The 47,516-nt window shown below is 43.4% G+C and carries 44 protein-coding genes and 4 pseudogenes; 11 read left to right on the forward strand and 37 right to left on the reverse strand.

Annotation, left to right across the window (positions count from 1 at the left end):
- The 7 genes from F6K49_RS08075 to F6K49_RS08105 form a co-directional block, all read right to left on the reverse strand.
- The coding region (locus tag F6K49_RS08075; protein WP_293095687.1) for an AI-2E family transporter at positions 1-1,050 on the reverse strand (1,050 nt) is incomplete at its 3' end.
- Positions 1,037-1,180, reverse strand: a complete 144-nt coding sequence (locus F6K49_RS08080) for a hypothetical protein (RefSeq protein WP_293018835.1) — start codon at positions 1,178-1,180, stop codon at positions 1,037-1,039. The genes F6K49_RS08080 and F6K49_RS08075, both read right to left, overlap by 14 nt.
- 188 nt (positions 1,181-1,368) lie before the next feature.
- A complete protein-coding gene (locus tag F6K49_RS08085) occupies positions 1,369-1,491 on the reverse strand; it encodes a hypothetical protein (RefSeq protein ID WP_293018834.1) in 123 nt (40 codons plus the stop codon).
- A gap of 76 nt (positions 1,492-1,567) precedes the next feature.
- Positions 1,568-3,259, reverse strand: a complete 1,692-nt coding sequence (locus tag F6K49_RS08090) for a sodium:solute symporter family protein (RefSeq protein WP_293095689.1) — start codon at positions 3,257-3,259, stop codon at positions 1,568-1,570.
- 442 nt (positions 3,260-3,701) lie between these two features.
- Positions 3,702-3,950, reverse strand: a complete 249-nt coding sequence (locus F6K49_RS08095) for a DUF4212 domain-containing protein (RefSeq protein ID WP_293018832.1) — start codon at positions 3,948-3,950, stop codon at positions 3,702-3,704.
- A 741-nt stretch (positions 3,951-4,691) separates the two neighbouring features.
- Complete coding sequence (locus tag F6K49_RS08100; protein ID WP_293018831.1) at positions 4,692-5,513, reverse strand: pentapeptide repeat-containing protein; 822 nt, start codon at positions 5,511-5,513, stop codon at positions 4,692-4,694.
- Complete coding sequence (locus F6K49_RS08105) at positions 5,503-5,640, reverse strand: hypothetical protein (protein ID WP_293018830.1); 138 nt, start codon at positions 5,638-5,640, stop codon at positions 5,503-5,505. The genes F6K49_RS08100 and F6K49_RS08105 overlap by 11 nt, the downstream gene beginning before the upstream one ends.
- Positions 5,641-5,873: 233 nt before the next feature.
- Between F6K49_RS08105 and F6K49_RS08110 the strand changes: the two genes are divergently transcribed.
- Positions 5,874-6,776 carry a sulfotransferase domain-containing protein gene (locus F6K49_RS08110; RefSeq protein ID WP_293095691.1) on the forward strand — a complete coding sequence of 301 codons (903 nt, stop codon included), beginning with the start codon at positions 5,874-5,876 and terminating at the stop codon, positions 6,774-6,776.
- A gap of 129 nt (positions 6,777-6,905) precedes the next feature.
- Here the strand turns inward: F6K49_RS08110 and F6K49_RS08115 are convergent, their stop codons facing one another.
- The 5 genes and pseudogenes from F6K49_RS08115 to F6K49_RS08135 all read right to left on the reverse strand — a co-directional run bounded on the left by F6K49_RS08115 (position 6,906) and on the right by F6K49_RS08135 (position 14,736).
- Positions 6,906-9,095 carry a hypothetical protein gene (locus tag F6K49_RS08115; protein WP_293095693.1) on the reverse strand — a complete coding sequence of 730 codons (2,190 nt, stop codon included), beginning with the start codon at positions 9,093-9,095 and terminating at the stop codon, positions 6,906-6,908.
- A gap of 47 nt (positions 9,096-9,142) precedes the next feature.
- Entirely contained in the window at positions 9,143-11,584 is a 2,442-nt protein-coding gene (locus F6K49_RS08120; RefSeq protein ID WP_293095695.1) for a hypothetical protein, read from the reverse strand.
- Positions 11,585-11,741: 157 nt separating this feature from the next.
- On the reverse strand, positions 11,742-12,137 hold the full coding sequence (locus F6K49_RS08125; protein ID WP_293095697.1) for a hypothetical protein: 396 nt from the start codon (positions 12,135-12,137) through the stop codon (positions 11,742-11,744).
- 309 nt (positions 12,138-12,446) lie between these two features.
- On the reverse strand, positions 12,447-13,916 hold the full coding sequence (gene cysS / locus F6K49_RS08130; protein ID WP_293095699.1) for a cysteine--tRNA ligase: 1,470 nt from the start codon (positions 13,914-13,916) through the stop codon (positions 12,447-12,449).
- Positions 13,917-14,013: 97 nt separating this feature from the next.
- A pseudogene (locus F6K49_RS08135) lies at positions 14,014-14,736 on the reverse strand (RNA-guided endonuclease TnpB family protein).
- Between the two features lie 313 nt (positions 14,737-15,049).
- On the opposite strand from F6K49_RS08135, the gene F6K49_RS08140 reads away from it, so the two are divergent.
- From F6K49_RS08140 to F6K49_RS08155, 4 genes are all read left to right on the forward strand, one after another.
- Complete coding sequence (locus F6K49_RS08140; protein ID WP_293066775.1) at positions 15,050-16,198, forward strand: GTP-binding protein; 1,149 nt, start codon at positions 15,050-15,052, stop codon at positions 16,196-16,198.
- Positions 16,199-16,643: 445 nt separating this feature from the next.
- On the forward strand, positions 16,644-16,844 hold the full coding sequence (locus F6K49_RS08145) for a hypothetical protein (RefSeq protein ID WP_293021272.1): 201 nt from the start codon (positions 16,644-16,646) through the stop codon (positions 16,842-16,844).
- 397 nt (positions 16,845-17,241) lie between these two features.
- Positions 17,242-17,577: a hypothetical protein gene (locus tag F6K49_RS08150; RefSeq protein WP_293043674.1), complete on the forward strand. Its 336-nt coding sequence runs from the start codon at positions 17,242-17,244 to the stop codon at positions 17,575-17,577.
- A gap of 487 nt (positions 17,578-18,064) precedes the next feature.
- Positions 18,065-19,242, forward strand: a protein-coding gene (locus F6K49_RS08155; protein WP_293095703.1) for an IS630 family transposase whose coding sequence is annotated in 2 segments (ribosomal slippage) — positions 18,065-18,506 and positions 18,506-19,242 — 1,179 coding nt in all. Because the reading frame shifts where the segments join, the coding sequence is not laid out codon by codon here.
- Between the two features lie 103 nt (positions 19,243-19,345).
- Here the strand turns inward: F6K49_RS08155 and F6K49_RS08160 are convergent.
- The 15 genes and pseudogenes from F6K49_RS08160 to F6K49_RS53235 form a co-directional block, all read right to left on the reverse strand.
- Positions 19,346-19,609: pseudogene (locus F6K49_RS08160) on the reverse strand (DUF2237 domain-containing protein); the annotation flags it as partial.
- Positions 19,582-20,832 carry a transposase gene (locus F6K49_RS08165; RefSeq protein WP_293063822.1) on the reverse strand — a complete coding sequence of 417 codons (1,251 nt, stop codon included), beginning with the start codon at positions 20,830-20,832 and terminating at the stop codon, positions 19,582-19,584. The pseudogene F6K49_RS08160 and the gene F6K49_RS08165, both read right to left, overlap by 28 nt.
- 134 nt (positions 20,833-20,966) lie before the next feature.
- Complete coding sequence (locus tag F6K49_RS08170; RefSeq protein ID WP_364300532.1) at positions 20,967-21,083, reverse strand: DUF2237 family protein; 117 nt, start codon at positions 21,081-21,083, stop codon at positions 20,967-20,969.
- A 50-nt stretch (positions 21,084-21,133) separates the two neighbouring features.
- Positions 21,134-21,877, reverse strand: a complete 744-nt coding sequence (locus F6K49_RS08175; protein WP_293095706.1) for a DUF4230 domain-containing protein — start codon at positions 21,875-21,877, stop codon at positions 21,134-21,136.
- A gap of 254 nt (positions 21,878-22,131) precedes the next feature.
- Entirely contained in the window at positions 22,132-23,271 is a 1,140-nt protein-coding gene (locus F6K49_RS08180) for a Gfo/Idh/MocA family oxidoreductase (RefSeq protein WP_293095709.1), read from the reverse strand.
- A 31-nt stretch (positions 23,272-23,302) separates the two neighbouring features.
- Entirely contained in the window at positions 23,303-23,770 is a 468-nt protein-coding gene (locus F6K49_RS08185) for a DUF4870 domain-containing protein (RefSeq protein WP_293026201.1), read from the reverse strand.
- Positions 23,771-23,830: 60 nt separating this feature from the next.
- On the reverse strand, positions 23,831-24,814 hold the full coding sequence (gene gshB, locus F6K49_RS08190) for a glutathione synthase (protein WP_293095712.1): 984 nt from the start codon (positions 24,812-24,814) through the stop codon (positions 23,831-23,833).
- A 602-nt stretch (positions 24,815-25,416) separates the two neighbouring features.
- A complete protein-coding gene (locus F6K49_RS08195; protein ID WP_293095715.1) occupies positions 25,417-26,790 on the reverse strand; it encodes a transposase in 1,374 nt (457 codons plus the stop codon).
- Between the two features lie 395 nt (positions 26,791-27,185).
- Positions 27,186-27,449 carry a glutaredoxin 3 gene (grxC, locus tag F6K49_RS08200; protein WP_293095718.1) on the reverse strand — a complete coding sequence of 88 codons (264 nt, stop codon included), beginning with the start codon at positions 27,447-27,449 and terminating at the stop codon, positions 27,186-27,188.
- Positions 27,450-27,793: 344 nt separating this feature from the next.
- Positions 27,794-28,345, reverse strand: a complete 552-nt coding sequence (locus tag F6K49_RS08205; RefSeq protein WP_293026207.1) for a YqeG family HAD IIIA-type phosphatase — start codon at positions 28,343-28,345, stop codon at positions 27,794-27,796.
- A 216-nt stretch (positions 28,346-28,561) separates the two neighbouring features.
- Positions 28,562-29,641: an endolytic transglycosylase MltG gene (gene mltG / locus F6K49_RS08210; protein ID WP_293095721.1), complete on the reverse strand. Its 1,080-nt coding sequence runs from the start codon at positions 29,639-29,641 to the stop codon at positions 28,562-28,564.
- A gap of 66 nt (positions 29,642-29,707) precedes the next feature.
- Positions 29,708-30,286: a DUF3727 domain-containing protein gene (locus F6K49_RS08215; RefSeq protein WP_293026211.1), complete on the reverse strand. Its 579-nt coding sequence runs from the start codon at positions 30,284-30,286 to the stop codon at positions 29,708-29,710.
- Between the two features lie 751 nt (positions 30,287-31,037).
- Positions 31,038-31,538, reverse strand: a complete 501-nt coding sequence (locus F6K49_RS08220) for a hypothetical protein (RefSeq protein WP_293026213.1) — start codon at positions 31,536-31,538, stop codon at positions 31,038-31,040.
- Positions 31,539-31,562: 24 nt separating this feature from the next.
- Positions 31,563-31,721 carry a YqaE/Pmp3 family membrane protein gene (locus F6K49_RS08225; protein WP_070391771.1) on the reverse strand — a complete coding sequence of 53 codons (159 nt, stop codon included), beginning with the start codon at positions 31,719-31,721 and terminating at the stop codon, positions 31,563-31,565.
- 255 nt (positions 31,722-31,976) lie between these two features.
- Positions 31,977-32,093: pseudogene (locus F6K49_RS53235) on the reverse strand (YqaE/Pmp3 family membrane protein); the annotation flags it as partial.
- Between the two features lie 342 nt (positions 32,094-32,435).
- On the opposite strand from F6K49_RS53235, the gene F6K49_RS08235 reads away from it, so the two are divergent.
- Entirely contained in the window at positions 32,436-33,419 is a 984-nt protein-coding gene (locus F6K49_RS08235) for a 3'(2'),5'-bisphosphate nucleotidase (protein WP_293026216.1), read from the forward strand.
- A 125-nt stretch (positions 33,420-33,544) separates the two neighbouring features.
- On the opposite strand, the gene F6K49_RS08240 is transcribed toward F6K49_RS08235, so the two are convergent.
- Positions 33,545-33,736, reverse strand: a complete 192-nt coding sequence (locus tag F6K49_RS08240; protein WP_293037782.1) for a hypothetical protein — start codon at positions 33,734-33,736, stop codon at positions 33,545-33,547.
- A gap of 91 nt (positions 33,737-33,827) precedes the next feature.
- Here F6K49_RS08240 and F6K49_RS08245 point away from each other — a divergent pair, with 91 nt between their 5' ends.
- Entirely contained in the window at positions 33,828-36,206 is a 2,379-nt protein-coding gene (locus tag F6K49_RS08245) for a transglycosylase SLT domain-containing protein (RefSeq protein WP_293095725.1), read from the forward strand.
- A gap of 226 nt (positions 36,207-36,432) precedes the next feature.
- Here the strand turns inward: F6K49_RS08245 and F6K49_RS08250 are convergent, their stop codons facing one another.
- Together F6K49_RS08250 and F6K49_RS08255 are read right to left on the reverse strand one after the other, a co-directional pair.
- Positions 36,433-37,047, reverse strand: a complete 615-nt coding sequence (locus F6K49_RS08250; RefSeq protein WP_293095729.1) for a DUF928 domain-containing protein — start codon at positions 37,045-37,047, stop codon at positions 36,433-36,435.
- Between the two features lie 562 nt (positions 37,048-37,609).
- The gene (locus F6K49_RS08255) at positions 37,610-37,750 is read right to left on the reverse strand and encodes a hypothetical protein (protein ID WP_293095732.1); all 141 of its coding nucleotides are present in this window, start codon (positions 37,748-37,750) and stop codon (positions 37,610-37,612) included.
- Positions 37,751-37,931: 181 nt separating this feature from the next.
- On the opposite strand from F6K49_RS08255, the gene F6K49_RS08260 reads away from it, so the two are divergent.
- Positions 37,932-38,132, forward strand: coding sequence for a hypothetical protein (locus tag F6K49_RS08260; RefSeq protein ID WP_075873588.1), 201 nt, complete (start codon positions 37,932-37,934; stop codon positions 38,130-38,132).
- A gap of 206 nt (positions 38,133-38,338) precedes the next feature.
- Here the strand turns inward: F6K49_RS08260 and F6K49_RS08265 are convergent, their stop codons facing one another.
- Positions 38,339-38,464 (reverse strand): hypothetical protein, encoded by a 126-nt coding sequence (locus F6K49_RS08265; protein ID WP_293040064.1) that lies wholly within the window; start codon positions 38,462-38,464, stop codon positions 38,339-38,341.
- A 263-nt stretch (positions 38,465-38,727) separates the two neighbouring features.
- Positions 38,728-40,677 carry a CHASE2 domain-containing protein gene (locus F6K49_RS08270; protein ID WP_293095735.1) on the reverse strand — a complete coding sequence of 650 codons (1,950 nt, stop codon included), beginning with the start codon at positions 40,675-40,677 and terminating at the stop codon, positions 38,728-38,730.
- Between the two features lie 215 nt (positions 40,678-40,892).
- Here F6K49_RS08270 and F6K49_RS08275 point away from each other — a divergent pair, with 215 nt between their 5' ends.
- On the forward strand, positions 40,893-41,111 hold the full coding sequence (locus F6K49_RS08275) for a hypothetical protein (RefSeq protein ID WP_293095738.1): 219 nt from the start codon (positions 40,893-40,895) through the stop codon (positions 41,109-41,111).
- On the opposite strand, the gene F6K49_RS08280 is transcribed toward F6K49_RS08275, so the two are convergent.
- Positions 41,101-41,775, reverse strand: a complete 675-nt coding sequence (locus F6K49_RS08280) for a response regulator transcription factor (RefSeq protein WP_293018598.1) — start codon at positions 41,773-41,775, stop codon at positions 41,101-41,103. The genes F6K49_RS08275 and F6K49_RS08280 overlap by 11 nt on opposite strands.
- A gap of 624 nt (positions 41,776-42,399) precedes the next feature.
- Between F6K49_RS08280 and F6K49_RS08285 the strand changes: the two genes are divergently transcribed.
- On the forward strand, positions 42,400-43,005 hold the full coding sequence (locus F6K49_RS08285; RefSeq protein WP_293095741.1) for a Uma2 family endonuclease: 606 nt from the start codon (positions 42,400-42,402) through the stop codon (positions 43,003-43,005).
- 36 nt (positions 43,006-43,041) lie between these two features.
- On the opposite strand, the gene F6K49_RS08290 is transcribed toward F6K49_RS08285, so the two are convergent.
- From F6K49_RS08290 to F6K49_RS08300, 4 genes and pseudogenes are all read right to left on the reverse strand, one after another.
- Positions 43,042-43,875 (reverse strand): hypothetical protein, encoded by an 834-nt coding sequence (locus F6K49_RS08290; RefSeq protein ID WP_293095744.1) that lies wholly within the window; start codon positions 43,873-43,875, stop codon positions 43,042-43,044.
- A 78-nt stretch (positions 43,876-43,953) separates the two neighbouring features.
- Positions 43,954-44,025, reverse strand: a pseudogene (locus F6K49_RS53240) (pentapeptide repeat-containing protein); the annotation flags it as partial.
- 18 nt (positions 44,026-44,043) lie between these two features.
- Complete coding sequence (locus F6K49_RS08295) at positions 44,044-45,141, reverse strand: pentapeptide repeat-containing protein (protein WP_293095746.1); 1,098 nt, start codon at positions 45,139-45,141, stop codon at positions 44,044-44,046.
- A gap of 961 nt (positions 45,142-46,102) precedes the next feature.
- A complete protein-coding gene (locus F6K49_RS08300; protein ID WP_293067387.1) occupies positions 46,103-46,807 on the reverse strand; it encodes a lipase in 705 nt (234 codons plus the stop codon).
- A gap of 47 nt (positions 46,808-46,854) precedes the next feature.
- Between F6K49_RS08300 and F6K49_RS08305 the strand changes: the two genes are divergently transcribed.
- Positions 46,855-47,516 (forward strand): precorrin-2 C(20)-methyltransferase (locus F6K49_RS08305; protein WP_293095749.1); only part of this gene is annotated, 662 nt, incomplete at its 3' end.

Consider the following 47,516-nt stretch of genomic DNA (forward strand, 5'->3'; position numbering starts at 1 on the left):
AGCAGCATTTTGTTCCGCCTCCAGTTTCGGCTTCAAGTACAAATTTTCTAGTACCAGAGCTGCACCAGCTACCCAAGGCGGAACAATCAAAGCACCAAGAATCCCCAAAACCTTTGCACCACCTAGCACTGCCAACAACTGATATAAAGGGTGAACTCTCACAGAAGACCCCACCAGTAGGGGGTCAAGAATGTAGGTTTCCAGATTCTGAATAATCACAAATAGCAGCAATACCCACAAGAAAGTCCATCCCCCTTGAGCAATTGCCACAATCAATGCTGGAATTGCTCCCAAGACCGGACCAAAGAAGGGAATCAAATTGGTCACCCCAGCAATCACACCCAAACCCAAGGCAAACTCTGATAGTCCCAAAAATTTTAAACCAACAGTAATCGCCATGCCTAAAATTCCTGAAACCACCACTCGCCCCTGGATGTAACCCCCCATCCGTTGGCTGACTGGCTTGACCTGGGCTGCCAATTTTTCATCCCAGGGTTTAGGAAACAAACTTACCCCCCCTTTAATCAATTGTTCAGAGCCAGCTAACATATAACCAGACAGCAGTGTTGCCAGAATTACGGTAAACACTCCAGCAATAAGATTCCGTGTCAATCCATAGGACTGCACTAGCAACTGCTGAGAGGAACGAATCACCCAAGAGGTAACGGTGCCAGCATCAAACATTTTACTCAGAGCTAGTTCAGTCATCCCTAGGCGAATCGCTAAAGCATCTAACAAAGAGGTTAAAACCTCCAAATACGTTGGCAGTTTCCGAAATAAACGCTGAATTTGCTGAGCTACTGTTGGTCCAATCACTAAGCCGATCCCTGTCAAACCAGCGATTAAGCCTAAATAAACCAGAATAACCGCTAGCCAGCGGGGAATCCTTAACTTTTCAGCACTATCAATTATTGGTGCTAGAGTAGATGCGAGCACTACTGCAATCATCAGTACTACTAGCAAAGCTCTCAGTTGCCATAGCAGGACGATTGTCAAGCCAGTAGCAACAATAAGCAGTAAGTTAGCTAAGGAGATTTTAAGGCGTAGCATAGACTTCCATTTGCATGTTGAGTGCCTGCAAATAGTCTACAGAGAAAACAGCTGAATTAGTTGAAGGTTGCAGGTACGGTTGAGGGTTAGATGGTTTAAGGTTAGACGGTTGTTCGCGAAGCGTGGCCAATAGGCCAAGGTTAGACGGTTGTTCGCCAAAGGCGTTCGGTGAAGGGTAGGTTAGACGGTTAGATGGTATTGAGTAAGCGCTAGTTTAGTTTCAACTATCGCGGTGAGGGGAAATCTCCCTATCTCCTTAGGTAAGTACTCCTTGTACAGTTGTCCTAAAATCGAGCTATGGAAGACCAATAACCTGCCCTATACCGGACGCCTTTGGCGAACAACCCCATAACCTTCAACCCCATAACCTTCAACCCCATAACCTTCAACCCCATAACCTTCAACCCCATAACCTTCAACCCCATAACCTTCAACCTTCAACCTTCAACCTTCAACCTTCAACCTTCAACCTTCAACCTTCAACCTTCAACCTTCAACCTTCAACCTTCAACCTTGATCAATCCAACTCTTCTTCACCGAGATCATCAAGGGCTGGAGGAGCATCACCGGGTGTTCGCAACATTTCCACCATCTCCTGAATTTCTGCTGGAGGTGGGGGTGTCAGGCGAGAAACCACTACAGTCACGATGAAATTAAGCACCATCCCTACGGTACCAATCCCCTCAGGGGAAATACCGAAAAACCAGGGTGTCATACTATAGAACTTCACCCCAATGATGTAAACGGTGGTAAAAATTAACCCTACCACCATGCCAGCAATTGCCCCTTCTCGGTTGGTTCGCTTATCAAATACCCCTAACAGAATCACTGGGAAAAAGCTGGCAGCGGCTAAACCAAAGGCAAAGGCTACTACTTGGGCTACAAATCCAGGGGGATTGATACCAAAGTAACCGGCAATGGCAATGGCAGCAATTACCATAATTCGACCTACCATCAATCGTTGAGACTCTGACGCCCTAGGATTAATGATGCGGTAGTAGACATCGTGGGCGATTGAGCTAGAAATCACTAGCAGTAATCCTGATGCAGTGGATAGAGCGGCGGCTAGTCCTCCTGCTGCTACTAGGGCAATCACCCAGGGAGCAAGTTTGGCTACCTCTGGTGTGGAGAGTACGATGATATCTCGGTCAATCTTTATTTCATTGGTGTCTTTGTCCGGTTTGAGCTCAATCTTGCCATTGCCGTTTTTATCGTCAAACGCCAATAAACCAGTATTTTCCCATTTCGTTGCCCAGTCGAGCTGACGCACTTCCTCAATGGTATGGTTATGGAGGCTATCAATCAGGTTATAGCGGGCAAAGGCAGCAACGGCGGGAGCTGTGGTGTAGAGTATGGCAATGAATAATAGGGCCCAGCCAGCGGAATAACGAGCAGCTCTAGCATTGGGTACGGTGTAAAAGCGTACGATCACATGGGGAAGTCCAGCGGTACCGACCATCAAGGCGATGGTGATAAATAAGACATCCACCATGGACTTGTTGGCAAAGGGTTTAGTGTATTCCTGGAAACCCAGATCTACCTGAATTTGATTGAGTTTGGGGATAATGTCACTGAAGGTGAATCCTAGCTGGGGAATGGGGTTGTCGGTCAGTAGAGTTGCGATCGCAATCGCTGGAATCAGGTAAGCCACAATCAACACGCCATACTGGGTGACTTGAGTCCAGGTAATTCCTTTCATCCCCCCCAGGACGGCAAAAAATGCCACAATTACCATGCCAATCACTACACCCTGAACGATATCCACTTGCAGAAAGCGACTAAATACAATACCTACCCCTCGCATCTGTCCTGCGACATAGGTTAAGGAGACAAAAATAGCAGCAACTACTGCTACCAACCGAGCAATATTCGAGTAATAGCGGTCTCCCACAAAGTCGGGTACTGTGTATTTTCCAAACTTCCGCAGGTAAGGGGCTAACAATAGCGCTAGTAGCACATATCCCCCTGTCCAACCCATTAGGTAAATTGAGCCATCATATCCTAAGAAAGAGATTAGCCCTGCCATAGAGATAAAGGAAGCAGCAGACATCCAATCCGCCGCTGTAGCAGCACCATTAGCAACAGCGGGAACACCTTGATCTGCTACGAAAAACCCTTTACTATCGCGCACCCGAGAGCGCCAACCAATGTAAAGGTAGAGAATAAACGAAATAATGACCAATACACTGGTCCAAGCTTCAACTGTCATAGATATTTCTTTGTCTAAATAATTGCTATAGCGCTGCGCGCAGGGAATCGGGAATCGGGAATCGGGAATCGGGAATCGGGAAAAAATCCTATGTACATCATTACTATGAGAAACCCCATATAGGGATTGTTAGTAATTAAAAAACGGTATTTTTTTTTTATACTATAGAATTACCCTATGACAATTACTGAATTTTCAGTGCTAATTGCTAACTATAAACAACTATAATTGATCTTATACCTTAGAGGATATCTGAAAAGTTTTTTATACTGAATTTTGCCCCCCTAACCCCCCAACTTTGGGGGAAGAGTCAATTTGCTTGTAAAAGTCCCCCAGAATTGGGGGACCCACGGGGGCTTGGATGTAGCAAATGAGACTTCTCAGACAACCTCTTAGTTAAGCAAAGCCATTTATTTCCCAATTTAGTTGCCAATAGTAAACATTACTTTTTGTATTTACGGTCAATTTTATCCATCTGTATAGCGTAGATAAAAATTAGGACGACAAAGGTAAAAATACTACCTTGTTGTGCCATCCAGAAGCCTAGGGGAATATTCCCTACACTGACATTGTTTAGTAATGTTACTAGCAGAATGCTGCATAAAACGGATACGAATGCCCAAACAATTAGGAGATTCCGAATTAATGCAATGTTGGCACGCCAGTATGCCTGACGCTTGTTCTGGTTCATAGTTTTATTAGTAATGCACTAAATGTACGATTTGCGTTTGACTAGTTTCTGGATATAGAGCAACCACCAATAATTGCCCGTCAGCTATCAGCTATCAGCTATCAGCTATCAGCTATCAGCTATCAGCTATCAACTTACACGTTAGTTCCCTCGCCTGAGCGAGGAATTCATAGTCTTTGGCTTTGAGTCCGTTGAAGTCGTCAGCTAGATAGTTTGTTTTAAGCTGACGGCTGACGGCTGACGGCTGTTAGCGCAGCGTGCGCGTAGCCCATATGCTTACAATTGCCTTAACATGGCGTATCGGTATTTCAAAATGTGCTAATATATACAGAAAATTTGCGAGAGCTTAGGGATAGGCTACACCAAAGGTGAACAAAAACCGTCTTTTCGGGGTTTTCTTAATAAAACTAAACAATTATGGGGATTTACTGGTGTCTTTAGGGCATGGCATTGGGCGATAGGCACCAGCATAGGCTAATCACATCTGTGCAATTTGCCACTGCCCCAGACCGCTTTTCCCGTTGTTTAAAGAAATATTAAATGAATTGTGAATATTATTTCGTCAAGAAATGTAAAGCTTAGAGCCAGATTATGTTAAGTTTCGATAAAATAAATCGTAAGTTGATCAGCAAAAGCGATCGCTAAAATTCAACCTCCCCATCTCCCCATCTCCCCATCTCCCCATCTCCCCACCCTCCCTGTAATTATAGGTATTCAACCTGAATTGATATAAGAGTATCCCTATTGATGGATACTACCATCGGGCATGATGGTATTGCTTAAGTTAGCCCCCTTGAGGTTGGCACGGTAAACTTTGTTGGGAGAACCCCAATCAGTAAGCTCCAAGGTATAGTCTAGTTTTGCTCCCTTGAGGCTAGCGTCGGAGAGGTTGGCATCGGAGAGGTCAATTCCCCTCAAGTCAGCCTGTTCAAGATTCGCTCCCATCAAGTTAGCCCCCCTGAGATTGGCACTTATTAAATAGTGATCGATTGGCAATGAAGCACTTGTATTCAGATAAGCCAGATTTGCTTCTTGGAGATTCGCTTTCTCTAGGTTAACTCCACTAAGATTAATCCCGACTAGATTGGCTTTTGATAAATTAGCTTCCCTGAGGTTAGCTCTTTCGAGCTTAATTGTTTTGGCGGAAAGATGTGATAAGTTTGCTTCTTGCAGATTACCTTGTTCTAAGTTAGCTTCTGTTAGGTTGCTCCAAAAAAGGTCAGCTTTTTTCAGGTTAGCTCTACGGAGATTAGCCCCACTGAGATTAGCTTTTTTCAGGTTAGCATTTTCTAGGTTAGCCCCTTCTAAGTTGACCCCTACCAAATTCGCTTTTTCTAGATTAGCTCCCGCTAAGTTAGCCCCTTCTAAATTAGCCTTTTCCAGATTCGCTCCTTTTAAATCCTCTCTGGAAAGTTCTAGCCCTGCTAAATTACAGTTTTGACAATTTTTTGTTTCCCGTAACTGGTCGAGAGGATTGTCTCGATTCATAATCAGCCAAGTAATTCCCAAAAGGGCAACCAATCCCAAGGAAATTCCCAAGATAAACGATTGTCTAAGTTTCATTGATGTGAGCTATGGTAGTTTTGGCGTTGCTGAATAATGGAATGATTTTAAGGGTTTTGTAGAATGGGCATCTTGCCCGTTCGAGATCTGGTCGGGCGGGCAGGATGCCCACTCTACTCCGATTCATTGCTTGATTCAGCAACGCCGTAGTTTTTGCTATCTCTGTTTTATCAAACTTGCTTTAAACCTTGATTTTTGCTGCTGAAAAGGCCGACTATTGACTATAGTTTAGGACTTACGAAGTTGAGTTAGTTTTGCCCCCCTAACCCCCACAAATTGGGGGTAATGATGTTAAAGTACCCCAGAATTGGGTGATTTAGGGGGCTTTGCGTCAGTCCTGTTGTTGTTTTTGTATAATCCATGGCAGACTATAAGCAAGCACTGGTTAAAGACGGTAAGAATCCAGAAGGTCTAATTGTCTTTCCAGCTTTCATTACCCAGAAGGAAATGGATGCCCTTAAAGACTTTAGAGTGGGGGATCGGGATACGTTTGTTGTAGCCTATCCTAAATCTGGGACAACGTGGATGGAGCAGATTGTTCACTTGCTTGCTAACAATGGAGAGCAAGGGGACAAAGTATTGAGTGAAGCAGTGCCTTGGTTAGAAGGTGCAGCAACTCGTTATGGAGGTTTAGAGAATCTGATTAAAACTCCTAGCGATCGCCGTTACTTTCACACTCATTTACCGTTGTCTTTGATGCCAATGTTTGGGGAAACTAAAGCAAAGTATATTTATGTTGCTCGCAATCCTAAGGATAATGCTGTATCCTATTATTATCATGCATTGAGCAAAATGGGATACGAGGGGAGTTGGAGCGAATTTATTCAGCTATATCGTGAAGGTAAGGTTGCCTATGGCTCAATATTTGATCATGTATTCGACTGGTGGAAAGCGAGCCAACATTCAGATAATGTCATGTTTGTCAAGTACGAAGACATGAAAAAGAATTTAGCTCAAGTCGTTACCGATGTTGCTGGCTTTATAGATATTCCCTTAACGTCCAATTTACTCGATACTGTGGTTGCCGCCAGTGACTTTTCGGCAATGGCAATCAATCCCAAAGCTAATCTGGATTGGGTGCCTCAGCGAGAAGGTATCCCCAAACATATGCGAAAAGGAATTGTAGGAGATTGGAAAAACCACTTTTCTTCAGAAGAGACTAGTATTTTTGATGCTCTATATCAATCGAGAATGGCACAATTTGGTCTGGAATTTGACTTTGAGTTAAGCTATGAGAATGTAGAATTAAGAATTAAGAATTAAGAATTAAGAATTAAGAATTAAGAATTGAGAATCTCATATTTTAAAATATGGTGTAGTGGACTGGCACTATTTTAGCTGTGCCAGTCTAGTAGTATTATTACGCATAGGAGTAAGGGTTAGTTGTTAGTTTTAATTAAATAGTACATAATCTACACTTTCGAGCATTTTTTCTGTCCTAATTGAACTCGGATTAAGCTCTTCACCAGGTATAAGTTCAAACTGATGAGTTATACGGTTATCATCTAGTAATTGAACAGCTTCACGCATGGCACGACGCCCCCCTTTTCCACTCTCATTTTTTCCATAGTGATCTAGGTCTTCGCTCAGAAGCATGGAGAAGCGAGCATTATTTTCCCTTAACAGCTCTAGATTTGAGTCAAGTGAGGCAAAATCCCTTGACTCATTTCCACAAGTTCCTCGGTAAGAGCTTATACTATTAATAACCACAGCTCCCCGAAATAGATTAGGATTTCTCAAGCTCAAAGCCCAACTTAAATCGCCGCCGAATGAAGAGCCTGCTAGAGCAATCTGAGATTGATCAATTTTAATATTCTCTTTAGCGATCGCATTATCAAGACTGTTGCGGACTAAATTTTCGTATCTTGCAATCGCAGCACAAAATTTTGCACTGCTCTCGTAATCTTCAGGATTAGCGGTGACATTGGGTAACACAATGAAAAAACAGTTTGTAGTGCGTGCTTGATAGTTTTTGTGAAAGCTTCCACTTTGATTGTAATAGTCCTTGGGAGTTCCAGTACCATAGGGTAACATAACCAATGCTGGGTATGTTTTATTCTTGTTACAGGATGGAGGTGGTATTACTTCTGCTATCTCTGAACCATTTTCATCTTTAATGATAATGGGTTCACCAGGAGGGGGAGGAATAAGCTGATTCCTAAATCCTTTAATTTGCTCTTTAATTGGGTCGTCTTGATAGAGTTCTTCCCAATTCTTTTCCTCTAAAAATGCTTGAACAACCGGCAACTCTATAATTGCTTTTATTTCCTGATCACTTAAGCGTCTTTCAGAATCTTTGAAGCTTGATAAGTCTAGAGTAAAATGCTCTCCTGCTTCTATGTCAAGAGTTCTGGCTTGAGATGAAGAACCAGGTTCAGTTCCCACTTGATCTGGATCACCAGGTAGATTGATGCTTACTTTACCAAGCAGAATAGTAATTTTGATTTGAGCGTTGTCTTCGTCAGTATGAATAAGAGTACGCCCAGTGGTATTTGATTTAATTAGAACATCATCACGATTGTAAACAGATAAAATACAGGAGGAATTCTTCTGAAACTTTTTATCTAGGTTTTCCCACTCCTGTGTAACATCATTAGCTCCAATGATTTGGTCGTAACGTTCAGAATCCTTGCAGCGAAATAGTAATCTAACTTTTCTTAATTTCTCTTGGGGGTGATAAGTTCGCCAATAGCCATGTTCAACAATAACACACTCACCACCTGCTTTTGCTTGACATTCTTCAATTGCTTTATTGCAAAGATTAGTATATGAAATGTTTTGAATGTCACCGATTTGAATACTCCAAGCATTACTATTACTAGCTGTAGATGTTGCCAGAACACTGCAATAATGTCTAAGCAGTACTGGTACACCACCTAGATTTGCTTGCTTGGAATCTAAACCTAGTGGCGTAGCTCGGTTTCTTGAGTTATAGTCTGTATCGACATGTAAATTTCGATTATATTTTACAGTACAAGAATCATTGGGCTCACCAGGATTCCTTTCATCCCAGCCAATAGTCAACTCGCCAACAACGGTACAAGGATATTTGTATGTAGCGGTGCTTTCACTAAAACCAGCAGAAGCAAGGTATCTCTTAATTAGGTACTTTTCAGAGTATTGTTGGAGCTCTATTTCACTAGGTTCACTCCTAAGCTGTTCTTTCGTCCGTGAAAATCTCAGCAGTGCTCCAATACTCTCATCAAACCCTTGAATTTGTAGTCGATAGTTATCGTATATAAGTTGTCCTTTTTTCGCGTCTTCTGAATCCTGATGATCAGGTTTAGAATCCTGAGGATCCGTTTCAAAAAAACGTACATAAGAAGCAATACGTTCAGGAGAAAATTCTTCGTTATTCATATCCCACAGAATCTTCCAAATGAAAACTGCTCTAGGGCACTTTTCGTCTCCAGGATCTTTATGGCATAATTCATGTAATTGTGTAGAAGACTCTGTTTGCTTATTCATCAATGAGGTAGCAAGGGATAGTGGCGATAGGATTTTTGGTAAAAAGGTAATAAAACAAAAACCAATGAAGCCAATCGCTGTATAAAATTTAAGTTTTGAATAAAACTTGTACATAACTTACTCTTTTATTGGAAATTAAAAACAGCTTATTGCTTATTTTTTTAAAGGTCTTGATTAAACTGTTTGGGCTTAATAACACAAAATTTTATCCTATTCCTTGCATATTCTATCCTACCTTCAAAAACATGCTTGGTTAGAGTTACACCTTCTTTAGCTTCTTGTAGTACTTTGCAGTTTGGATCATAATAAATAAATGTTCTTTTCCAAACGTCTTGATGAGGGTCATGATACCAGCCACAATCAGTTTCTTGTCTCCATAATTCTTCGATTTTCTGTAGTAGGGGACAGGGAATCAATTCAGCCTCAGTTTGACTATGTAAGTCACCACTTCCATCAAGGTCAGCACCTACACCAAAATCATCATGCAGAATTTTATAAGTAGTTTGCAAAGCCCCAGGGCTAAATCTTTCTTCTCTTTTACTAGTAGTTCTGCTTATTCTTTCACCGATTCTATTATCAGCTTTTAATTGTTCTTCTAGTTCAGGCAATCGTTCAGCTTCAATTAGTTTATATAATCCGGCTTTTGCTTGCTTGGATATATTTTCTAATTTTTTAATCTCTTCTTGAGAAAGTGTTATAGTGTCATCTTGGTTATCTTGGTTGTTTAAACGCTTCTCTAAAAGGTTTGTATATAGACTAACTTGTCTGTAGTCAGCAAGAGCGTTTCTAACGTTGTTTTTTGAGGCTCTCTCAGCATCTTGTAAAATACTTTGTGCAGCTCGTATATCTTTAGGCTCTACTACTCCATTTCCTGAAAGGTTTCGGATGCCAGCCTTTTGACTCGCTAGATTATACCTATCCCAGGCTATACCAATTATTGTTAAAATTAAAAGCACATTTGCAGTGGCAAATACTGTCGTTTTAATTATACTTTTTTGACGAGCTTTTTGGCTTTTTTTAATATAGTCTTTTTGAGGTTCAGTAAAGTCATACGCCCTCTGCTTCAAATAGTATTCGGCTTTGTTTAGAAATTTTCCCTTAAGTAAACTTCCCGGATCTTCCTTAGTTTCTTCCCATTGATCTAGACTTGCTTGTAGTCGTTCCTGCCAAATCCGAAACTCACGGCTTTCCCTAATCCATTCTTCGAGTACTTCCCAATTTTCAATTAATGCTTCATGGGCAACTTCCACCACATCACTTTCAACCTTGTCACCCTTGTCAGGGGGTATGTCAGTAGCTAGATTCTGCCTTGGGCTTTTCTTTTGATTATCAGTATCTTGACTGGCTACAGCTCTGCGACTGGTTACAACTAATCGATGATCACGGTTAGCTAGTTTGTTTACCAATGACCATTTAGCATCTCCCAAGTCTGTTTTGGTCGCCAGCCGTCGTGTATCTTTTGTCCCTTTACCCGGTTGCACGAGTTGGATAAAGATTTGTTTTGCTAGTTTCTGTTCAGTTGGAGTAAGCTCGTTGTATTTTTTACTGGCGTGTTTGCTTAAAGCTCCTTTTACGCCACCAATTTCTTTGTAGGCTTTGTGAGTCAACTGCTTACCTTCTCGCTTTTCCCATAATTTTTCTAGGGCAAATTCTAGCAAGGGTAAGTTTCCTGCTTCATCCTCTACATCGTTTAAAATTCGTTCTACTAAGCCAGCTTGAAATGTTATGTCTTCACCCAGAGTCTTTGTTGGCTTGACAATGACCTCTTCGAGTTCCTCGCGGTTCATTGGTCCGAGTTTAACATCTGCGTTCTGCAAAACATCGGCAAAGGGGCGATAAGAAAGGGCATTGTCCAAGAAGTCTGCTCGCATGGTTGCCACAAGTACTATGGAAGATGAGGCTTGGGAAGAAGATGGCAGGCTAGCTAGTAAACAATCCAAGAAACGACGGCGTAATTCAGGGTCAGAGTATTCAGTGTAGAGCTCCTCAAACTGATCGGCAATCAGTAGTATTTTATGGTTTGGATGTTTACGTTGGATTTTACTATACACTTTCGCTAAAGAAAGCTCTTCTTCATTTCCACTGAGGGATTTTGCTTTGAGAGATTCCGCTAACTTACTAGCTTGAGTCATCTCGTCTGTAGAATCCAACTCCGACATATACAGTGGAACCAGTGCTTCAGCTAAGGCATAAAATGGATCATTAGCACTACTAGGGCGAAAGTGAGTGAATTTCCAATTACCTTGTTCTTTAAAAAGTTTTGGTACTAATCCAGCCAAAACCACTGAAGACTTACCACTTCCAGAGGGACCTAGGACAGGAATAAAGCTGCGGGTTTGAGTTTCTTGGAAAAGCTTTTCTATGAAAACATCACGTCCAAAGAAAAACTTGTCATCATCTGGAGCAAAGTTATACAACCCGCGATAAGGACAAGAAAGATTTTCATTAGTAACAGTTTCGTCATCATCAACGGGTCTATCGTCTACATTGTTGGATCTGTAGTAATAGTAGTAGTAGTTATAAACAACAGCATTACCTGTAGCCGCAATAGCCGCGTTTTTAGGATCTCGAATATCTTGATGGATATCATTACTATCTGACATAAAAACCCTAGTTTTATTGATTAACTAAAGCAGGTGTTTTTAGATCCAACTTCACTTATTTACTTACTCAATTTAGTCTGACTCTAATAGTATTATATTGACTAATGTTGATCCTGTACTTCCAATATTTTGACTACTGTTCAATAATTAATTTGCTTTATTGATTATCAGATACGTTATGTTCTGTAATGCTACCAATCGAGGCATTTCCACTACCAGAAATTGAGCTATTTTTCGGATTACTAATTGTTTGATGAATGTTTTGCTGTGCTTGTGCTTTTTCTTCAACCTTATCGAGTATATCTTGAGCTAATTGATGGATTTCAGGGTCTTCATTAACTTTGGAATTTTGAATTTCTTCTTTTAATGTAACTTTACGACCTTCAGAATCTGGCTTTTTCTCTAATCCTTCCACTGCATTGACAACGTCGCTGTCAGAACCAAATTTCTCCTTTATAGCAGATTTGAGGGCGTTGTAGCTGTTTTTAATGACATCCTTACCCAGATTAGCCAGAGCAACAATAATAGCTTCAGTTATTACGTCCATGCTCATTGTGATGGTAGTTACCAGTTGGTTTAATTTTTTGTGAATTTCACAATAACCTTTGCTGCTAGGATGTTATCACAACTTTTAGAAAGTGTGTGTAAAATTTGTGTAAAATTATGTAAATAAACTGTAAGTCGCTACCCCAGCACCATAAATAGTAGTGCTAGGGGAGCTAAGAAGCGACTGCATCAAGACATAGCAAGATTGTCGATGACCTATGTGTAAATGGGAGATTAACCCTTCACAATTCCGCCCGCAGTCTTCACAATTCAGCCAATACCTTCACAATTGAGCTGCAGCTTTCACAATTCAGCCTTAATTGCGACGCCATGTGGTAACGCCACCACCCTGGTCAATCAACGTAATCCCTTGAGCTTGCAAGTCATCGCGAATGCGATCGCTTAATTCAAAGTTCTTGGTTTTCCGTGCTTCAGCCCGTTGCTGAATCAGTGCCTCAATTTCCCCATCACTCAATCCATCCGTAGAAACTTCTGTTTCTTCTTCCGGTTGTGCTTCTAATCCTAACACCTGGGCTAATTCCACCAGACTACGCCATTGCTGCTCTAATTCTGAAGCAGGAGTCTCTGTTTTACCCTGATGTACGAGGATATTGCCTTCCCGGCGTAACCCTTTGGCCACTTCAAACAATACCGCTAAGCCTCCAGCAAAGTTTAAGTCGTCATCTACGGCTTCTTGAAACTGTTGCGCTATAGTTTCTTTTACCTGCAAGGAGTTAGAGGGTGTGGCTGATTGGTCTTGCCATCCTAATTGTATACCATAGTTACGGCCAAAAAGCAAGCCTTCTTTGAGAGTTTGCCAGCCATTGGTAGCAGATGCGATCGCATCATCAGTAAAATCTACTGGCTTACGGTATTGCGCCATTAACACAAATAAGCGCACTGCCATCGGGTCAACGGGACGGTCGAGTAAGTCTCGGATAGTAGTAAAGTTGCCTAGAGACTTAGACATTTTCTCTCCATCCACCTTAACCATACCATTGTGTAACCAATAACGGGCTAGGCTTTTACCAGTTACAGCTTCCGATTGAGCAATTTCATTTTCGTGGTGGGGGAAAACTAAGTCAGAGCCACCAGTATGAATATCAATGGTTTCCCCTAGCATATCTCGCACCATCGCCGAGCATTCAATATGCCAACCTGGACGACCTGCTCCCCAAGGGGATTCCCAGGAGGGTTCCTCTGGCTTAGCGCTTTTCCAAAGCGCAAAATCAAACGGGTCTTTCTTCTTAGGCTCAGTGGAGTCTGCTACATCTACCCGTCCACTGGCTCCTGCTTGCAAATCCTCTAACTTGCGCCCAGAGAGTTTGCCGTAGTCATCAAACCGACGCACTGAATAGTACACATCCCCATCCGCTTCGTAAGCATAGCCCTTTTGTTCCAACTCACACACCAGTCGCTTGATTCCATCTAAGGTATGAGTCGCGCGGGGGTAAGCATTAGCCTCTTGGACATTCAGCCTTGCCATATCTTCAAAATAGGCATCAATGAAGCGTTCAGATACTGCCTCCATAGAGGTGCCTTCCCTTCGCGCTCGGTTCAGGATTTTATCATCAATATCTGTAAAATTTTGGACATAATTCACATCATAGCCCCGCCATTGTAAGTAGCGACGAGCAGTATCCCAGACAATACAAGTTCTAGCATGACCCAAGTGGCAAAAGTCATACGCCGTAATGCCGCAGCAGTACATCCGGACTTTACCAGTTTCCAATGGCTCAAAGGATTCCTTGCGGCGGGTTAAGGTATTGTAAAGGTGTAGGGTCATGACAAAGAAAAGATAAAATCACCAACAGTGGGCTATAGATATACTATTGACATCCTCCCTGGTTATATCAAAGATTATAACCAGGGATTCCTAAGACTCACGACTTAGGTTTCTGTTTCCTTCTCCCCTTGGGGGAGTTTTTCGCACCAGCCTTCCGAGATTTACTCTCTTTCGCCGTAGGCGACGCTACGCGAACGGGTCTTACGGTCGCGTAGCAGACTGACACGGCAAGTCCTGCCGCCAAAATGTTAATTGATGCATTTATATCACGATTAGCCCGAAGGGCTACGCTACGCGAACGTGGTGAGCATTGCAGGATGGGCAATCCCATTCCCGAATATTCAAAGGTAAACACTCAAAACGATTTAGGCACACAGAACACAGTTTGCTACTAGGAAACCACTTATCAATGGCAATGGCTTCTCGATTATACCATTGAGACTTGTACTTAATCTGACGAATTATTTCCGCCCAGTTGGCCTCACTGATAACTTGAGCTAGTTTGTGATTTTTGACCAGATTTTTCACAGCCAAATCTTCAAACGCAATCAATTGGTTTTCTCTGACCAGTTGAGTAGTTAGCTTGTGGGGAAAATCTCGTCTAGCGTCTTTGATTTGTGCATGCACCCTGGCAACCTTTAAGAGGAACAGAACTAACGTCATTCAAAAAGAACAAGTCATCCTTTTTTTTCCATTCTGTCAACATTAAGGAAGTTTCCTTGTAGCTTATCCGTCGGGAGCGTTTGTACCAACCTGAAGTCCTAGCATCTAAAGCTTTGTTGTAAACAAGTCTTACACATCCTAGAGTTCTCCTCAGCAGAGTTTACTGTTCAGGGGTTGGATAGAAACGGTAACGGTAAGCTTTTTCGACCATTATTTACTCTTTAATATACATTCACATTTTAATCTATTCTGTGTAAATTGTCAAGTGGAGGTGCGACCCGTGGCGAATTTAATTACGGGTCAAGCGCACCTAGCAATTCATGAGGGGCTGTGTGGGTCACCTGCGTCCGCACTTTACACGCCCCGTCTCCCGTTATACCCGTAGGGTTAGCGGGAGATGAATTGCTGTTTCAGATAAAATACGATATCTTGGTAGATCTTGATTCTGAACTGTTTTCACAAGTTGCCTTATGCAAACTTTACCGACTGATTCCCCATCTGGTCAAGGGATGGAAGCTCCGAAACAAGGCTTACCCGTTACCATTATTACCGGTTTCCTGGGTAGCGGGAAAACCACCCTCCTTAACCATATCTTAAGTAATCAAGAAGGCGTCAAAACAGCAGTCCTTGTTAATGAGTTTGGTGAAATTGGTATTGATAATGAGCTGATTATCAATACTGATGATAATATGATCGCCCTGAATAATGGCTGTATCTGCTGCACCATTAATGATGATTTAATTGAAGCAGTTTACAACGTATTGGAGCATCCAGAAAAGCTGGATTATTTAGTGGTGGAAACCACCGGATTAGCTGACCCCTTACCAGTGGCGCTAAGCTTTTTGGGCACAGAATTGCGAGATATGACTCGTCTTGATTCTATTGTCACTATGGTAGATTCAGAAAACTTTAGTATCGATCTATTTAATAGTGACGTTGCAACTAATCAGATTGTTTATGGGGATATTATTATCCTCAACAAGACTGACTTGGTAGATCAAGCCAATGTAGACCAATTGGAAAGCAGGCTCAGAGATATGAAAACTGATGCTAGGATTTTGAAAACTACTAAAGCCCAAGTGCCAATTCCTTTAATTCTCAGTGTTGGTCTCTTTGAGTCCGATAAGTATTTCGACAGCAAAAGATCAGATCATGATCATCACCACCATGATCATGACCATCATCACCACCATGACCATGATTGTTGTGATGATGATCATGATCATGACCATCATCACCACCATGATCATGACCATGACCATGACCATGATCACGCTCATCACCATCACTCCGATCACCTAGAAATTGACGGATTCACGTCTCTTTCTTTCGAGAGTGACAAGCCCCTAGGGCTTCGGAAGTTTCAGGATTTCCTAGACAATAAGTTACCCTCTAATGTGTTCCGCGCTAAGGGAATTCTCTGGTTTGATCAAAGTCCTCACCGTCACATATTCCACCTCAGTGGTAAGCGTTTCTCTATTGAAGATGATGAGTGGAAAGGTGAACCAAAAAATCAATTAGTCCTGATTGGACAAGATTTAGATCATGATACATTACGTGAGGAATTAAACCAGTGTATCTCTTCAGAGTCTACCAATACAGGGACGGGGATTTGGTAAGTAATTGTTGAATTAAGAATGAATAATGGTGAATTGAGAATTAATAATTGAGAATTAAGAATGGTGAATTAAGAATTAAGAATTAAGAATTAAGAATGGTGAAGGCAGAATTAAGAATGGTGAAGGCAGAAGCCAGAAGCCAGAAGCCAAAATTCTAAATTATACCTAAATTCCCAATTCTTAATTCACCATTCCCAATTCCCAATTCCCAATTCTCAATTCACCATTCCCAATTCACCATTCTTAATTCACCATTCTCAATTCACCATTCCCAATTCACCATTCTTAATTCACCATTCTTAATTCACCATTCTTAATTCACCATTCTTAATTCTTAATTCACCATTCTTAATTTCCCAAAAAAAACTTTTATAAAACCCTTGACAAAACTAATTATAATCATTACAATAATCACTATAAACCCGATGAGTTGGATTTTTTATTCATGTCACAAAAATTTTCCCGAAATTTCAAAAAACAACCTGCTCACCACGTCTTAAAAGGTTCTCGTGAAGCCGTAATCTATAGCATGCAGATGCTTTATTCCCTAGGCTATGCGGAGATTGCAGAATGGACTCCTCTGGAGAAAACTGATGTTCCCGGGGAAGTGATGACTACCATAACCAAGTATTGGCTGTTGCCATAACACCTTAACTTTCTGGGGGGGTTTCCCCCCCTTGGCCAAGTCACCTTTGGCCAATCCAATCTGATCACATCGGGTTAGAATTGGGAAGTTAGTGACATCGCGATTTCAACTGACTTATTGTGGATTTTAAATAGCCGTGGATAGTATTTCTACGGCTATTTTTTTGTAAGTATTTAGCTATCAGCGGTCAGTGGTCAGCGGTCAGTGGTCAGTGGTCAGCTTATTTTATTCAAAAGCACCGATTGCGCGTAGCAAATTAACTGTTCGCGTAGCGTGTGCGTAGCACATAAGCTGTTCGCGTAGCGTGCGCGTAGCGCATTAGCTGACGGCTGAATGCTTAGCTAATACCTATGATAATTGCTATAATTAAGGTTAAGTTTATAAAACTAAAACGCTGATGACAGGAAGTAATATTAGACAACAACTCTTAGACCATATTGAGGCATTACCTGGAGAAGAAGTCAAAACGATTCTCTTACAATGGCTAATTATCCCATCTAGTAACTTAGAAGATTTTGAAAAATTACTGACCAATCAATCCAACCAAATAACAGAAGAATCCTTTGATTACGGAGAGATAGACTCAGGATTAAATTTTCAACCTCTCACTGAAGAGGAAATGGTTCAGCAAAGTATATTAGCCCTGGAAGCTTATCGTCGTAATGGTTCCTCAGTAGATCATAACCGTGTGCGCGAATGGGCAGATAGCTTGACCTTGCTAAGATACTATTAGCCTTAAATGATATAGCATTTATCATAGTAATGAGGTACACAGTTTTTTTCCCTATTCCCTATTCCCTATTCCCTATTCCCTATTCCCTATTCCCTATTCCCTATTCCCTATTCCCTATTCCCTATTCCCTATTCCCTATTCCCTATTCCCTATTCCCTATTCCCTATTCCCTATNTCATCAAAATTTAGAGTTAGTAAGGGGGGAAAACAGATATCCTTGTTACTGTTCTATCTTTTGATTTCCTTAAGTGCCCATTAAATAAGCTGACAGCAGTCAGCGGTCAGCAGTCAGCTTAGATGGGTTTTTCCCAAGACTTTCAATTGGGTGCATCTCCTAAAAGCTGTTTGACCCATTGGTGCGTTACGGGACGGACTTTCCTAACACTGGCTACCGATAAAATGAGAGCTCGCCCGTCCCTAACGCACCCTACTGGACTGGCACAGCTAAAATAGTGCAATAGAAGGATCATTATTTGAGGTCAAAAAAATGGGAAGAGGTCGTAGAGATAAAGTGCTGCTGACAATCGAACAAAGACGAAGACTAGAAAACATCAGTCGCAATGGCTATGCTCCTGCCAAGAAAATCCTCCACGCTAGGGTTCTTCTGATGTGTGACGAAGGAGAACAAGCGATAGATACATGGACAGATGAAGGGATAGCCAAAGCTTTAAATCTACATCGAAATACCGTAGGGCGTATCAGAAAAAGATATCTGACCCAAGGAGAAGAACCAGCACTCAATAGAAGGTTAAGAAAGAAACCACCAACTCCGCCAAAAATAGATGGCGCGACAGAAGCCCAAATCATTGCCATGTGTTGTTCAGACCCTCCAGAAGGAAGAGCAGATTGGACGATTAGACTACTGACATCGGAACTGAAAAAGCGAAGAGTAGTCACAGAAATCTCTCGTGAAACGGTACGTCGCACTTTAAAAAAAACCAGCTACGTCCTTGGAAAGTAAAACGTTTCTGTATTCCTGAACGAGATTTGGCCAGATTTGTCGCCCAGATGGAAGTAATTTTAGACCTTTACTGTTCTGAGCATTGTCGAGATCAGCCATTGATTTGTATGGATGAAGCATCAGTCCAACTCCTAGATCATCTCTATAAACCGATTAAAATGCAACCTGGTCAAGACCAGAAAGAAGATTATCACTATACTCGTGAAGGGACACAAGCCCTGTTTATGTTTTTTGACCCTAATGCTGGATGGCGGCGAGTTAGCAATCGAGACCATCGGTCTCGTGTAGACTGGGCGGAAGAAATTCGCCAATTACTGGATGTTGACTATCCCCATGCTAGTAAAGTCAAATTAGTCTGCGATAATCTCAATACTCATAATATTGCTTCTCTTTATGAAGCTTTCCCGGCTGATGAAGCTCATCGTCTTGCCAGACGACTAGAAATTTATCATACTCCTCGTAATGGCAGTTGGTTAAATGTAGCAGAGATTGAACTAAGCATTTTAACCAAACAATGTTTAGCCCGCAGGATTTCTAGTCCTGAAAAATTGGAAAAGAAGTTAAAAGCTTGGGAACAAGAGCGAAACAAAACAGCCAGTCAAGTAATTTGGCATTTTTCAACCCCGGATGCCAGAGTCAAACTTAAACACCTTTATCCAGTGTTTGAAGATGAAGAGATGGCAGATTCTAATGCACCAAATTAGCTGTGCCAGTCCACTACCTAACTATTCTCTGCTCCCTACTCCCTACTCCCTGCTCCCTAAAAACATGTATACCTTACCTAATTGAAAACGGCTATATCAACGATTAGCCGTTCATAACAGCGTGTTCCTTAAATACCTCCAAAGGAATGTAATCAAGGGCTGCTTCATGGGTTGCTGACAAAATCACCGGTGGCGCAACCCCAGCATCCAGCGCCTCCTTCCAACGACTGAGACACAAACACCAATGATCTCCGGGTTTAAGACCAGGAAAACCATAGACCGGGGATGGTGTACTCAAATCATTCCCTCTTTGCTTAGTAAAAGAGAGAAACTCTTCCGTCATTTCTGCACAAACGATATGTACACCAACTTGACACTCCCCATGGCGCTTATGCCAGGGGATTCTCGGTTCAGCGAGCCAACTTGCTCAACCAGGTCGGAACCAAGCAGAGTAGAGGTCGAGTCTCCCCGAGCGTTTTGATAAGTTCCGGTGTGCCCCACCGTACCTAAGGCTCTCGTTAAGATGTTTATGGCGGCATTGTGATCACGGTCTAACTGACATCCACACTTGCAAACATGGGTTCGAGTGGATAATGACTTCTTGACCACTTCTCCGCAACTAGAGCAGTTTTGGCTAGTATAAGCAGGATTTACTGCAACAGTTATCCGACCAAACTTAGTGCCAAAGTGCTCTAGCCATTCCCGAAACTTGTACCAACCTGCATCATTAATAGATTTGGCAAGGCAATGGTTTTTAACTAAATTTTTAACTCTCAAATCTTCGTAGGCGACCAGGTCGTTAGACCGGATTACGCAACGCGCCAGTATCTTGGCATGTTCTTCACGCTGCCTACTTATTTTGAGGTGTGTCCTGCCTAGCCTATTAATAGCTTTCTTTCGGTTAGTAGAGCCTTTCTTTTTTCGGGAAACTCTACGTTGATGAAACTTTAAGCGTTTTTCGCCTTTGCGATAGAATCTAGGGTTAGGTTCTGAATATCCATCAGAGTCGGTGTAAAAGTCTTTTAGTCCAACATCCAGGCCAATGGTATATCCAGTAGCTTCCAGTTGTTCTGAATTGTCAATTTTTACGCAGAACTGAACGTAATACCCATCGGCTCTTTGTACTACACGAACTCGCTTGATGAGTTTTTGGTCGAAGCACCATAAGTCCCACGTACCTTTGAGTTTAACTTTTCCTATCCCTTTCTTGTCTGTAAACTTGATTGACTTTTTGTCGGGGGATAGTTTCCATCCTGATTGCTTGTACTCAACAGACCTGGAATGCTTCTTGAATTTTGGGTATCCTTTTTTTCCTGGGACTTTCTTCTTGCAATTGTCGAAGAACCGCTTAATAGCACGCTCTACATTCTCAACAGAGGCTTGACAAGCATGGCTGTTAAGATTCTTGACAAATTCAAATTCGTCCCTTAGTTGAGTGTTGTAGCGATAGAGTTCTTTCTTCCCTACTCCGCGATTGTCCATCCAGTACCGAAGCACTTTGTTCCTGACAAAGCGAGCAGTTCTAATAGCTTCATTGATTGCCCACTCTTGAGGCTTTTTCAACACAGCCTTGAACTCCATAACTAACACTTCAGTATCACCTCCTTGTCTTCTATCTTTACTTAATATTGTAGTCGGTTAGCTGAGATAAAAGTTCCCGAGCAGTTAGGGAATAAATTCCTGCTCGGGCTAACCCCATAAATAGAATTTAGGGGCTTGCGCCCTCAGGGTTTTCGGTCAGTTGGTCCTGTGTCACATTTTCCGTTCCGAAAAAATCCCGTCATCGGAGATGTGCAGCACACCTTTAGTGTTCCGCCAAGAACGTTTTTGGCATTGTTCATGATCCGGTAGTTAACTCTAATTACTACAATAATCTTGCTTATGTGTTGTGCTAGGATGGTGTTTGGAAAGCTGTCAAACACATCGATGGTGATGAAGGTTGAAGCTTGACATCTACGGTTTTGTAACCAGCTGTCATCAATAAATTAGTCACCACTAATTGCGCCCTTTGATTAGCTTGCTCTAGCACACCTTGCTGACAAGCAGTAGCCTGAATTTTTCGGAGGGTTTCCTGTTGAGCTAGCATCTGTAATTGAGGGGCAACATCGGGTCCAAGACCCAAAAATCCTCGGTTGTAGTCGTAGACCTGGGAACGGGTAACATCAATCTTGCTATCCAGTAATTGGGGTGGTGGCAACTGCACTTGGATCGAGTCATTGCTGATTTTGACATCATCCACGCTTAATTTCCCTAAATCAACCCCAGCTCTAACTTCCCCATAAGCAATGTAGAGTAATGTCGTTGACGCTAAGCGATATTGTCCTAAGTTTCTATCTTGACGAGTTGGAACAACTGCCTCCATGCTAAACACAGCAGTGGTCAATTCACTAACATTACGAACTTTATTAACCACAACGTTTCTCACATCCACCTCTGGTTCTGGCTGTGATAAGTTTAATTGTGATAAGTCGAATAGACCATTAACTTGTTCAAACAAGCGGGAGCTAGTGCGCCACATCACCACTCCTAAAATTAGCGTCGTGAGTATCATGCCCCCTGTGCTCATCAAAATCAAACCTCTAGGTATACTAGAGATAATGCTGAGTAACTGATGCTTTTGATGCTGACTTTTCATTTTTGTTTACCTTAAATATTATAGTCAGTTAGTTATTTTAAGTATTAACAGTTTTTTATTCCCAATCTATGCTATTATTTAATAATAATGAAATGCTATTTGGTGTCAAAAATCTATTTTAAAATTATCAAAGCGATATATAGCAATTTCTAGCCTAATGAGGTAGACAATTTTTTTTGCCCTATTCCCTATTCCCTATTCCCTATTCCCTATTCCCTATTCCCTATTCCCTATTCCCTATTCCCTATTCCCTATTAAAAACCGCTATACTTGTGCTTATCTACCTCAACCCAACGTCTAGTTTCATGAGACTCATGGGTTAAATCCATTAACATCTGGGAGTACACTCCTTCTTTGAGAGATAGTGTGGTAACGCTACCATTGTCAATGGCTTGCACCCAATAGTCAACCACCCGGATAAATGGCGCTAAACGACCATCGAGATAGGTTTCAGCACATGCTAGTCGTTGGGGAATTTCTACTTCCATCAGGGATTGACCGGCGGTGGCTGCCCACAGGCGAAATCCATGAACGTAGTCTTTGAGATTGTTACTGCCTAAGACTAAGGTACCGCGATCGCCATAAACCTCTACAAAGTGACCTCGCCCGTGATAGGTTACGGAACTAATAGTGAGTTGACAAGGGGTACCATCTGCCAATTCCAGTAATAACAGACAGGTGTCATCAGCATCTACTGGCTTAAGTAAATTGCTAGCGTTGGGGTCTGGTCGTGCTGGAATTGCAGTACTCAGTTGAGCACACAACCGCTGCACTGGTCCAAATAGCCAATGAATATAATCAAAGGCATGAGAACCAACTGCCCCTAGTGCTCCGCCACCCTTATCCTTTTGAGCATACCAGTTCCAGGGGCGTTCAGGATTAGCTCGGCTAGAGACTAACCAGTCAATTTTAATCAGACGCTTTTTACCCACATAGTCTTTTTCGAGATATTCCGCTAACAGCTGCCATGAGGGGATAAAGCGGAATTCAAAATCAGGTATAGCGACAACACCCTTTTCTGTAGCGAGTTGGTAAAGCTCCTGGGTTTCGGCTGCCTTTAAGGTCATCGGTTTCTCTAGTAGCAGATGTTTGCCTGCTTCTAGAACCATTTTCGCCATTTCGTAGTGCAGAAACGGGGGAGTACAGATGCTAACCGCTTCTACTTCCGGTAAAGCTAGGATGTCTTCTATGCGATCGCATCCATGGGGAATATCATATTGGTTTGCGATCGCATTTGCCTGATCCGGGTCGCGGTGATAGACAGCCACCACTTCCGTTCGGGAATGAGCGTTAAAGCCAGGGATATGGATTTTTTGTCCAAATCCAGTTCCAACTACCGCCACACCAATTGTCGGTAGCTGTTCAGTTGCACCTGTTGCAGAAAACTCAGCCATTGTAGACTATCTCGTGACTTATATTAGGGACTTATCGTAAAAATCGCAGGGTAAACGGATAACGGTAATGCCTACCATATTGAGCAGCGATTGAGGCCATAGTCACCAGCAGTGAATCAATGATTCCCAGGATACTAGCTATACACCATAACCAGAATTCTATGAGTTTAAACAGCTCCAACCAAGAGTCAGGGTCAAAATCTTTTATTGCACCAATTAGGATGAAAAACGCCCAGGCAAAGGCAGTAAATATGGTCAGGATAATGGTAGCGTAAAGGGTAATCGAGATTTGAAAATTAATAGATTCTTTACCGTGAACCTTTACAAAGCGGTATTTATTTCTCTTGTTTAACCAGATCATCAACGGGCCTGCCAGGTTAGCCAAAGGGATAGGTAGACCCATAATCAATAGGGGAATCCATAGCAGGGAGGATAGATGACACAGCATCCCCCAGATTCGAGCTTTCCTATCGTTCCGTGGCACTGTTACTTGATCCATAAAACTGACCCAAAACCGACATTACATCCCATGACTTTGCTCAAGAGTCTGGTTAAGCCATTATATTGTTTCACCGCCGTTGTTTTTAACTGCTTCAACCCAGGTAATTACCTGTTTAGCCAGATGAGTACCATCTAAGCGGTCAATTTCCCGGATGCCAGTAGGACTGGTGACATTAACTTCGGTGAGGTAGCCGCCGATAACGTCTATGCCTACAAAATATAAGCCATCTTGCTGCAGTTTTGGCTTGAGCAGGGAACAGATTTCTTCCTCTCGGGGAGTAATTTCCGTAGCCGCTACTCGACCACCCACAGCCATGTTACCCCGAAATTCCTTACCTGTGGGAATGCGATTTACTGCTCCAATCGGTTCACCATTCAAGAGGATAATCCGCTTATCTCCATCTTTCGCCGCAGGCAGATAAGCCTGAACCATCACTGGCTCACTACCCTGTTTAGTGCTAATTTCCACCAAGGAGTTAAAATTGCGATCGCTTGGCTGTAGAAATATAATCCCCTCACCAGCTTTGCCTCCCAGAGGTTTCAGTACTGCTGTCTCTTTTTCCTCCAGGAATTGCCGAATCACCGATTTATCCTGACTGACAATTGTCTGTGGCATCACCTCCTGAAACTGGAGGGCATACATTTTTTCGTTAGCTGTCCTGATGCCAGTTGGTGAATTAATCACCAACGTTTTATCTGGATTGATGTAGTCTAAGATATAGGTCGCATACAGGTAAGGTATAGTAACAGGCGGGTCTGTCCGCATCCAGACAGCATCCATCTCCTCTAGAGGTTTCAACAGAGCCTTACCAGTCTGGTACCACTGCTCGATGACGACCCAATGCCCGTCATCGAGTTTGGCTGGAGTTAGTTGCACAGGTTCTAGAAGCCCCCAAGCCTGACCCTGAATAACACTCAATTGTTGAGCCTGAGTGACCCAAACCTGATGACCTAATTCCTGTGCGGCTTCCATCAGCGCCACACTAGTATCATGACCGGGATCAAGTTTCGGGAGAGGGTCTATTATAAACGCAAATTTCACTGTTGAATTCCCCTGTCAGCCAATTACCCTATGCTACAGCAATCCTATTTGATTGGGTAACATACTGATCAAGATCTTGAACGGGGAACCGGTAACAGCGATTAAGGCAGATTAAGACAAAAGGCAAAAGGCAATAATAAATAAAGCCTTAAGGGAATCATGTCCCCCCCTTATTAAGCTCACAGGGGTAGGTTTTTAACAAAGACGTGAGGTGTGGGGTGTGGGGTGTGGGGTGTGGGGTGTGGGGGATAAGACAATATACTTAATTTGTCGTTGTCTTGATCCCAAGCGCGAGTGGGGGAAACCCCCGCAGGTCGGGCTTTGGTGCGCTGATCGAATCTAATTATTAAATCTTGATTGTCGCACCATTAGCATCGCTTTCTTATGCCCCACACCCGGTCACCCTACCCCCTACACCCCACACCTGAGGTCAAAGTAAAAAACCTACCCTTATGAGCCCTTAATAAGGGGGGTTAGGGGGGATCCTTACTCATAAGTGGGATCAACGCTATATAAACCGGATGAGATTATCACCTTTAGGATCCTATCCGTGTAGTGTTGACATCTCCCCCGGTTAAAACACGGGGGATTCTCAAAGGATGTTACGCGGTAGGGTAAACCCGTACCGCTTCACCCTTATGTCGATATAATTTAGACAGGTTAGTGAACAAATTATATCGATGTGGAACTGTCAAAATCCCGCTACCCACCTTGGCCAGGTCGATTGGCTGTGTGGTTACTTTACGGAGTATGTTAGCAGCGCCGTTCAAATCGGCGTTAATTAACTTTCCGGAGGCAGTCCTGTACAACCCACGCCTAACTCTTTTTCCTGAAGGGATCCATCCGCTGGGTTTTGCACCATGTTTTGGTAATGAATCACCGTCCAAGAAAGACGCTTTGCTTGTATAGGATTCTTCAGTGACAATCAGATTTATTCCATATTCAGGACAAAGCTGCTTTAACCTTTCAATTAGTCGCTTAGTAGGAATGGGGACAAACTGTTGGTTTCCTTTCTTTCCCATGTTAGAAAGGCTTTTCTGTCCTTCGTTCCAACCAAAAACCAAATTACCTATTCCATCATTTAGGCAACGATTAACGAGGAATCTAGCCGCTTTATTTATGGCGTCCCGCATCTGATTATTCCGCTTCAACTGAATTTTATCCAGATGGGAGTCCCAGTACTTTTCCGACTTTCCTGACTTATACTTAGCTACAAGGCGACAGTAACCTTGGTTCATTGACTTAAGCTTTCGACCGTCAATAATAAAGCTCTTTCCTAAGGTCGAAACGCAGGTTAGCCAGTTATCGCCACCATGGTCTATTCCAATCGCGTTAGAGTAATCAAGATTTGGATTATCAGTTACTGGTTGCTTTCTATCATCAATAACCCAATCTATCCATAGCTGTCCGTAGTAAGGACGAACGGTAACCTCTTTCACCCAATCAGGATCAATGAAATCTGGAGGAGATAATGCTATTTGAACTAATAATTCAGGCTTGCTTTCCTTGCTAACGGAGGGGTGAAACAAACCTTCTTTGTATATGAGGGCTTGCCGAGGGAAAGTCACCGCAGCAAAACCTCCAGACTTTCTATAGCGAGGGAACCTAGGTCTATCTACTTTTCCTTGGTAGTACAAACCCACTAGTTTGTTATAGCTAGAGTACGCTTCCCCTACAGTTTTTAAAGTTTGCTGTGCAGATTGAGCCGCCATCGCCTTATAGTGGGGCGACATTTTTAGAGCTTTGTCTATTTCAGGGTATTTAGTCGTACATTTGTAGGTTTTCCACCCTGCCCTTAGCTCATCTCCACGCCAGTAGGTAGTATAAGCTTTTTGTTCCTCAAGCCACTTGTAGTGTTTTTGTTTTGCATAGTAAACAGCGCAATTAAACAGGCTGTTAGCTTGCTGGCACTGAAACTCCCAGAACACTTTCTCTTCGTTTGAAAAGTTAGCTTTTATTGGTATCGTCTTGTACATTTGACAACCTCGACCCTTTTTTTATCAAACTACTAGTGTATACGTATGGTCTAGTAATTTCAAACAAAAACAGATCTAAATCTCAAAAAAGAATGAGAGGAATTCCTGTCTACTATGACGAGAGCAAAAAAACACACACTATCATGTTCACAGATACTGTGTGGAAGTGGTTGCAGCTTTCCGCGAAGGACTCAAACACCAGTGCCGGAGAGCTTATAGAACCTTGGGTTAGAAGCCAAATAGAGGACACGACTGGATAAATCCAGTCTCTCTTTTTCATCCCCCGGCTAAAGCACGGGGGTTCTCAAATTTCAGGAAGTTTTGATAGTGATCTAGTCGTGGGGTGTTCTTTTCCGTTGTGCTTTCCAAAGACTAGATGGTTACTCACCTCATAGTTAGCTTGCCTTGAGCAGGTTGTCTAACTTACCCTGAAATTCCAGAGTGTGAAGCTCATCACAGCCACCGATATGCTGGTCATTGATAAAAATCTGTGGTAATGAGCGTGCTCCATTTGCCCTTTGAGCCATCTTCGCCCGTGCCTGGTTATCACCATCAATAGAGTATTCAGTAAATTCAACTCCCTTCTTGTTTAGTAGACCTTTAGCACGGATACAGAAGGGGCAACTGCTCCAGGTGTAGATTTCAACGTTTGCGCTCATGCTTGGCGATAGTTTGTTAAGTAATGTTTCTTAAATTTTACCTTGGGGTTTAGCTTGGTGCAGATTCTTGAGGATTGGGCTACGTTACTTAGGCTAATAGGGGTCAAGGCTCAGTAAAGTAATGCCAAATCATAGACAGCCCAGCTCCTGATTACCTCAAGGCTGGGCTGTCTATTAGTTATAAGCGTTTGTTATATCTAGGGTCTTTATATAAGCTGACCCCATTTAAAAGGTTGGTCATATATAGGGTCTTTATATAAGCTGACCCTCTTTCCAACTGTTATCTATTGTGTCAGACAAATTTTGGTTTAGTAATTTTTATAATATTTTCTTTATATTTCAGTTTATGTTGATTTGTCAGGTTTGTTGAAGTTTTGTTGCATGGTGGTCAGGGAAACCCCTAAGGCTTGAGAGAACCACACTTCTAAATCACGCATTGGGTATAAAGACTTGCTCATCGCTGGGTCCCGTATTGGTTCTACAAGAATGGTGAACATTCCCAGTCGATTCCCAGCTAAGACATCAGTGAATAAGCGATCGCCTACCATTGCCACTTGGTCTATAGGTAGGTTCATCGCATCTACAGCTATTTTCAGCTTGCGTCGCGAAGGTTTGCGAGCTCCATATATGTAAGGCAAATCTAGGGAGGAAGCAATACGGCTAATGCGATGTTCACTGAGGTTATTACTGACCAGCCACAGGGAAACCATCGCTCTAGTTTGCTCTACCCACCGTTCAATTTCCTGAGAAACACGGGATTTCGTCACTGGTATTAAAGTCTGGTCAACATCCAAAACTAGACCTGACAGCTGATATTGCTGGAGAATATCTGGTGTCAGGTCTAAGATGGAGCCACCAAGGATTAAGTCAGGTTGTAACTTTGAGACCCAAGACATATTTAGTTAACTGATAAATTGAAAGTCGGTAACTCCTAGGGCGTAACTTTCCCCCGCACGGTCGGTAGCTGAGTAGGTCAATACCCAGTTTTTTGAGACCCTTATCCCCTAATATTAACATTGTCGAAAATTCATCCCCGACCTAAGAGGACGGGGTATTCTTTTCTCTCAACCTCCCCAGTAGATAAAGCTTTTGTGATCACTGGTTGTTGTAGTTTATTGTTTGGCTCGCCGTTCTCTACGGATGGCATTTTTAGCTGCTTCGTGTTCTGTTAGGGTTTTGCTAAAAACATGAGTGCCATCGTAACGAGCCACAAAAAACAGGTATTCGGTGTCTTCGGGATCAAGGGTTGCTTTCAAACTCCCTATTCCAGGACTGGCAATCGGGGTCGGCGGTAATCCTGGGTTGAGATAGGTATTGTAAGGGGAGGGTTGCCGCACTTGCTTGTAGGTTAGGGGCTGATCAGCAGTTTGTCGAATCCCCAATCCATATTCAACGGTGGGATCCGTTTCTAATCTCATCCCTCGCCGCAACCGTTCAGTAAAGACACCAGCAATGCGATCGCGTTCTTCAGCAACTACCGCTTCCTTCTCGACAATGCTCCCTAATGTTACCCAATCATTGATACTAAGCTGGGTTTTGTCCTGACCTTTTTGGTATACTGGTAAAGCTACCTGTTCAAATCGATTAAGCATTTGTTGGATGACTGTTTGTGGCGAGATGCCATCACTGGGTAACTTATAGGTATCTGGGTATAAATAACCTTCGAGATGAGGCAGCTCACTGGGCAACCAAGGATACTTATCCCAGGGGATTTTGCTACTAGCAGCGATAAAGTCATCAGCCGAGAAAAATCCTAGGGATTCAAAATAATCCGCCATTTGCTGAATCGACCACCCTTCCGGTATGGTGAAAGACAGCTGCATCACCTTCCCTTTCCAAATGGTTTCGGCGATTTTGGTCAGGGGTTGAGTTGGTGATAGTTCGTAAGTTCCAGCTTTAAACTCACCATCTCGGTCTACCAGCTGCCGCCAATGAGTCCACAGTTTCCAAGCATCGGCTGAGCGAATTAAACCAGAAGCTTCCAGATCTCTGCCTATTTGCTGACCTGGGGTTCCTGGGGGAATCTCGATTTTTACGAGGGTTGGAGCGACATCTTCGGCAGATTGTGCTTTAACGGGTGGGGATACCACCCAACTCCACCACTCCCAACCCTGCCATGCACAAATACCAAGGGTCGCTGGCAATAGAACGAAATAAAAAAACCTATTGGAGATGCTTTTGAGAGTTTTCATACTCTAATACACCAAAACATTAGTTTCCCCTGAATCGTTTAAGGGGTCAACCCGAGTTCAAGTCTCCTACTCGAGATCATCGAATAGCAGTTCTTCGAGCATTGGCTGAACTTGTTTAATTTCCTGTGTAGACAGTAACTCGGGTTGACCAGATTGGTTCGAGCGAGCAAAAAACAGGAGTGGCTCTACAGGCGTATAGATTCCATACTCTTGTTCTTTGTAATAAAAGCTCGCTAGCTCCTGTAGTTCCTCTGCTTCCATCGGAACATTATCGTCTTCAATTTCCAGGGTGAGAATGTCGTCTTCGTCCACTGGTGGCAACTCACCAGCAACAGTTAAGGTAAAAGCGGTGCGCTTGAGCTGAAGATTTTGCTCTGCCAGAACAGCTTGGGCGTCAGGGAATATCAAGTCAAGCTCAGCTTCATCTTCAACTAGAGAGGCATCAGCTAAGTCTTCATCATCATCCTCATCCCAAGCAACAATTTCTATGGGTGAGTCCACAGGTAACAGCAGAAGGTATTCACAACCCTCCAGCTCTAGGGAATGCTCAATGTAACATTCGAGAGTTTTACCGTTAGCGTCCTTCAGCGTAATGTCCCCTTTTGGAGATTCCCCATTTTCTTGGGGGGATTGAGATGAAAACATGGCACTTAATGTGTCTATTAGTGGTCAAGTGGTCGTGGAAAGAAATCCAACCTCCCTTTTGACAGTACGCTTTGACAGTACGCGACAGTACGCGACAGTAAGCTCAAGTGTAGACTGCTTCCCATCAGGATAGCACCAAAACCAACGAGGATAGTTCCAGCAGTTGTCTTTGAATGGGTTTGTCTATACTATTTCTACAATGATCGGCTTTCTATGAGCCTAAGCATTAGTTAACTATGGTATAGCTAAAAATTGCACATTCTTCAATCATAGCGAACGCGCCCCGCGTGACCTACGGTCAATCAGTTGTAAAAAAGTGTTGTTAGCAACCTATAAGTATAACTAATCAGTGGGACTTGACATTAGCATAAAAATGTGTTTGTCTAGGAAATCAGCTCAGCCAAAATGTTTTAGTGCCATGGGTTGCACCTCAAGTAGCGTGACCTACGGTCAATGCTCTTAAGGCCAAAGGCCACGCTACGCGAACAGAGTCGCTATCGGATGCTCTTAAGGCCAAAGGCCACGCTACGCGAACAGAGCCGCTACGGGAACGCATAATTAGCACTAGCAACCCCCTATCTTATAGCAGGAGTCCTCAATTTTGTAACAAATTATACTTAATTTCCCCGTAAACGGCTAGAGCTGTGATCCTGAGCAAGTATGAATTAGTAACTATAAACTATAAAGGATTAAAATCTAAGGGTGTTATTCTTAACAATACTCAGCACTATATTCAAGTTAATTAACAGAACTAACGACCCATAATTCGCTGCCGTCCAATTCTCAAGTACTCCCAAACTGGAAATTGATAAAATTCCATCACCAACCAGACAACGATTGCCAGATGGCATAAAAACGTTAACCCTACCCAAGCAGCTGGAAGCCAAGATACAGGACTATCTGGGGCAGGGGGAAACATATAAACGGCTGCCCCAATTAAGGTCGTTGGACAAACTACAAATGCCAAGGCTAATAACCAATTCACCCATCCCCATTCAACCCCCTCTAGATGCGCCCCTGTCCACTTTTTGCCATTCCAGTGCCAGGTCATTGGGGGCTGCCGATCGGTTATTTTGAGGATTTGCCTTTCGAGATCAGCAGTGAAAATGTGGCGGCACTCGTGACAGGCAAAAGCTTCCATTAACGATAAATTTTGAATCTGACCGACACGACAGACTGGGCAGGGGTAGACTCCCTGATAGTTCAAAGCCTTATACTTCACATTCACAGGTTGGGATGATTGTTTGGACATTTGTAGTCAGTCTAATCCTTTATTTTATCTCTTGGCAATCACCCAAACGGCATGGATAATACCTGGAATGTAACCCAATAGGGTTAAAAGGATATTTATCCAAAAGGGCCAGCCAAAACCCACTTGCAAAAATACTCCCAGTGGTGGCACGAAAATAGCACATAAAATCCGAATTAAATCCATTCTGGTATACCTTTGGTGTTTGTTACGACAAGGCTGATTGGCTTAAGCACTGCGACGCGCGTACTCACTTCCATTGTGCCAAATTATTCTAGTCTTAGAGCCGGGTTACCGGACCTATAATCCCTGTTTTGTGTTCGGTTAGGCCGCCCGTCCCTAGTAAACAGTTTAATCCTGATATTGATTAGCAGTCACCCATACAGCATGGAGTATGGCAGGCACTACACCATATTTGGGAAAACCAAGTTGAGTGCCTACAATGAAACCCAATACCATTAACAGAATATTAAGCCAAAAGGACTTGCCAAAACTCACTTGCAAGAACACACCGAGTGGTGGAAGGAAAATGGCACAGATGATCCGGATGAAATACATTATTGTTGTACCTCGATTACTGCTCTTAGTTAATTCCCTGGTAATTTCCTCTGAATCCGGAATTTCCTAGCTAAGATGCCAGCAATGGAGATTAGTTCCCCCTTTGTAAGGGTTATGACACCTATGAATGACTGCCAGTTCCTAGCTCTGTCTCTAAGGTCAGGGAAAAACATGCTGCTAGGCCACAAGCCTTTAAAACCAGGCAGTTCCTAGTCAGTAATAGGTAATCTCTAATTGCTAATGGTGATTACTCAAGGGTCTATTACCGATTAGCTATACCTATTACCCATGACCGAAAAAACCTTCCAAAAATCTTTTCGCCCTTAGGAGCAGTTATTTACAATGTCTTATCAACAAGAGAAACAGGTTGCGATTGAGGCAGCCTTAGCCGCTGCCAAAATTTGTGAGCAAGTCCGGAGTGAACGGGTGACTGAAGCTATGGAAAAAAGTGACAAAAGCCCTGTCACTGTTGCCGATTATGGTTCCCAGGCAGTGATTTGCCGCTTACTTGGCCAAGCTTTTCCTAATGTTCCAGTAGTGGGTGAAGAAGATGCTGCTGATTTGGTGGAACCAACCATGGCGAATCAGTTGGCACAGGTAACTAGTTATGTGCAATCTGTAACTAATGATGCTACTCCTGAGGCAGTGGTTAGTTGGATTAATCGAGGCAATGGTGAGATTGGACCTCGCTACTGGACCTTAGACCCGATTGATGGCACCAAAGGGTTTCTGCGTAATGATCAATATGCTGTCGCCTTGGCTTTGGTAGAACAAGGTGAAGTGAAAGTAGGAGTGCTAGCTTGCCCAGCTTTACCCGTCAACCTAGCCCAACCAGATGGGGAACGGGGTGTCCTATTTGTGGCAGTACGGGGTCAGGGAGCAACCATGGTACCTATTAGTGGTGGGGAACCCCAATCGATTCAAGTGACTGATGCTGGTAATACAGCAGAACTCCGGTTCGTCGAAAGCGTGGAATCTGGTCATGGTGACCATTCTCGCCAAGATTTTGTAGCTAAGGCGGTGGGAATTACTGCAGATTCCCTGCGGATGGATTCTCAGGCTAAGTATGGTGCGGTTGCCTCTGGTCACGCAGCCCTTTACCTACGTTTACCTTCCTCGAAGTATCCCAACTACCGTGAGAAAATTTGGGACCATGCTGCAGGCACTATTGTTGTGGAGGAAGCTGGTGGGCTTGTTACAGATATGCATGGTAAGCCTCTGAACTTTTCGATCGGTTCTAAGCTAGTTGAAAATCAGGGTGTGGTTGTCAGCAATGGTGTAATCCATGAGACGGTGTTGGCAGCACTGCGGGATACAGCCAAATAGAGACAGCTAAAGCACAGGGCAGATCAGAACCTGGGGCAACGATCCGGCAAGGGAATAGTATTTCTCTTGCCCAATCATCCCTGCGCGTAAACGCGCGGGGAGTTTCATTGACACTTATGGGTTTATTAAGTAATTAACCATTGGGCAAGATCTGGGTAAAAGTACCCGATCCAATATCCCCAGTCTAATGATTGGCTAACTGGAGCAGGGATCATCTCTCCTCGAAAATCCAGCAGCTGGACAATAATTAAGTAAGCGATCGCTAGCAATATCGATATAGCTCCAGTTATAATAGCGACTATTTTTCCGCGTTCCATAAGTCTTCTATCAAATCACAGCACGGTTGTTACAGAGCTTTCTATTCCCAAAATCTAATCCTACTATGGACGTGCATCACCAGGAGGCTCTATGAAACGGTCACGTTTGAAATTCTCCCGCTACTATCCTTTATGGCGCCAGCAATTGCGTCAGCGTACCAGACGACAAATCCTACTAGCGTCTAGTGTGGGATTGAGCCTACTGCTGATCTCGATCACCATTTTAGTGTTGATTGATCGCAAGAACCCGCTAGGATTAACGAATTGGGTAGTGTTGCTGCCCCAGCAAATCATGGGGCGCAGAAATCCCAAGGACACTACAGTCCTAAAACTAGCATCCCAATCCCCCGAGGAGCGGATGGCACAACTCGAAGCGATCGCAATTGGACCAAAATCCCTCAATCGTGGCCGTGCTCGTTACCTATTGGCGGTTGATGCCATAGCTGGGCAGCAGGGCAGGGAGGCACTGCGTTGGTTAGATAAGTTAGAGTGGGAATATCCAGTAATAGCCGGACATATTGTGCTCAAACGAGCACAGGCTTACCAACTCACTGGGGACAAAGCTCAAGCCCAAGAAGCTTGGCAGGAGTTGCTCCAACGCTATGGTAATCAGCCAGTGGCAGCTGAAGCGTTGTATGCCTTCTTGTCAGATGATTCACCCTACCGCAAACCAGAACAGGAATCTATTGCTCCGAAATATGCCAGAATCACCTCGACTTCTGAGCAGCCGTGGTTAGCAAAAATACAGCAGATGTATGACTTCTCTGCCGAAGAGGCAAAATACTGGGAACGAGCACTGAAAAAATATCCTTCTCATCCTCGCATCATTGAATTAATCCAGCAAAAGCTCAAGGATCAGCCCAATCAACCTGAACTGATGCTGTTATTAGCCAGGTATACCTTTGACCAACCAGGGGTTACCCTAGTGCTAGATAAACTAGTGAGTAACTACGGCAAATCTGTCGATGAGAAAAATCGTGCTATAATCCAGCCCCAAGATTGGGAAGCGATCGCATTAGCCTATTGGAAAGACCGCAAATATGCTCAAGCCAGTGCTGCTTATGCCAATGCTAAACCAATACCTAAGCATACTTACCTAGGGGCTAGAGCACTTCAGTATGCTCAAAAGCCCAAAGCAGCGAAAGTGGCTTATAAAAAGATGGTTGAGGAATTTCCCAATGCCAAAGAAACCGCTTTGGCTTATCTCCAACTCGCTGCACTAGAACCACCCATTGACAAGATACCGTATTTCGACCAAGTTATCGATCGCTTTCCCGACCGAGCTGCTGAGGCACTTTTGGCCAAAGCCAAAACTCTCGAACAACTCAAAAGTCCCAACGCTGCTGAGCAAGCCTATCAATTGTTAATCGACAACTATAGCAATTCTGATGCGGCAGCGGACTATCGCTGGCAGATGGCTCAAGAGGCTGCACAAAATGGAGACATCCTGACAGCTTGGCATAACGTTCAGCCTATCCTTAAGGATAATCCCCACAGTCTGATCGCCCGTAGAGCAGGGTTTTGGTCGGGAAAATGGGCAACTCAGCTAGGACGGAAGCAGGAAGCCGAAGCAGCGTTTAAGCAGGTGATTACCAACCATATTCAATCTTACTATGCTTGGCGCTCAGCGGTACAGTTGGGTTGGGATGTGGGAGACTTTAGCACACTGCGCCAGTCATCCCTTACTGTAAACTGGCCAACGGTGCGACCCGAGTTACCTGTGGGCTCAGCAGCTTTGAAGGAATTGTATCAGCTTGGTCAAGACCAGGATGCTTGGAGCCTATGGCAAGGGGAATTTCAAACTCGCCTCAAGCCCACTGTGCCACAACAGTTTACTGATGGCTTGTTCAGGCTGGCGATGGGAGAATACCTAAAAGGAATTTCCCTGGTAGAGACCCTCGAAGACCGAGAAACATCCCAAGAACAGGAGCAGTATCAGAAAATCAGGAAAAAACCGGCTTACTGGCAAGCCCTCTATCCCTTTCCCTATATAGAGATAATCGAAACTGAGTCAAAACAGCGTAACATTAATCCTCTACTGGTTATATCCTTAATGCGTCAAGAGTCTCGATTTGAGGCAAACATTACATCAGTTGCTGGTGCCATGGGCTTAATGCAAATGTTGCCCAGTACTGCAGCTTGGGTAGGGAAATCCATCAATTTTAACGACTATAAACTCGATAATCCCAACGATAATATTAAACTAGGAACCTGGTTTCTCGCCCATAGCCATCGCGTGTATGAGGATAACTCCGCATTCGCCATTGCTAGTTACAATGCTGGTCAAGGTAATGTAGGGAAATGGCTAAAGGGAAATGAACCCATTGATTTAGATGAATTTGTGGAAACTATACCCTTTAGTGAAACCAGAAACTATGTCAAGCAAGTTTTGGGTAATTACTGGAATTACTTACGCTTATACAATCCTGAGGTTGGTCAGGAGTTAGTAGACTTTTTTGCTCAAGAGTGATCCAGCAAGACTGACCTTGACACTCCCCGGTCTAAAGACGCGGGGATTCTTCTCTCAACGACTCGGCTTGCTGAACCTGATTCGCCGTAGGCGACGCTTCGCGAACGGAATCAAGAACAGTAGAGGCCAAAATTAAACTAAGCCGGTGAGTCGCCCCACCGACTCGTCTTCAAAACCGTACGTGATACTTTCGCATCATACGGCTCCTCATCAAACGGAACCATTGTCATTGGTACCTTCTAGAATGGGTTTTCGCATAGAGATCTGCTTTTTCGGCGCTATCGACTGCATTGTCAAGTTTCTCTTGTAAATCTGGCGGCATCTCCACAACCTCTATTTGTACTCTGTCTACTACAGCACTTGATGGGGCACTAGGATCACAAAGGATTACAACTTGCCAGAAATAGTCTTTGCCCACTAAGAGCCCTGGTTCACCTTCTGGAAAGGGGGATAGGGTCATAATCCCTGGTGAACTCTGCAATGACATGCTATGGACTTCTGTGAAGTTACCATCTGAGCCACGGCTGTAGATCGTGAATTTCAGCTCTAAGGATTTGGAGTCAGGCACAAACCAAGCAAATGTTGGATGGGTAGAAGTGGTTCGCCCAACATAATTTTGAGAGGCAAGAACCGTTAACGGTATATCTCCTCCATCACACCCCCTAGTCGTTCCCGAATTCGTTCTGGTCTCTTTATCGGGAGTTTTTTGATCCTCAGGAGGCTTATACTCAGCTCTAGCTACAACTGCCGGAGTTGCCACCAGCGCTAAACTCAAGACACAACCAGTTACTACTCTAACGTTAATGGGTTTGTTAAAAAGCCCCACAATTTCAGCCATCATAATATTGATTGAGTAGACGCTTATTTAATTAAGACCATACTACGAATAGGGTAGCCATGACTGGATGCTTGCTACCAACTTTATGAAAAATATCAGAGAAATGGATAACTTAGTTTGGTAATCTTAATTGCTGAAAACTACACAGCTAAAGGCGTTTATATTTGAGTTGTGAACATATTTCCAAAGGCCAAGAGGCAAAAGGCAAGAGGAATCCCCCCTAACCCCCCTTAGTAAGGGGGGCAGGCAAGAGGGGAAAGATATCCGGAGTTTTATTGTCCAAAAAAAAAAGACATCCTAGGTTTACGTCTCATTTATAAAGCCTATATAACAAAACAAAAACACAAGCTCAAAAATCCATTAGCTCGTAGGGTGCGTTAGGGACGGGCTCGCCCTTATTTTTAACTTCGTAGCCAGGGTTGAGATAGCCCGTCCCGTAACGCACCACCAAAAGCCTCTGATTTGGCGTTGCTTAATAATGGAATGATTTTAATAGTTTTCTGGAATGGGCATCTTGCGTGGAACTGGCATCTTGTGTAGAACTGGCATCTTGCCAGTTTCATGCTTATTTCCTTGCGGGCAGGATGCCCACTCTACTCCTATTCATTCCTAAATTCAGCAACGCCTCTGATTTTTCATCTCGAGCGCCAGAGTTGAGATAGTCCGCCCTGTAACGCACCACCAAAATGCTCGCTGTATAACTCATAGTTATGAACAACGTTGTACTAGTTTAAAATTAGCATTTGCGTAGCGTATATTTCAGAATATCGCTGATTTTTTATTAATCCTAAAACCCCCCAAAAAAAAATTCTAAAAACCCTTGACAAATTCAGTTATAATCATTACAATAATCATTGTATAAACACAATGAGTTCACTTTTTTATCCATGTCACGAAAATTTCGCCAAAACTTCAAGAAACAACCTGCTCAGCACACCTTGAAAGGGTCTCGTGAAGCAGTAATTTATAGTATGCAAATGCTTTATTCACTAGGCTATGCCGAGATTGCGGAATGGACTCCTCTGGAGCCGACCGACGTTCCCGGGGAAGTGATGACGACAATAACTAAGTATTGGCTGTTGCCGTAACACCTTGTCTTGATGCAGTCGCTCATGGGGGAAACCCCCAAGACCGCGCTGCATCGCTAAATTTCTGGGGGGGTTTCCCCCCCTAGCAAAGGTCAATCAGATCGAATCACATCAGGTTCCGTTTGGGAACTCAGTGACATAGCGATTTCAAGGAACTTATTGTGGAGTTGAAATAGCCGTGGATAGTATTTCTACGGCTATTTTTTTTATTTTTGATACTTATAGAAAAAGAGAATTGAGAATTGAGAATCGGGGAACGGGAATCGGGAATCGGGAATCGGGAATCGGGAATCGGGAATTGGGAATTGGGAATCGGGAATTGGGCTCTCCATGAGCGACTGCATCAAGAAATCATAAAAGTTCCTCTGGTCAGGAAAATTTGGAGAGACTTTAGATTTATTTAGTTTGAGCCGGTGGTGCGTTACGGGGTGGGCTATTTCAACGCTGGCAAAGAGGCGGAAAATCAGGGCAATCCCACCCCTAACGCACCCTACGAAAATTTACTTTAGATTTATTTAGGGGCTTATTCCCAGATCCGCTGTTCCCGATTCCCGATTCCCGATTCCCGATTCCCGACTTCTGCAAGAAGTCTATTTTAGAATTTTTTGATATATTTCAAACCTTTCAAAAAAAGAGTTTTCAAGCCATAGCTAACTTTGGCGATACTCCAGTTACGACCTGCTAGAGGCCAGGTTAACTCGCACAGAGTTCCTTGGGGAGAAAGGGGCTCTCGCTTAAATGTTCCTCCTAGTTGTTTCGCCAGATTTTTACATTGCTTTGTTCCTCGGTTTTCAGAGGATGAACAGATACCAGAGCCATTATCTTTAAGACTCAGAGTGTACCATTCATCATGTAGCTTACCAATGGCACTAATACGAGTTACTCCTTTAGCATGTTTCCCGACATTGCACAAAGCTTCTTCCAGAAACTGGCAGAGTTTTCGCTTTTGCTCAATAGTTAAATATTGTTCCGGTATCGGCTCAAATTTAAGAACTTTAAGCTTGAGGGTCTCAAAACAAGGAAGATTCCGTTCCAGGGTATCTCTACAGACTTCATAGAACAGCTTATGGATTGGAGGATTCAATGACAGTTTTAGGTTACTTCCTAGACGGATAGTTTCTTCTTGAGTCGGAGTTTCTTGTTTGAGGTATTCTGAAATCTCCCATATGTCATCCTTGATAGTTTTAAGTTTCAACAGCAATTCGTCTTGTGGCAAATCCTGGTTTTGAATGCGGGTAATAATGTAGGCTAGTGTTTGCATTGGACCATTATGAATGAGATTAAATGTTTCCTCGATAGTCCCTTGGCGCACATTGATCTGAGACCTCAAAGCCTGGTCATAGTGATAGAAAGCAGGAAATAGTAAACTATTTATGACTAAAATTAACAACGCTGGTGCTACTGGAATCCACCAGCCCCAAACTAGGAACACATAACCAACTCCAACTAGTGCGAAGCTGGCAACCCCAACACCAAACAGATTTTTGAATGGGGATTGAGTGAGCCGACCAAGACCCATGGCCAGAAAACCCCAACCTAAAATCCATAGATATTCCCAGGGATCTGACCAAGTTCTTAAAAGCGATCGCTTATCCAGAACGGCACTGAGAATTTGACTAGTAGCATGGGCATGAAATTCCACCCCATAGATTTCTCCAGGAGGGTTCAAACCCTTGATGGCAGTGGTATTGACAGTGTCTTTGATGCTGGGAGTAGTGACTCCAACAATAACAATGCGATCGCGAATCCAACTTGAATTAAATTGCCCTGTTTCGATATCCCTGACAGATAAGCGTCTAAACGGTTTGCGACCACTGCGAAAATTGAGCAGCACTTGAACTCCAAAGTGATCAGTGCCCACATATCCACCGGAATTGGTCAAAAAGCGAGGTAGCTCAGTCTCACCAAAGCGCATAGTAAGGCGATCGTGAATGCCATTTTCAAGTTCAATCTTTTCCTTCTCAGCACCCAAATAAGCTTTCGCCAGCAGTAAAGCCAGGGAGAATACATATTCTCTCCTAGTTTCATCCCTATACATCCCAAGAATACTGCGCCTGAGCTTGCTATCTTGATCTGGAATAACATCTGAGAAACCAATCCGTTCCGGGGGAAATCCGGGTGGTGGCTTAATTTTAGTTGGTAATACTTTTTCAATGGCAATCAGATTCTTGATATCCTCAAAGGCTTCAACCAGTTGCTCGTGACCTGGCTCAACTGGTAGATCCCGAACAATATCAAGACCAATTGCTCTGGGTTTGTAGGTTTGCAATCTCCGCAGCAGCCTTGCAATGTCTTGATCTGGTATTGGATAGCTTTCTACATCCTGGATATCCTTTTCATCAATTCCAACAATAACAACCCGTTCATCCATAGGTTCAGAAGGACGCAGGCGCAGAAAGGTATCGAGGGTGATCCACTCACTAAATTGAAGTGACCCATTGAGACGGGCGAACATTACCAGTCCAATCACTGCAATTCCTGGCAGTTCTCCTCCACGCCAGGTAGCAATTTTGTGTTTTATTTTTGGCCAAATACTTAGCAACAACAGTTTTTACCCTTGCTTAATTTACAGCGTTTTTAAGATAGCGCTTTGCGACTTTGTTAAGTATATTTTATGGTTTTTTAGGAAACAGGTAACAGGGAATAGGGAATAGAACAGTTGGCATCTAACCTAAGTTATTTATTATTGTAAATTAAGAAGTGGACTTTATCTTTTTTGCCTCATTTTAATAATTAACTTATCGGCAAATCGCTATAACTATGAGGTACACAGGATTTTTTCCCTATTCCCTATTCCCTATTCCCTATTCCCTATTCCCTATTCCCTATTCCCTATTCCCTATTCCCTATTCCCTGTTCCCTATTCCCTGTTCCCTGTTCCCTGTTCCCTATTCCCTGTTCCCTGTTCCCTGTTCCCTGTTCCCTAAAACCCAGGAATCTGTACCTCAGCCAATTGAAAACCGCTATATCAATCAATAAACCCTTCTTCTCTGGCTCGCATCTCAGTTTGAATTCGGAGATTCTTCCCGTCTTCAGGATAAACACCCAGAACGTCTCGAATTTTCGTCCAGTAGTGAACCACAGTTCGTTCACTTTTATGCATACGCTCAGCAATTGCCCTATCTTGCAATTCCTCATGAAATGCTAGGGTGAGTACCTCCAGCCACTCTGGCTTGACTTCTCCTTTGAGCATCTTTAGATCTTTTGTATGGGTTAATCCCTGCAATGCCCAGTCAACTCTAGTTAACATAACCTGACCGGAGAAACCCTTATCTACCACCGTGAAACCCCCTTTGTGCTCGTCAATCTCATCCTTAATCCGCACCAGAGCTTTGAGGTAAGTGCTGAGCACCACAAGATTGAGGTTGGGGTACTGCTTCATCACTATCTGCAAAAGTTTAATGCCCGTATCGATTTTAGCTGTATTCTCAGAAGCTTCTGGAATGGAAAGATCTACAATAACAAGGTCAAGCTGAAATCGTTCCAGTTGTTCCAGAGCGCTCTGGAACGTTTGAGCTGTTAGGATTTCCGCTTCTGGATACTTCCGTCGTAGGGTGTCGATTATTCCACCCAGCATCAATTCGTGGTCATCAACCACAAGGAGCTTCAGTTTCCCTGGCTTTGGTAAATCTTGGCTCATCATCAATTCCCTCTATGTTTCCTATTCACCATTGGAACCTATCGTTGCAATTTAGCCAACGAGGTTTTAAGACAGCCAAGTTTTTCCTGTCATCAGTCTTAAATAGGTGTAAGCATTCAGCTATCAGCTATCAGCGATTAGCGCTACCTCACAGGCTAGAAGCCTGTGCCACGCACGCTACTTGAGGTGCTATCAGCTATCAGCTATCAGCCTATGCGCTATGCGCACCCTACGCGAACAGCTTTTGAAGAAAATAGCTGACGGCTGACCGCTGACTGCTGAATGCTTACAAATAGGTAGAACCACTGCTGACTTTTTAGCTTAAAAAGACACAGATAGATAAAGCAATCCCCTTGTCTACCAAGTTGATTGCTGGTTTAAGACAATAACTGGGTAGAATTCAGTCAGTAGGATTGCTGAAAACTACATACAGCGCTACGCGCAAGTCAGAAGTTAGAAGTCAGAAGTCAAAGGTGCGCTTTCCGCATCAAGAATTAAATTCGCCACGGGTCGCACCTAAAAGTAAGCTAGAACCAAACCAAACCCCACCGGTACCAAACCGATGGGGTAGATAAATACCAGTAATTATAATAGAAGAAACTCTTTTGTGCGGGAAGTAGCTCAATCATGACAGTAGCCACCAAACCTGTTGAAACTAATCCGATTGTGCTGAAGATGCCCCCAGCATTGGACATGGATGATGACCAGTTTTTTGAATTTTGTCAGATTAATCGAGATTTACGGATTGAACGCACGTCAGAGGGAGAAATAATTATTATGCCCCCAACAGGCAGTGGAACCGGAGGTCGAAATTTCAGTCTCAATGGTCAGTTGTGGAGTTGGGTAGAACAAGATGGCACAGGCAAGGGTTTTGACTCTTCTGCTGGCTTTAAGCTTCCCAATGGTGCGGAGCGCTCCCCTGATGCCTCTTGGGTAACCTTAGAAAAATGGGAAGCCCTAACACCTCAACAACAGGAAAAATTTGCTCCTCTATGCCCAGATTTTGTGATTGAATTGCGTTCCCCCAGTGATAGCGTCAAAGACCTCAAAGACAAGATGGAAGAGTACATAGACAATGGCGCGAAGTTGGGCTGGTTGATTGACCCCAATAATCGTCGAGTGTATATTTACCGTCCTGGTGGGGAAGTGGAGCAGTTGGACAATCCTGCTACGGTAAAGGGGGATGACTCGGTGCTGCCGGGTTTCGTGCTGAAGCTGGAGAAAATCTGGTAGGGGCAGGAGTTATCACCACCATTGTCACTTGTAAAATTAAGGGTTTCTCCACCCTTCAATAATTCTAATTGCTACATTCAAATATGGGTTATCAAGGAATTCTTCAATTGCTCCTTGACCACCTTCTTTGATAGCATTAACTAGCCTTTCTTTCTTGGTTGGTGTAATGGCTGCACTGACAAAAGCTTCTTGCTGTGCTTCTGTGGCGGTAGGGTTGGTTTTCTCTAGTTGTTGGATTAATTGCTGAATTTCAGCGGCTGCTTCTGCTAGGTTTTGTTTTTGCTCTGAAGAATAATTATTATTGATGTCTCTACCTATATTTTGAGCATGAACGGTATCGGCATCCACTAATCCTCCACCAAACTGAGGATTGTTTAGGTCAAATTTAGAAACTTTCTTAGGGGCTTGTGACATAGTATCTCCTTGATGATTATAGGCTTCTGCATAAAAAATAGGACGCTGAAGTGCTGTTTGGATCATAGTTTCTAGACTCGAAATCCGGCTATCTTTCTCTGTTAAAAGTACCTGCGCCTCGGTTTCTGCGAATGCTTTTGTATTGTTATAAGTTGTGAAATACTCTCTATTCAGCTTAGAGTGGTCTGCATTAGATGCAGTTGCTGCACGAAGTAAGAACTTATCCTTACCTCGCTTCTCCATTGCCACAATCTCCAGTTCAGCATCAGGATTATTTTCAGCTAACTGCTTAAAAGAAATTGCGATCGCACGAGGGTCAACATCCTGATTATGATAGAGGTCTAGAGTATCAACTATGGGTTTAATGAAGTCAGCAAAATCCCCATCTTCAAACTCCTCCTCCCAATTATCCGGCTTACGACGGGGGTTCGGGTTATCTTTAGTGAGTAAGCGCATGAAGACATACCGACATTTCACCCCCTGCAATTGAGTATGACTAGTGATACCCCAATCTTCAATCGTAGCTCCCGTGAGCGTCGCACCCGTTAGATCGGCTTTATCTAATTGAGTTTGTATCAGTTTAGCTCTGGATAAATTAGCATTTTGTAAGTTAGCTCGGTTTAATTATGTTCCACTAAAGCTAGCATCTTGTAGATTAGTTTCCTTTAAATTAATACCTCTTAGATCGAGCCGATCAAAATTTTTATCTTGTCCCTCTCCAGTTATCAACAATTGTCTAATGTTTTCATATTGAAGATATTTTTTTCCGGGTCTAACTCGGTCAAGTTTAATAGTTTCCCTCCAACAAGTACGAGTGATAGTAGCCTCCCTTAAATCTGTACTTTTAAGGATAGCTCCCGTAAAATCAGCATTGGTTAAATCAGCTTTGTAAAAACTGGTTCCTCCTATGGCAGCAAAAGCAATAGCAATAGTGCGAATCCAGACATCTCTGGGGTCCCCCTTTAGAACATGCCAGCCCAGGTAAGTGGCAAGTAAGGCGAAGGCGGAGGCGGAGGCAAAGGCGGAAGCGGAGGCTATTGCAGAGGCTATGGCGAAGGCGGAGGCTATGGCGAAGGCAAAGGCGAAGGCGGAGGCTATTGCGGAGGCTATGGCGAAGGCGGAGGCTATGGCTATGACGGAGGTTACGGCGGAGGCGAAGGCTATTGCGGAGGCTAAGGCTATGGCGGAGGCTATAACTACGGCGGAGGCTACGGTGAAGCCGGAGGCTAAGGCTACGGCTATGGCTATGGCTATGGCTATGGCAAAGGCGGAGGCGGAGGCAAAGGCGGAGGCGGAGGCAAAGGCGGAGGCGGAGGCAAAGGCGGAGGCGGAGGTTATACCTAGACGTTGAATAACAGCAAATAAGGCAATTATTACAACCAGTGTTGTCCAGCCGAAGACTTGTAGTTCTACGTTGCTACCAGAGTAAAATACTAAGGCTACTAACACCCCACCAAATGAGGAAATAATTCCTGATAGTCCTGACGTTATCCAGGAAACCAACAGAAGAACGATTACCCACCGTTTCTGTAATCCTGCCTTGGCCTTACAGAAGTTAGTTCCAGTTAGATTAGCATTCTTAAAATTCGTTCCTCTAATATCCGCTTCACTAAAATCTGCCCCTGAAAGCTCTTTCCCCCGGAATGACTGACCTCTAAGATTTACCCTTTGGAAATCCCGTTCTCCTGCTGCATATTGTTTCAGAACTTCTTCAGCTTTCATCAGCGATAATCATATATAGAAAATGAAATAGAAAGTAGGGAACAAAAATTATCACAATTTATTTTATTTGAAGTAAATTATGTATCGCTTTCTATTATAAATTAAAACCAATAAATCAAGATTCTGGAAATACTTTCGCGAATAACTATGGAGTGGCATCAAAAATAAACTATATAGTGTTGATACACACTCCCTTCACAACCCTGCCGCTGTTCTGCTTTTGTGATCAACTTCGCTGCGCTAAAAGCGATTAGCCCAAAGGGCTACGCTACGCGAACGCACCTATACGAGGGAAGTTTAGTTGTAGTTAGTTATTATAGGACTTACGAAGTTGAGTTGGTTTTGCCCCCCTAACCCCCCAATTTTGGGGGGTTAGGGGGGCAAAGTCCCCCAGAATTGGGGTATTTAGGGGGCTTTGCGTAAGTCCATTATTAGAATAAGCAGTTATTGTCAATACAGTGATAATAATTCTTAATAAACCCCTATTGATTGTGTTTCTTAACTTACAGACTGTTCCAGACAAATATCCAGGGATAGGTTGTTGTAGCTGAAACCGACTTCCACCATTGCGATACTGGGAAGGAGCCGCTAAACGCGATTGGCCGTTGGCCACGCTACGCGATGAAGCAAAGCTTCCGCTAAAAGCGATTAGCCCAAAGGGCTACGCTACGCGAACGCATTAAGTTCTGGATAGGGTGCATCTCCTAAAAGCTGTTTCACCTGATGGTGCGTTACGGTGCGGGCTGTTTCAACAAGGGGCGAAGAAGCGAAAAATCATGGCTCGCCCGCCCCTAACGCACCCTACGCCTTCAACCTTCAAGCTTCTGATGGTGCGTTACGGTGCGGACTATCCCAACCCTGGCGAAGAGGCGAAAAATCATGGCTCGCCCGCCCCTAACGCACCCTACGCCTTCAACCTTCAACCTTCAACCAAAGAAACCTTCAACCTTCAAAGAAACCTTCAACCTAAACACTTCACCCAAGCCTCCCTTACCTCAGGTGAACCATACCAAAGCCCTTTCCTCCTAGGAGAATGTAGCACTTCATCAAGAGTAATATTAGTCGCTCCAGCCAAATGAGCAGCAGCAATGGGAGTAATCCCATCTCCCCAGCAATTCCCTTCTCCACAAGTGAGCTTGTAACTGTTGTAAGCCAACCAACTGCCTAAACGTCGCTTACCATAAATTGCCTTACCAGCAACACAAATATAATTGACATCTTGGTGAAACGCCCCTGGATAGTTATCATTCACAAAATCAAGATTGCGTTTAGTCCAACGTTCCTGACTGAGATGGGGTGTACCCAGAGTCACTAAAGTAGAGATATAGGAATGAGCATTCCATAACCCTACCGAGTCATCAGTAACATCTCCATGAATAGTGTAAGGCTTTTCTCCTAGATATATCCTGGCAATCCAGCCACCAGCAGAGTGACCGATTAAATTAATCTGTGAGGTGTTATGCTTCTCCAACTGCTGTTTAACAGCTTGGTCGATTTTTCGCAAAATTGGCACCACAGAGCGACCACCAAGGGTAGGAAACCAATCCTGTTGGCGTATTGGTACAGTAGTTGCGGCAATCCCTAGCTGTTGTAGTGATTGTTCTAAATCACGGTATTCACTAGCGCTAGCAAAATAGCCCGGTAAAATAACAGTTGGTAATGGCATCGGTAATTTTAATTTAATATAAATTTTATAGATAATTTTAAACTTTTGTGAAACTAGGTACACTTTATGGTATAAGTGTTGGTCCTGGGGATCCTGACCTGATCACCCTCAAAGCACTACGTATATTGAAACAGGCACCAGTAGTAGCCTTTCCTACTGGAGTCCGTGGAAAACCAGGACTGGCTCAACAGATTGTCGCTCAATGGTTGGAGAATCATCAGGTGCAGTTACCCTTGACATTTCCATATGTGCAGGATACCGCTATCTTGACCCAAGCATGGCAAGTTGCTGCTGAGCAAGTCTGGAATTATCTAGGATTAGGGCAAGATGTAGCATTTGTGTGCGAAGGAGATGTGAGCTTTTACAGCACATTTACCTATTTGGCACAGAAGCTACAACAGTTACATCCTCAAAGCCTGATTCAAACTGTACCAGGGGTATCTTCCCCCATGGCTACAGCATCGGTTTTAGGATTACCCTTGACCATTCGTGATCAGCGGCTGGTGGTGCTACCAGCTCTCTATAATGTGGAGGAACTGGAAAAGGTTTTGGATTGGGCAGATGTAGTAGTCTTGCTCAAAGTCAGTTCAGTTTATCAGCAGGTGTGGCAAGTGCTGCATCGACATCAGTTGTTGGAAAATGCCTATGTGGTAGAACGAGCAACTCTACCGGAGCAGGTGATTTATCGTAATTTATGCGATCGCCCTAA

It is taken from the genome of Moorena sp. SIO3I6, from assembly GCF_010672095.1.

Coding starts and splice junctions, on each gene's coding strand:
- F6K49_RS08090 (WP_293095689.1), bottom strand. CDS start 3,259: ATGACAGTTGAAGCTTGGACCAGTGTATTGGTCATTATTTCGTTTATT.
- F6K49_RS08095 (WP_293018832.1), bottom strand. CDS start 3,950: ATGAACCAGAACAAGCGTCAGGCATACTGGCGTGCCAACATTGCATTA.
- F6K49_RS08100 (WP_293018831.1), bottom strand. CDS start 5,513: ATGAAACTTAGACAATCGTTTATCTTGGGAATTTCCTTGGGATTGGTT.
- F6K49_RS08105 (WP_293018830.1), bottom strand. CDS start 5,640: ATGAATCGGAGTAGAGTGGGCATCCTGCCCGCCCGACCAGATCTCGAA.
- F6K49_RS08110 (WP_293095691.1), top strand. CDS start 5,874: ATGGCAGACTATAAGCAAGCACTGGTTAAAGACGGTAAGAATCCAGAA.
- F6K49_RS08115 (WP_293095693.1), bottom strand. CDS start 9,095: ATGTACAAGTTTTATTCAAAACTTAAATTTTATACAGCGATTGGCTTC.
- F6K49_RS08120 (WP_293095695.1), bottom strand. CDS start 11,584: ATGTCAGATAGTAATGATATCCATCAAGATATTCGAGATCCTAAAAAC.
- F6K49_RS08125 (WP_293095697.1), bottom strand. CDS start 12,137: ATGAGCATGGACGTAATAACTGAAGCTATTATTGTTGCTCTGGCTAAT.
- cysS (WP_293095699.1), bottom strand. CDS start 13,916: ATGACCCTACACCTTTACAATACCTTAACCCGCCGCAAGGAATCCTTT.
- F6K49_RS08140 (WP_293066775.1), top strand. CDS start 15,050: ATGCAAACTTTACCGACTGATTCCCCATCTGGTCAAGGGATGGAAGCT.
- F6K49_RS08145 (WP_293021272.1), top strand. CDS start 16,644: ATGTCACAAAAATTTTCCCGAAATTTCAAAAAACAACCTGCTCACCAC.
- F6K49_RS08150 (WP_293043674.1), top strand. CDS start 17,242: ATGACAGGAAGTAATATTAGACAACAACTCTTAGACCATATTGAGGCA.
- F6K49_RS08170 (WP_364300532.1), bottom strand. CDS start 21,083: ATGAACAATGCCAAAAACGTTCTTGGCGGAACACTAAAGGTGTGCTGC.
- F6K49_RS08175 (WP_293095706.1), bottom strand. CDS start 21,877: ATGAAAAGTCAGCATCAAAAGCATCAGTTACTCAGCATTATCTCTAGT.
- F6K49_RS08180 (WP_293095709.1), bottom strand. CDS start 23,271: ATGGCTGAGTTTTCTGCAACAGGTGCAACTGAACAGCTACCGACAATT.
- F6K49_RS08185 (WP_293026201.1), bottom strand. CDS start 23,770: ATGGATCAAGTAACAGTGCCACGGAACGATAGGAAAGCTCGAATCTGG.
- F6K49_RS08195 (WP_293095715.1), bottom strand. CDS start 26,790: ATGTACAAGACGATACCAATAAAAGCTAACTTTTCAAACGAAGAGAAA.
- grxC (WP_293095718.1), bottom strand. CDS start 27,449: ATGAGCGCAAACGTTGAAATCTACACCTGGAGCAGTTGCCCCTTCTGT.
- F6K49_RS08205 (WP_293026207.1), bottom strand. CDS start 28,345: ATGTCTTGGGTCTCAAAGTTACAACCTGACTTAATCCTTGGTGGCTCC.
- mltG (WP_293095721.1), bottom strand. CDS start 29,641: ATGAAAACTCTCAAAAGCATCTCCAATAGGTTTTTTTATTTCGTTCTA.
- F6K49_RS08215 (WP_293026211.1), bottom strand. CDS start 30,286: ATGTTTTCATCTCAATCCCCCCAAGAAAATGGGGAATCTCCAAAAGGG.
- F6K49_RS08220 (WP_293026213.1), bottom strand. CDS start 31,538: ATGTCCAAACAATCATCCCAACCTGTGAATGTGAAGTATAAGGCTTTG.
- F6K49_RS08225 (WP_070391771.1), bottom strand. CDS start 31,721: ATGGATTTAATTCGGATTTTATGTGCTATTTTCGTGCCACCACTGGGA.
- F6K49_RS08235 (WP_293026216.1), top strand. CDS start 32,436: ATGTCTTATCAACAAGAGAAACAGGTTGCGATTGAGGCAGCCTTAGCC.
- F6K49_RS08240 (WP_293037782.1), bottom strand. CDS start 33,736: ATGGAACGCGGAAAAATAGTCGCTATTATAACTGGAGCTATATCGATA.
- F6K49_RS08245 (WP_293095725.1), top strand. CDS start 33,828: ATGAAACGGTCACGTTTGAAATTCTCCCGCTACTATCCTTTATGGCGC.
- F6K49_RS08250 (WP_293095729.1), bottom strand. CDS start 37,047: ATGATGGCTGAAATTGTGGGGCTTTTTAACAAACCCATTAACGTTAGA.
- F6K49_RS08255 (WP_293095732.1), bottom strand. CDS start 37,750: ATGAGTTATACAGCGAGCATTTTGGTGGTGCGTTACAGGGCGGACTAT.
- F6K49_RS08260 (WP_075873588.1), top strand. CDS start 37,932: ATGTCACGAAAATTTCGCCAAAACTTCAAGAAACAACCTGCTCAGCAC.
- F6K49_RS08265 (WP_293040064.1), bottom strand. CDS start 38,464: ATGGAGAGCCCAATTCCCGATTCCCAATTCCCAATTCCCGATTCCCGA.
- F6K49_RS08275 (WP_293095738.1), top strand. CDS start 40,893: ATGAGGTACACAGGATTTTTTCCCTATTCCCTATTCCCTATTCCCTAT.
- F6K49_RS08280 (WP_293018598.1), bottom strand. CDS start 41,775: ATGATGAGCCAAGATTTACCAAAGCCAGGGAAACTGAAGCTCCTTGTG.
- F6K49_RS08285 (WP_293095741.1), top strand. CDS start 42,400: ATGACAGTAGCCACCAAACCTGTTGAAACTAATCCGATTGTGCTGAAG.
- F6K49_RS08290 (WP_293095744.1), bottom strand. CDS start 43,875: ATGCGCTTACTCACTAAAGATAACCCGAACCCCCGTCGTAAGCCGGAT.
- F6K49_RS08295 (WP_293095746.1), bottom strand. CDS start 45,141: ATGAAAGCTGAAGAAGTTCTGAAACAATATGCAGCAGGAGAACGGGAT.
- F6K49_RS08300 (WP_293067387.1), bottom strand. CDS start 46,807: ATGCCATTACCAACTGTTATTTTACCGGGCTATTTTGCTAGCGCTAGT.